39 protein-coding genes, 1 tRNA gene, 1 pseudogene and 1 riboswitch (1 of these 42 only partly in view) are annotated in these 45,095 nt (G+C 61.0%); of the genes and pseudogenes, 25 read left to right on the top strand and 16 right to left on the bottom strand.

Going from position 1 to position 45,095, the window contains the following annotated elements; genetic code table 11:
* Nucleotides 1–335: 335 nt before the first annotated feature.
* Nucleotides 336–526 (bottom strand): annotated as a pseudogene (locus K7H91_RS25730) (tyrosine-type recombinase/integrase); the annotation flags it as partial.
* Between the two features lie 504 nt (nt 527–1,030).
* Here K7H91_RS25730 and K7H91_RS16725 point away from each other — a divergent pair.
* From K7H91_RS16725 to K7H91_RS16710, 4 genes are all read left to right on the top strand, one after another.
* On the top strand, nt 1,031–2,038 hold the full coding sequence (locus tag K7H91_RS16725; protein WP_230721395.1) for an ABC transporter substrate-binding protein: 1,008 nt from the start codon (nt 1,031–1,033) through the stop codon (nt 2,036–2,038).
* A 187-nt stretch (nt 2,039–2,225) separates the two neighbouring features.
* On the top strand, nt 2,226–3,275 hold the full coding sequence (locus tag K7H91_RS16720; RefSeq protein WP_230721394.1) for an ABC transporter ATP-binding protein: 1,050 nt from the start codon (nt 2,226–2,228) through the stop codon (nt 3,273–3,275).
* Entirely contained in the window at nt 3,272–4,954 is a 1,683-nt protein-coding gene (locus K7H91_RS16715; protein ID WP_230721393.1) for an ABC transporter permease subunit, read from the top strand. The genes K7H91_RS16720 and K7H91_RS16715 overlap by 4 nt, the downstream gene beginning before the upstream one ends.
* 14 nt (nt 4,955–4,968) lie before the next feature.
* Nucleotides 4,969–5,697, top strand: a complete 729-nt coding sequence (locus K7H91_RS16710; protein WP_230721392.1) for an HAD family hydrolase — start codon at nt 4,969–4,971, stop codon at nt 5,695–5,697.
* A gap of 44 nt (nt 5,698–5,741) precedes the next feature.
* On the opposite strand, the gene K7H91_RS16705 is transcribed toward K7H91_RS16710, so the two are convergent.
* The gene (locus K7H91_RS16705; RefSeq protein WP_330166015.1) at nt 5,742–6,518 is read right to left on the bottom strand and encodes a DeoR/GlpR family DNA-binding transcription regulator; all 777 of its coding nucleotides are present in this window, start codon (nt 6,516–6,518) and stop codon (nt 5,742–5,744) included.
* Between the two features lie 192 nt (nt 6,519–6,710).
* Between K7H91_RS16705 and K7H91_RS16700 the strand changes: the two genes are divergently transcribed.
* The gene (locus K7H91_RS16700; protein WP_230721390.1) at nt 6,711–10,439 is read left to right on the top strand and encodes an autotransporter domain-containing protein; all 3,729 of its coding nucleotides are present in this window, start codon (nt 6,711–6,713) and stop codon (nt 10,437–10,439) included.
* A 116-nt stretch (nt 10,440–10,555) separates the two neighbouring features.
* Nucleotides 10,556–10,690, top strand: a riboswitch (TPP riboswitch).
* 96 nt (nt 10,691–10,786) lie between these two features.
* Nucleotides 10,787–12,589 (top strand): phosphomethylpyrimidine synthase ThiC, encoded by a 1,803-nt coding sequence (gene thiC / locus K7H91_RS16695; protein WP_230721389.1) that lies wholly within the window; start codon nt 10,787–10,789, stop codon nt 12,587–12,589.
* Nucleotides 12,590–12,977: 388 nt separating this feature from the next.
* Here the strand turns inward: thiC and K7H91_RS16690 are convergent, their stop codons facing one another.
* Nucleotides 12,978–13,706, bottom strand: coding sequence for an SIMPL domain-containing protein (locus tag K7H91_RS16690; RefSeq protein ID WP_230721388.1), 729 nt, complete (start codon nt 13,704–13,706; stop codon nt 12,978–12,980).
* 162 nt (nt 13,707–13,868) lie between these two features.
* On the opposite strand from K7H91_RS16690, the gene K7H91_RS16685 reads away from it, so the two are divergent.
* A tRNA-Ile gene (locus K7H91_RS16685) sits at nt 13,869–13,944 on the top strand.
* A gap of 338 nt (nt 13,945–14,282) precedes the next feature.
* On the opposite strand, the gene K7H91_RS16680 is transcribed toward K7H91_RS16685, so the two are convergent.
* A complete protein-coding gene (locus K7H91_RS16680) occupies nt 14,283–15,725 on the bottom strand; it encodes an SMI1/KNR4 family protein (RefSeq protein WP_230721387.1) in 1,443 nt (480 codons plus the stop codon).
* Nucleotides 15,726–15,846: 121 nt separating this feature from the next.
* Here K7H91_RS16680 and K7H91_RS16675 point away from each other — a divergent pair, with 121 nt between their 5' ends.
* From K7H91_RS16675 to K7H91_RS16640, 8 genes are read left to right on the top strand one after another with little or no spacing between them, the layout of a single operon-like run.
* A complete protein-coding gene (locus K7H91_RS16675; protein WP_230721386.1) occupies nt 15,847–16,779 on the top strand; it encodes a hypothetical protein in 933 nt (310 codons plus the stop codon).
* A gap of 27 nt (nt 16,780–16,806) precedes the next feature.
* Nucleotides 16,807–18,873: a type VI secretion system Vgr family protein gene (locus K7H91_RS16670; RefSeq protein ID WP_230721385.1), complete on the top strand. Its 2,067-nt coding sequence runs from the start codon at nt 16,807–16,809 to the stop codon at nt 18,871–18,873.
* Between the two features lie 8 nt (nt 18,874–18,881).
* Nucleotides 18,882–19,757 carry a hypothetical protein gene (locus tag K7H91_RS16665; protein ID WP_230721384.1) on the top strand — a complete coding sequence of 292 codons (876 nt, stop codon included), beginning with the start codon at nt 18,882–18,884 and terminating at the stop codon, nt 19,755–19,757.
* A complete protein-coding gene (locus K7H91_RS16660) occupies nt 19,747–20,145 on the top strand; it encodes a hypothetical protein (protein ID WP_230721383.1) in 399 nt (132 codons plus the stop codon). The genes K7H91_RS16665 and K7H91_RS16660 overlap by 11 nt, the downstream gene beginning before the upstream one ends.
* Nucleotides 20,142–21,017 (top strand): hypothetical protein, encoded by an 876-nt coding sequence (locus tag K7H91_RS16655; RefSeq protein ID WP_230721382.1) that lies wholly within the window; start codon nt 20,142–20,144, stop codon nt 21,015–21,017. The genes K7H91_RS16660 and K7H91_RS16655 overlap by 4 nt, the downstream gene beginning before the upstream one ends.
* The gene (locus K7H91_RS16650; protein ID WP_230721381.1) at nt 21,007–22,482 is read left to right on the top strand and encodes a hypothetical protein; all 1,476 of its coding nucleotides are present in this window, start codon (nt 21,007–21,009) and stop codon (nt 22,480–22,482) included. The genes K7H91_RS16655 and K7H91_RS16650 overlap by 11 nt, the downstream gene beginning before the upstream one ends.
* The gene (locus tag K7H91_RS16645) at nt 22,479–23,564 is read left to right on the top strand and encodes a DUF2169 family type VI secretion system accessory protein (protein WP_230721380.1); all 1,086 of its coding nucleotides are present in this window, start codon (nt 22,479–22,481) and stop codon (nt 23,562–23,564) included. Before K7H91_RS16650 ends, K7H91_RS16645 begins: the two co-directional genes overlap by 4 nt.
* Nucleotides 23,561–23,965: a PAAR-like domain-containing protein gene (locus tag K7H91_RS16640; protein ID WP_230721379.1), complete on the top strand. Its 405-nt coding sequence runs from the start codon at nt 23,561–23,563 to the stop codon at nt 23,963–23,965. The genes K7H91_RS16645 and K7H91_RS16640 overlap by 4 nt, the downstream gene beginning before the upstream one ends.
* Nucleotides 23,966–23,992: 27 nt before the next feature.
* Here K7H91_RS16640 and K7H91_RS16635 read toward each other — a convergent pair whose 3' ends face one another.
* The 5 genes from K7H91_RS16635 to K7H91_RS16615 all read right to left on the bottom strand — a co-directional run bounded on the left by K7H91_RS16635 (nt 23,993) and on the right by K7H91_RS16615 (nt 27,986).
* The gene (locus K7H91_RS16635) at nt 23,993–25,072 is read right to left on the bottom strand and encodes an AAA family ATPase (RefSeq protein WP_230721378.1); all 1,080 of its coding nucleotides are present in this window, start codon (nt 25,070–25,072) and stop codon (nt 23,993–23,995) included.
* A 46-nt stretch (nt 25,073–25,118) separates the two neighbouring features.
* Nucleotides 25,119–25,469 (bottom strand): IS66 family insertion sequence element accessory protein TnpB, encoded by a 351-nt coding sequence (gene tnpB / locus K7H91_RS16630; protein WP_230721377.1) that lies wholly within the window; start codon nt 25,467–25,469, stop codon nt 25,119–25,121.
* Nucleotides 25,466–25,858, bottom strand: coding sequence for a transposase (locus tag K7H91_RS16625; RefSeq protein WP_230721376.1), 393 nt, complete (start codon nt 25,856–25,858; stop codon nt 25,466–25,468). The genes tnpB and K7H91_RS16625 overlap by 4 nt, the downstream gene beginning before the upstream one ends.
* A 419-nt stretch (nt 25,859–26,277) precedes the next feature.
* Nucleotides 26,278–27,642, bottom strand: coding sequence for a surface lipoprotein assembly modifier (locus K7H91_RS16620; protein WP_230721375.1), 1,365 nt, complete (start codon nt 27,640–27,642; stop codon nt 26,278–26,280).
* A 5-nt stretch (nt 27,643–27,647) separates the two neighbouring features.
* Complete coding sequence (locus K7H91_RS16615; protein ID WP_230721374.1) at nt 27,648–27,986, bottom strand: hypothetical protein; 339 nt, start codon at nt 27,984–27,986, stop codon at nt 27,648–27,650.
* Between K7H91_RS16615 and K7H91_RS16610 the strand changes: the two genes are divergently transcribed.
* The 3 genes from K7H91_RS16610 (at nt 27,981) to K7H91_RS16600 (ending at nt 30,149) form a co-directional block, all read left to right on the top strand.
* Nucleotides 27,981–28,310: an HlyD family secretion protein gene (locus tag K7H91_RS16610; protein WP_230721373.1), complete on the top strand. Its 330-nt coding sequence runs from the start codon at nt 27,981–27,983 to the stop codon at nt 28,308–28,310. The genes K7H91_RS16615 and K7H91_RS16610 overlap by 6 nt on opposite strands.
* 496 nt (nt 28,311–28,806) lie before the next feature.
* The gene (locus tag K7H91_RS16605) at nt 28,807–29,064 is read left to right on the top strand and encodes a helix-turn-helix domain-containing protein (protein WP_230721372.1); all 258 of its coding nucleotides are present in this window, start codon (nt 28,807–28,809) and stop codon (nt 29,062–29,064) included.
* A 482-nt stretch (nt 29,065–29,546) separates the two neighbouring features.
* A complete protein-coding gene (locus K7H91_RS16600; RefSeq protein ID WP_230721371.1) occupies nt 29,547–30,149 on the top strand; it encodes a hypothetical protein in 603 nt (200 codons plus the stop codon).
* 655 nt (nt 30,150–30,804) lie between these two features.
* Here the strand turns inward: K7H91_RS16600 and K7H91_RS16595 are convergent.
* Nucleotides 30,805–31,689: a dihydrodipicolinate synthase family protein gene (locus K7H91_RS16595; protein ID WP_230721370.1), complete on the bottom strand. Its 885-nt coding sequence runs from the start codon at nt 31,687–31,689 to the stop codon at nt 30,805–30,807.
* Nucleotides 31,690–31,698: 9 nt separating this feature from the next.
* Nucleotides 31,699–32,673, bottom strand: coding sequence for a 4-hydroxythreonine-4-phosphate dehydrogenase PdxA (pdxA, locus tag K7H91_RS16590; RefSeq protein ID WP_230721369.1), 975 nt, complete (start codon nt 32,671–32,673; stop codon nt 31,699–31,701).
* Nucleotides 32,674–32,838: 165 nt separating this feature from the next.
* On the opposite strand from pdxA, the gene K7H91_RS16585 reads away from it, so the two are divergent.
* Complete coding sequence (locus K7H91_RS16585) at nt 32,839–33,894, top strand: four-carbon acid sugar kinase family protein (protein WP_230721368.1); 1,056 nt, start codon at nt 32,839–32,841, stop codon at nt 33,892–33,894.
* Nucleotides 33,891–34,631 (top strand): FadR/GntR family transcriptional regulator, encoded by a 741-nt coding sequence (locus tag K7H91_RS16580; protein WP_230721367.1) that lies wholly within the window; start codon nt 33,891–33,893, stop codon nt 34,629–34,631. The genes K7H91_RS16585 and K7H91_RS16580 overlap by 4 nt, the downstream gene beginning before the upstream one ends.
* 52 nt (nt 34,632–34,683) lie before the next feature.
* On the opposite strand, the gene K7H91_RS16575 is transcribed toward K7H91_RS16580, so the two are convergent.
* Together K7H91_RS16575 and K7H91_RS16570 are read right to left on the bottom strand one after the other, a co-directional pair.
* A complete protein-coding gene (locus K7H91_RS16575) occupies nt 34,684–35,805 on the bottom strand; it encodes an iron-containing alcohol dehydrogenase (RefSeq protein ID WP_230721366.1) in 1,122 nt (373 codons plus the stop codon).
* An 11-nt stretch (nt 35,806–35,816) separates the two neighbouring features.
* Nucleotides 35,817–37,010: a sialidase family protein gene (locus K7H91_RS16570; RefSeq protein ID WP_230721365.1), complete on the bottom strand. Its 1,194-nt coding sequence runs from the start codon at nt 37,008–37,010 to the stop codon at nt 35,817–35,819.
* Nucleotides 37,011–37,347: 337 nt separating this feature from the next.
* On the opposite strand from K7H91_RS16570, the gene K7H91_RS16565 reads away from it, so the two are divergent.
* The 4 genes from K7H91_RS16565 to K7H91_RS16550 all read left to right on the top strand — a co-directional run bounded on the left by K7H91_RS16565 (nt 37,348) and on the right by K7H91_RS16550 (nt 42,399).
* Nucleotides 37,348–38,847 (top strand): ABC transporter substrate-binding protein, encoded by a 1,500-nt coding sequence (locus tag K7H91_RS16565; protein WP_230721364.1) that lies wholly within the window; start codon nt 37,348–37,350, stop codon nt 38,845–38,847.
* A 71-nt stretch (nt 38,848–38,918) separates the two neighbouring features.
* The gene (locus K7H91_RS16560) at nt 38,919–39,833 is read left to right on the top strand and encodes an ABC transporter permease (RefSeq protein ID WP_024708576.1); all 915 of its coding nucleotides are present in this window, start codon (nt 38,919–38,921) and stop codon (nt 39,831–39,833) included.
* Nucleotides 39,834–39,878: 45 nt separating this feature from the next.
* A complete protein-coding gene (locus tag K7H91_RS16555) occupies nt 39,879–40,778 on the top strand; it encodes an ABC transporter permease (protein WP_230721399.1) in 900 nt (299 codons plus the stop codon).
* Nucleotides 40,771–42,399 carry an ABC transporter ATP-binding protein gene (locus K7H91_RS16550; RefSeq protein ID WP_230721363.1) on the top strand — a complete coding sequence of 543 codons (1,629 nt, stop codon included), beginning with the start codon at nt 40,771–40,773 and terminating at the stop codon, nt 42,397–42,399. Before K7H91_RS16555 ends, K7H91_RS16550 begins: the two co-directional genes overlap by 8 nt.
* Before the next feature lie 44 nt (nt 42,400–42,443).
* On the opposite strand, the gene K7H91_RS16545 is transcribed toward K7H91_RS16550, so the two are convergent.
* Both K7H91_RS16545 and K7H91_RS25725 read right to left on the bottom strand, forming a co-directional pair.
* A complete protein-coding gene (locus K7H91_RS16545; protein WP_230721362.1) occupies nt 42,444–43,166 on the bottom strand; it encodes a LytR/AlgR family response regulator transcription factor in 723 nt (240 codons plus the stop codon).
* A complete protein-coding gene (locus K7H91_RS25725; protein WP_230721361.1) occupies nt 43,154–44,185 on the bottom strand; it encodes a sensor histidine kinase in 1,032 nt (343 codons plus the stop codon). Before K7H91_RS25725 ends, K7H91_RS16545 begins: the two co-directional genes overlap by 13 nt.
* Here K7H91_RS25725 and K7H91_RS16535 point away from each other — a divergent pair, their 5' ends adjacent.
* Nucleotides 44,186–44,617 carry a hypothetical protein gene (locus K7H91_RS16535; protein WP_230721360.1) on the top strand — a complete coding sequence of 144 codons (432 nt, stop codon included), beginning with the start codon at nt 44,186–44,188 and terminating at the stop codon, nt 44,615–44,617.
* A gap of 260 nt (nt 44,618–44,877) precedes the next feature.
* On the opposite strand, the gene K7H91_RS16530 is transcribed toward K7H91_RS16535, so the two are convergent.
* Nucleotides 44,878–45,095, bottom strand: the 3' portion of a protein-coding gene (locus tag K7H91_RS16530; RefSeq protein WP_230721359.1) for a PhoX family protein. The gene runs 1,675 nt beyond the window's last position; only the last 218 of its 1,893 coding nucleotides appear in the window; its start codon lies beyond the right edge, outside the window; it ends in the stop codon at nt 44,878–44,880.

Below are 45,095 nucleotides of genomic sequence, written 5' to 3'. Positions count from 1 at the left end.
CCTTCTGATATCACTCAATAACTTTTAAATCGGCCTCTCAGGCAGCCAAACGCTTCAACATATCCCGCGACAGCGTAGCGAAGATGCTGTCGTATTCGACCCCTCCTGGCTATCAGCGACAATCAGTCCGGCGGCCGAAGCTGGATGCGTTCGTTTCGACGATCGACCACTGGTTGGATGAAGACAGACAAGTACCGCGCAAAGCCGAGGCGAACATACGCACGACCGTCGATACCGCACGCCTCAAAGGCGCAAATCCCTTCCAGGTCATTAAATCCGCCTTGGCATAGGCCGATAGCAAAACCGGAAATCGCCAATTCAGGGGTGAGTAATTACACTTGGATAATCCGGATGTCGGTGCCATCCTCAAGAATGTGGGTGGCGAAGCTGTGGCGCAATGTGTGTGGACCGACACGTTTGGGGATATCTGCGACCCGGCGGCTTCGACGAGGATGCGATGGAGCTGCCAGGTGCTGATCGGCTTCATGGAATGCTGCCCTGGAAACAGCCATCCATCACGATGCATAGATTCTGCTCGTGAGGTGACGCACCGACGGCGGCGGCGGTCTGCGACAAAACGGAAAGAACGGTGGGACAGTCATCTCAAAAAGCCCTGAAGTAAGCTGGTGATTTTCAAAGTCCCACTTGCACTTAGGTAATTGACCTTAAAAGATTTATCCACTCCGCGTCTGGGCACCACCTCCCTTTGATCGCCGCCTGCTAGAGATCGTTTGCCTCAGAAAGGCGGTCCTTATCCGCGCCGCTGGACTGTTTTTATGCGCCGCAGGCAGTTTCGGTCCACTCCTGCTGACAGATAGCGCGTGCGTGCCGGATTTTTCTAACCGCTCTCCCGTCTTCTCTTTGTGAACGTGGACATTTCGCAACGTGTCCGATTATGGCCGTCCGGAAAAGCGTCCTGCGGGCCTTGTATCTGATGAAAAACGCCCTTATTGTCGCAAAACATTCATTTTAACGGTGTAAATGTCACTAAACATACATTTATGTCGCCTCAGATACAAAGGAGAGAGAAATGAAGAAATTTGGTTTTTTGACGCTTGGCGTACTCACCGGCGCGCTGATCTCAAGCGCTGCCTTCGCCGAAACCATCACGGTCTACACGTCCTACGAAGAAGACGAGGCCGCAGCCTTTCTTGAAAAGGCAAAGGAGGCCATGCCCGATATCGACGTCAATCTTCTGAGGCTCTCCACCGGCGATCTCGCCGCCCGCATCATCGCGGAAAAGGCCAATCCGCAGCATGACGTGCTCTGGGGCTTCGCCGTCACCTCCATGGTGAACCCGCAGATCGAGGAAACGCTGGAAGCCTACGAGCCGAAGGGCATCGATACCGTTCCCGCGCAGTTCCGCGATCCCGACAACAAATGGTTTGCGGTCACCGGCTACATGGCGGCATTCTGCGTCAACAATGAACGCCTCGAGGCCGAGGGGCTGGAAATGCCGACCTCGTGGGCCGATCTGACCGACCCTTCCTTTGCCGATGAGGTCGTCATGCCCAACCCGGCAAGCTCGGGCACCGGCTATATCCAGATCGACGCGCTGCTGCAGATGATGGGCGAAGACGAAGGCTGGGCCTTCCTGGACGAGCTCGACAAGAATGTCGCGCAGTACATCAAGTCCGGCTCCCGCCCCTGCAACGTCGCCTCGATGGGCGAATACACCGTCGGCGCTTCCTACGCGATGCGCGCCATCAAGAACATCGAGGAAGGCTACCCGATCACCATGGTCGTGCCCTCCGAAGGCGCCGGCAACGAGCTGGAAGGCAATGCGCTGGTCGCTTCCTCCGAGCACAAGGACGCCGCCAAGCGCTTCCTCGACTGGACCCTCAGCCCCGAAGCGGCCACGGCCTATTATGACTGGAAGACGATCGTGACGGTACCGGGCGGCGATGTGCCGGAGCGGTTCATCTCCGCCGGCCTGCCCGAGGATGTTCCGGCCGCCCTGTTCCCGGTCGACTTCCGCGCCGCGGCCGAAGACCGCACGGAAATCATCAACACCTGGCAGGAGCGCTACGAGCGCTAAGCCACGCCAGGCGACAACCGAGCCGGCGGGCGGTCATGCCCGCCGGCGCTTGCTTTCCAGACTGCATTGCTTCGGAAAACGGCTACGCCGATCCGAACCGTTTTTAGTTACGACGTGCGCCCGGAGGAAACCGGTATCCCCTTTCCTCCAGCCGCGCCGCCAAACCCCGATCAGGAGAAGACGCGCGATGGACCTTTCGATCCGCAACCTTGTCAAGCGCTTCGACAGGCTGACAGCACTCGACAATGTCACGCTCGATGTCCCGCACGGAAACTTCGTCTGCTTTCTCGGCCCGTCGGGCTGCGGCAAGACCACGCTGTTGCGCGTCATCGCCGGACTGGAAGATGCCGATGAAGGCACCATTCAGCTTGGCGGCGAGGACCTGACGGCAGTGCCCACGCGGGCGCGCAATTTCGGCGTCGTGTTCCAGTCCTATTCGCTGTTTCCCAACATGTCCGCGGCGCGCAATGTCGGCTATGGCCTCGAATGCCGGCGCTGGGACAAGGCCAAGATCGGCAGCCGCGTCGATGAGATGCTCGATCTGGTGCATCTTGGCGACCATCGCGCCAAACTGCCGGCGCAGATGTCGGGCGGACAACAGCAGCGCATCGCGCTGGCGCGCGCGCTCGCGCCCGACCCGTCTCTTCTTCTGCTCGACGAGCCGCTGTCGGCGCTTGATGCCAAGGTGCGCGAAGAACTGCGCGTCGAGATCCGCGCCCTGCAGCAGCGCCTGAACCTGACCACGATCATGGTGACCCACGATCAGGAAGAGGCGCTGGCGATGGCGGATGTCGTGGTGGTCATGAACAAGGGAACCATCGAGCAGATCGGCTCCCCCCGCGAACTCTATGCCGAACCGCAAACCGCCTTCGTCGCCGATTTCATCGGTCGCATGAACATATTGAAACTGGATGAAAACGCGCGCATGCAGCCGAGCTTCGGCGGCGTGGCGCTCCACCTTGCAGACAATGCGCACACCGCGGATCATATCACGGCCCTCGGCGTGCGCCCGGAAATGATTTCGCTGACCGAGGTCGACGCCGCCGGCGACAACACGCTTGCGGCAACCGTCTCCGGCGTCACCTATCTCGGCAATATCACCCGCGTCGAGGTGGTGACGGATGCCGAGCCCAAGGCGCCGATCAGCGTCGAGCTGCACGGCGCGAGCGCGGTTCCCAAAGTGGGCGAACGTCTCGGCATCGTCATCCCGGCCGAAGCCCTGCGGGTGCTTGCATGAGCAACCCCGCGCAGACCACCAACCGCCCCGCCCGCAGCACCGACATTGCCGACCGCGCCAGCATCTGGGCGATGACGCTGTTCGTCGCCGCCCTCCTCATCATCTTTCTGCTGCTGCCGCTGCTGGGCATACTGATGCGCAGCCTGGAGACCCCGGACGGTCTCGGCCTCGGCAATTTCATCGCCACCTTCTCGACCATGCGTTTCTGGGAGCTCGTCGGCGACAGCATTCTGGTCTCGCTCACCTCCACGGCGATCGTGGTGGTAGTCGCCTATGGCTATGCCTATGCGCTTCAGCGCGCGATCATTCCCGGCAAATGGTTCCTGCGCATCGTGATCCTGGTGCCGCTGTTCGCGCCGTCGCTGGTTCAGGCCCAAGGCCTGATCCTGCTTCTGGGGCGCAACGGTATCCTCAACCGCTATCTCGGTTTCGATCTCGATATCTACGGCTTCTGGGGCGTTGCCATCGCCAACGCGCTTTATGCGTTTCCTTACGCCTTCCTGATCCTTTCGGCTGCGCTCGCCGTGGCGGATGCCCGGATCTATGAGAGCGCCGAGGCGCTCGGCGCCGGCCCGCTGCGGATTTTCCGCGATGTGACGCTGCCCGCGACCCGGTATGGGCTGGCCGCCACCCTGTTCATCGTGTTCATGCTGGCGATTACCGATTTCGGCAATCCGATGGTAATCGGCGGCGATTTCAACGTGCTGGCGACGGAAGTCTACAACCAGGTCATCGGCCAGGCCCAATTCGGCCTCGGCGCGGTCATCGGCGTGGCGCTTCTGGTGCCCGCCATGTTCGCCAAGCTGATCGAAAAGCGGATGACCGCGCGCCAGCACGCACTGGTCACCGAACAGTCCCGCCCCCTGACGCCAAAACCCTCGGCGCGTCGCGACCTGTTCTTCTCGCTCTATGCCTATGTGGTGGCGGGGCTGGTTGTCTCCGTGGTCGCGATCGTCGTGTTCGCCAGCTTCGTGCATCTGTGGCCGTACAATATGAGCTTCACGCTGCGCCACTACCGGTTTGACGTCCAGAACGGCACGGACCCGCTCTGGAACAGCGTTTTCGTTGCTTTCGCAACCGCGATCGTCGGCATCATCGTCACCGGGCTCGGCGCCATCGTGGTGCACAAGTTCAAGACCGCGCTGACCGGACCGCTGTCGTTTCTTGCGATCCTGCCGGCCGCGGTGCCCGGCATCGTGCTCGGTCTCGGCTATATCCTGGTGTTCAATTCACCTGCCAATCCGCTCAATTTCCTCTACGGAACCTTTGCGCTGATCGTGATCCTCGAGGTCTATTACAACCATGCCCATGCCTTCCTGATCTCGTCCACCAGCCTGAAGCAGATCGGCGCGACATTTGACGAGGCCTCGACGACGCTCGGCGGCACCTCGATGACGACCCTGCGCAAGGTCACGCTGCCGCTCATCTGGCCGACCCTTCTGGGCGTGGGCGTGTTCTATTTCATGCGTTCCATGGTCTCGTTGTCGGCGGTGATCTTTCTTGTCACCCCCTCGACCCAGCTTGCCTCCGTTTCGGTGCTGCAATTGTCGGATCGCGGCGCGATCAACCAGGCAGCCGCCTTTTCGGTCTGCATCATGGGGATCGTGGTGCTTTGCCTGATCGTCGTGCGCGTGCTGATGCGGCTCGCCGGCGTCAGAAATGTCAATCTCATAAGATAAGAGCGGAAAACGCCATGACGGCCTCCCCCATCAAGGCCATCCTTTTCGACAAGGATGGCACCCTCCTCGATTACCAGCGCACCTGGGCGCCCATCAACCGGGCCGCCGCCGACCTTGCCGCGAGCGGTGATCCGGCGCTTGCCGCGCATCTTCTGAGCGTCGGCGGCATGGACGCAGAAAGCGGGCAGACCTCGTCAAACAGCCTGCTGGCGGCGGGAAACACCGACGAGATCGCCCGGGCCTGGATCGAGGCCGGCGCGCGTTTCAGCGTCGGCGAGTTGACCGCCGCGCTCGATACGCTGTTTACCGCCGCAGTCTCCGACGCCGTTCCGGTCACCAATCTGGTCAAGCTGTTTCGCAATCTGCATGAGCGCGGCTTCAGGCTCGGCATCGCGAGCAGCGACAGCCAGGCGGCGATCGAAGGGCTGGTGGCGCGCCTGTCGCTGACCCCATGGATCGATTTCATCGCCGGCTATGACAGCGGCTACGGCGTCAAGCCGGAACCCGGCATGCTGCTGGCGTTTTGCGCGGCGATGGGTGTTTCCCCCGCGCAGACCGCGGTCGTCGGCGACAATCCCCATGACATGAACATGGCGATTTCCGGCGGCGCGGGCCTCAAGGTCGGCGTTCTGACGGGAACGGGAACGCGCGACGTGTTGCAGCCTCTGTGCGATGTCTGCCTTCCGGGAATCCAGACGCTCGCCACGGAAATATTCGAAAACACACCGGCTTCGAGGACATGAAACGGACAGCGGAAGAGCGGCCGGCGGCGCGCTTCCGCCGCGCTTCAGCAAACGATCTCGACGTCGTTTTCATCCAGAAGACGACGGATATCCCCTTCCGGCATGGTGTCGGTGACGAGGGTGTTCACGTCGGCAATCGACCCCAGCCGCACCATGGCCCGCTTGCCGAACTTGCTGCTGTCGACGGCCACAAGCGTGCGGCGCGATTGCGCCATCGCCGCCGTCGCCACCACGCTTTCGGCATGGTCGTCGTCGCAGAGATCCCCGTCATTGTCGATGCCGCTCACCGAGATGATCGCACTGTCGAACTTGAAGTTGCGGATGAATTCGGGCGTCTCTTCCTGGAAGATGCCGCCATGGATGGGACGCACGAAACCGCCGGGGACGGCCAGCGTGAAATTGGTGTTCTCGTTCAGGATCGTCGCGACCCTGAGGCTGTAGGTCAAAACCCTGAGATGATTGCGGCGCGACAGCGCGCGCGCGATCGCCTCGCAGGTGGTGCCGGAATCGATGAAGATCGACGCGCCATCCGGCACAAGATCGGCGACAAGCTCGCCGATGCGCTGCTTCTGCTCCGCATTGTCGACGCGACGACGGCGGTAGACTGTCTCCTCCAGCGGGCCGACAAGAACCGCGCCGCCATGAAGACGACGCACGCGGCCCGCCTTTTCAAGCGCAAGAATATCGCGCCGGGCCGTCTGGGTGGTCACCGTGAAGAAATCGGAAATCTCCTCTACCGAGATATAGAAGTTCTTCTCCATCAATCGCAGTATCGACGACTGACGGCTTTCCTTCTTTCTTTCTTCTCCGCTGCTTTCCACGTCCACACCACCTCCAGCACCATTTCCGATTCTGTGCCCTCCTTTTTGAAACACCGAGGGCGTGTACGCAAGGAATCTATAAAAATGTTGTAAATATGACATATATGGGGGTTATATGTCGCTTTCGAAACATGCTAACCTGACGACGCAAATCGAAATTTCATAGCGTTCCGATTACGAAAGGAATACCCGATGAATGGTATCATTCAGCGGCTGGGAAGCCGCGCGCAGATTTCAGGCAAGATGCTGGGCCTTCTGAGCGGCGTTTCGCTGCTGGCCGTCAGCGCTGTTCCGGCGAAGGCCGAGGACAATGCGCTGCGCATCATCTCCCTGAACACCTGGGGGGCATCGACGCTCATTCCCGAAGCGGCCGACCTTCTTTCATCGGGCAATTACGACTTCATCACCATCCAGGAATACCGCAACAGCTACGGCGTCGACATCCAGAACAAGATGGCCGACCTTGGCGCCGGCGATTACGCGCTGCACTCGAAGGGCGACACCGGCCTCGCATGGCGCGACAAGGACATCATCGATTACAGCAATACCGATGAGCCGGTTCACGTGGTTGTCGGCGGCGAGAACGGCCGCCCGCAGACGATCATCGCGACGGAGCACCTCGATTACCGCGATGATGCCTTTCTCCATCGTAACCGCGAAGCCCATGAGCTGAACGACTGGGCCGCAGGCAAAGCCAGCCCCATTATCATGACAGGGGACTTCAACGCGGGTGACGTCTCCGAGCGCGGACTGCTGGAAGTGGTTCAGCAGGAATTCATGATGAAGCGGGCGCGAGAGACCGGCAATGCCGACCACAAGGCCTGGGCGCTGCAATATGTCGCGCGCAATCACGCCATCGGCTCGGAAAAATACGCCGCGGCAGAGGCCTATATCAATCGCGAGATCGATACCGCGCCGGAAGGCCTGTTCACCGACGAGACCTATCCCGTGGCGGGCAACACACCCTACACGATGAACCTTCTGAAGAAGCAGTACCAGATCCTGCAGAACCCCGAGGATCGCGAACGCTTCGCCCCCCACAAGCTGGCGGATGGCAGCACCACATGGCCGAGCGTCGAGGAAGACGACGAGGCCTTCAAATGGCCGTCCTGGGGCCGCACCCAGATCGACCACTTCATCGCCTCGCGCCCCTACGCCAAATGGTGGGAACTGACGGACGCCGAAGACGACCGCTATGTCGGCGGCGTTCTCGATCAGGACATCAGCACGACGGACGAGGGTCACGCGCTCTCCGACCATGAGCCGCTCGCCCATGAAATCCGCTGGAAGGGCCCCAATGTCGAGGAAATCGGCGACGACAGCGGCAAGGTTCGCCTGACCTTCGACGCCAACACGCGCGATTCCGCCGAGCGCGCCGGCGAATTCCGGCTGTCGCGCAACAACCACCGCACCGATGTCTATCTCGGCCAGCTTTCCGATGAGGATGGCCGTCCGATCTATGCGCAAGCCCCGGAGGTCACCGAGAGCCGCCTCGGCTTCCTGCTTGCCAACGCGGTCTATGACCGTCACGACCCGGTGGCCTTCCAGGAGGAGCTTTCCCTCTACGTGCCCGCCGAACAGCAGGCGGTTTACAAGGCCTATCTCGACAAGCTCACGGACACCTCCAATCCGGAGTTCTTCCGCAACGTTCTCGACGACTATTTCCAGGCGCATCGCGACGAATTCCCGGGCATCGGCAGCATCAGCGACATGAGCTGGGAGCAATGGGGCGATATCCTCATGAAGTATGTCGATGAGGACCTCGCCTTCGACACCAAGCCGGAAAACCCGGCCTGGGACGAACTGGTGGCAACGCTCGGCCTCAACGATCCAGCCGTACGCGCCGCACTTTCCGCGAAGACCGGGCTGGACTTCGAAAACGACCCCTTCGCCCCCCTCAAGCTGGCGCTCGATTGCGCCGATGCTCAGCATCTGTCGCTTCAGGGCGCCCGCGCGATGTGCGTGGACGATCATGAGCGTTTCCGCGATATCGTCGTCACCGCCGGCAAGACTGTGGCAATCGACGAAAGCGCCGCGCTCGGCTCGACCGATGGCCTGATCACGCTCGACAATGGCGGCATTCGCACCGCTGGCCCCGACGATGACTGGGCGCAGTGGACCGGGCCGATCACGTCGATCGACAAGGCCATCCGTTTCGACGGCCGCGGCTGGATCGATGTCTCGCACCCGACGGTTCCGGTCACCGCCCTCAAGACGTTTTCCGGCGACGGCACGTTTGAAAAGCGCGGCGTGGGCACTCTGCTCCTGACGGCCGACAGCTCCGGCTTCGCCGGCACCACGCTGGTCAATGAGGGCAAGCTCTTGGTGGGCGACGAAAACGGCGTCGGCGCGATCGGCGGCAGCATGACCGTCAATGACGGCGCGATACTCGGCGGCTCCGGCACGATCGGCTCCGGCGCGGGTTCGCTGGTCGCAATCGCCGCGGGCGGCACGCTGTCGCCGGGCAATTCCATCGGCACGCTGACGATCGACGGCGACCTTACCTTCGCCTCCGGCTCGATCTTCGCTGTCGAAGTGGACCCGGAAACCGGCCTGAGCGATGCGGTGACGGTGACCGGCAAGGCCTCGTTGAACGGAACGCTTGCGCATATCGGCTTCGACGGCGTCTATGATCCGCGCTCGACCTACACCGTGCTGTCGGCCGGTGAGATCGAGGGCGAATTCGCCAGCGTCACCTCCGACTTCGCCTTCCTGACGCCTGACTTCATCTATGGCGCGAGCGAAATCGGCCTGAAGCTGCAGCGCAATGACCGCGACTTCGCATCGCTGGCTCAAACCGCCAACCAGGCGGCCGTTGCGGCAAGCGTGGAGTCGATCGGCTTTACCGCCGGTAACCAGCTCTATGACGCGATCGTCATGCTGCCGGACGATCCCGATTTCATCCGCAACAGCTTCGACCAGCTTTCCGGCGAGATCCACGCGTCGGTCAAATCGGCGCTGATCGAGGAAAGCGGCATCGTCCGCGGCGCGGAAGCCGATCGCCTGCGGGCAGCCTTCGGCACGGTCGGCGCATCGTCGGCGCCGGTTCTCGCCTACGGGCCGGACGGCGCAAACCTCGTCGCTCCCGATCAGGCAAACGGCATCGCCGCCTGGGGCAGCGCCTTCGGGGCGTGGAACAAGTTCGACGGCAACGCCAATGCCGCCGGCCTCGACAGCGCGACGGGCGGCCTGCTGGTCGGCGTCGACATCCCGGTTGCCGAAACCTGGCGCGTCGGCGCGCTGGCCGGCTACAGCCATTCGAGCTTCGACAGCGATGATCGCGCGTCGTCGGGTTCCAGCGACAACTATTCGCTCGGCCTCTATGCCGGTTCGCAATGGGGTGGCTTCGGCTTCCGCTCGGGTCTTGCCTATACGTGGCACCAGATCGACACCAGCCGTTCGGTGTTCATCCCGGGCCTTACGAATGCGCTCGACAGCAGCTATGACGCCGGCACCTTCCAGGCCTTCGGAGAACTCGGCTATCAGTTCGACCTCTCCGACGTTCAGCTGGAGCCGTTCGCCAACCTCGCCTATGTCAATCTGGATAGCGACGGCTACAGCGAGACCGGCAGCGCTGCAGCGCTGAACGGCGCAAGCGGCAGTTCCGACACCACCTTCACCACCGTGGGTCTGCGCGTATCGTCCGACTTCATGCTGGGCCAGACCCGGGCAAAGGCAAGCGGGATGATCGGCTGGCGTCACGCCTTCGGCGATATCACGCCGTCCGTCACGCAGGCCTTTGCGGGCTCGACGCCGTTCTCCATCACCGGCGTCGCCGTCGCCGAGGATGCCGCCGTGATCGAGGCCGGTCTCGATTTCGACCTGTCGCCCAACACCACGATCGGCGTTTCCTACCAGGGCCAGTTCGGCGACGACGTCAGCTATAACGGCGTCAACGCAAAGCTCCAGGTGAAATTCTGATCTCAAAGAACACTCACCCGGGCGGGATCAAATCCGCCCGGGTGAGACAAGACCGTTGCAGTGGTGCAGCCACCAGTCTTTCAGTTGACAAACCGCGGGACGGAATGCAGTCTTTGCACATTCACCCGGGGGGTCCCGACAAGGGGCTGAGATACTGATCGCCCGTCCGCCTTTATGGCGACGCGCAGCGCAGTGACCCGATGAACCTGATCCAGTTCACACTGGCGTAGGGATGGTGCATCTGCTGCGGTCACGGCCGAATTGCGCTGGCGCAATTCACGCAGCCCCTCTCCATTCATTACGGCGAACTGGGTCTCCAACGCATCGAGCACTGGAGGCTCCGACCGATGAAAGATATTTCCCCAACCGTCACCACCGGGCCGTTGCCGGCCTCGCGCCGTGTCTGGCAGGCCGGCATTCTCAATCCCGATATCCGCGTTCCCATGCGCGCGATCGATCTGCATCCAACGGCCGGCGAGCCACCCGTGACCGTCTATGACAGTTCCGGACCCTATACGGATCCAGACGTCGAAATCGCCATCGAACGCGGCCTGCCGCGTCTGCGCGAGACCTGGATCGCCGCGCGCAATGACACCGAGCGCTATGCAGGGCGTCATGTGAAGCCCGAAGACAACGGCTTTGCCGCAGGCGCGCGACTGACGCCGGAGTTTCCGGTGCGGCACAGGCCGCTGCGCGCAAAAGATGGCCGCGCCGTCACCCAGATGGCCTATGCCCGCGCCGGAATCGTGACGCCTGAAATGGAATTCGTCGCCATCCGCGAAAACCTTGGCCGATCGGCGGCAAAACAGGCTTTGGCCCGTGATGGCGAAGCCTTCGGCGCCGATATTCCCGATTTCATCACCCCGGAATTCGTGCGCGACGAGGTGGCGCGCGGCAGGGCGATCATCCCCTCAAACATCAACCACCCGGAAGCCGAGCCGATGGCGATCGGCCGCAATTTTCTGGTCAAGATCAACGCCAATATCGGCAACTCGGCCGTCACCTCCTCGATGGCCGAAGAGGTTGAAAAGATGGTCTGGGCGATCCGCTGGGGCGCCGACACGGTGATGGATCTGTCCACGGGCCGCAATATCCACAATATTCGCGACTGGATCATCCGCAATGCACCGGTGCCGATCGGTACGGTACCGCTTTATCAGGCCCTGGAAAAGGTTGGCGGCATTGCCGAGGATCTTTCCTGGGAAGTGTTCCGCGATACGCTGATCGAGCAGGCCGAGCAGGGCGTGGACTACTTCACCATTCATGCCGGCGTGCGGCTTCGCTATATCCCGCTAACCGTCGATCGCGTCACCGGTATCGTCTCGCGGGGCGGCTCGATCATGGCGAAGTGGTGCCTGCATCACCACAAAGAAAGCTTTTTATACGAGCATTTTGAAGAGATCTGCGACATCGCCCGGGCCTATGATGTCAGCTTCAGTCTCGGAGACGGATTGCGCCCCGGTTCGATCGCCGATGCGAACGACGCGGCACAGTTCGCCGAACTTGAGACGCTCGGCGAGCTCACGCAGATCGCCTGGACCAAGGATTGCCAGGTGATGATCGAAGGCCCGGGCCACGTTCCGATGCACAAGATCAAGGCCAATATGGACAAGCAGCTTGCGGTGTGCGGCGAAGCGCCGTTCTATACGCTCGGCCCGCTGACCACGGACATCGCGCCGGGATACGACCACATCACCTCGGGTATCGGGGCTGCGATGATCGGCTGGTTCGGCACGGCGATGCTCTGCTACGTGACGCCCAAGGAGCATCTCGGCCTGCCCGACCGAGATGACGTGAAAACCGGCGTCATCACCTACAAGATCGCCGCCCATGCCGCCGATCTCGCCAAGGGCCATCCGGCGGCGCAGATTCGCGATGACGCCCTCAGCCGCGCGCGGTTCGAATTCCGCTGGGAAGACCAGTTCAACCTCGCGCTCGATCCCGAGACTGCGCGATCGATGCATGACGAGACATTGCCGAAGGAGGCGCACAAGGTGGCGCATTTCTGCTCCATGTGCGGACCTAAATTCTGCTCGATGCGCATTTCCCACGACATTCGGGCCGAGGCCCAGAAAGAGGGAATGGCGGCGATGGCCGAAAAATTCCGCGAGGGGGGCGCGCTCTACATGCCGCTGGAGGATGTGAAATGAGCTCGCCCTGGCAATCCGCCTTGACGCATTCAGGGTCGAGCCGCCGCTGTGGCGCCTGGACGGCCGCCCATGGCCTTGAGACGGAAGCGGGGGCAGCCGGCGGCATGGCGGCTAAAATCGAGCATGTCATCGGCAACCGATGCATATCATGAGCGGCGCAAGACGAGTTCCGAGATCGGGGAATGGCATTGCGCGAAAGTTATTTCCCGCCCCGTCGGACTCTTTTTAGCGCCGACTGCGGGCGGCGAAATCCCGCCGCCACAGGATCGGACGCTGGGTTCCAGAGAGCGGGCCCGCCGATAAAGCTGGAGATTGCCGTCGTCTTGCGACAAAGCGACGGCGCTCTTTCCAGCCCTGATCGGCATGGCGGTCCCAATGGGAACCGGCTTTACTGCTCGATCGCCAGCGTCATGTTAACGGTGATGTTATAGGTATTTTCGCCGGCTGCGATCGGCGGAGCGCCTTCGGCTTTCGCCATCATCACGTCGGCGCGCATCATCATCGGCTGCGGCATCGAGCTCTGTTCGGAGATCGACATCACCTTGCCGAGCGTAACACCGGCGGCCTCGGCCAGCGTCTCCGCCTTGGCCAGCGCGTTGGCCACGGCTTCGCGCCGGGCCTCGTCTTCCGCAGCGGAAGGATCGCTGTTGGAAAACGAAATCCCGCCGCCGGAATTAACCCCGAGCTTGACCGCCTGATCGAGCACGGCGGAGAGCTTCGAGAGATCGCGCACCCGGACATTGAGGCCGTTCTGGACCTCATAGCCGACAATCTCGCTGGTCATGGTGCCGTCATCGGCCTTGACCTGCTGATAGCGCGGGCTCACCGAGAAATTGCTGGTCTGGACGTCCTTGTCGGCGATGCCGTTCTGCTTCAGCGCGTCGATGACCTTCTGCATGGCGGCCGAATTTTCCGAAAGCGCGGTCGCCGTGTCATCGGCCTGGCTGACGACGGACAGCGAGACAGTGGCCATGTCCGGCACCAGCGTGGCATCGCCATCTGCTGAGACATTGATGACGGCCGGCGGCGGTGCGCCATCCGCAAGGGCTGCCGTGCCGGCAAGCGGGAGCGCGAAAAGCAGGCCCGCGGCGGCGAGACGAACGGGTAAATTGGCCATGGATATCCCTCCTTGAAATGGTATCCCCTCCTCTTGGCCGGCAATTGTGAAGCCAATGCGGCGGGAACTTGCGATGCCCATGAATTTGGAGTAGTCGGAGGGTCCGCGCAAGGAGCCATTGCCGGCGCGGCCCGTTCCAGCCCATCTCGGCTACGGACAAGGGGGCCTGTAGCTCAATGGTTAGAGCCGGCGGCTCATAACCGCTTGGTTGGGGGTTCGAGTCCCTCCAGGCCCACCACCTCTGAATTTTGACTATTTGTTGTCGTCCGACACGGAAACGCCGACTTTGGGACAAAAGTCGGTTTTTCGACTCGCCGCTTGCGGCGATGCCTTGGAGGCCTCTTCGCCTTCCAAATCGGGCGCCTGCTGATTTCGCCCCTTACCCATGAATTGAAAAATAGATGCCGCGCAGCGCCGATCAGCCGGTGCTAAGCTTTGCTGATTTTCGCATTTGCCGGAGAAGCCGCGTATCATTTCTCGCAACATCTCTCGGAAGCACTGCCGTGCCAGAAAAAATGTCCGGCGGCGGCGGCCTTTGGAAATCGAGTATCGATTGCCCCCCAGATCAGGAGAGCTTCACGTGAGGATCTGCCCGTTTTCGACCGTGATGTCGATCGGGTCCATTTTGTTCCTGAGGGACAGGCGCCAGGTGAAGCGGCTGTCATTTTCGACATAGATGCTGCCGGATGAGCCGATTTCCGTCCATATTTCTGTCGGGGAACTGATCACGGGCATTCCGCCCGTTCGAGTCTGCAGTCTTTCATGATATTTGCCGTCTTTCACGAAGGCTGTATGCAGCGGCATGACCAATGGCAGGTAGTCGTGATCGAACAGGCGCCTTTCGAGCGCAGGTCTCAGGTCGGACCAGTCGAGAAGCTCCCGAACGAATGCGATACACGGCAGCGTGAGCGCATCTTCCTCGCCGACGATGCGAACGTCCACCGGCAGCCGGCTCCAGCGCGGCGTGACGGGTGTCGGGAAGCGCCAGCCGGAAAAGACGTCGAATGCCAAAGTACCGAAGCCATCGATCTCTATCGGGTCGACATTACTCGTTTGCCGGGCGACGAGTGCCCACCCGGCATCAGAATAATGCAGCACGAATGTTTCCTTCAGAACCTGATCGACACCGACGACGGATTTGACCGTCACGGTCGCATAGCTGTCTTGCGCCGGAAAGACCCGGAACGTTCCGAGGAATTTATGTGGCTCCGAAATCTGAACCTGCCGTCGGCGGATCGGTCCCGGCCGGACCACGCGGTCGGACAGGTCGGTCGAAGATTCTTGAGCTTGCGCCATGGCAGCGCGTGTTCCGTGGAAGTTCCGGCCTCCAATGTAATAAGCCAATTCGAGATTGTGCAATCCGTCGAAGACGGTTTCATCCGGGTGATCCAGATAAAACGCCATCAGCGCCTTCGCGCTGGCCGCTCTAGTCGGCTGTGGCCTGATCTTGCTGCTCTGATCCCTGAGAATTTTATCGAGGAGCGCATCGTTGCGCTGCTTTGCCTGTTCAGGCAGTCCTGCCTTTGGCACGATCATCTGAAGAAAGGCTGTGAAGTCCTGTGCAAGAAGGACCGGTTCAAGCGGGTGGTGTCCGGCAAGTGCGCTGACGCCCCAGACTGTCCCGAAATTCAGCGGATGCAGGCTGACAAGCAGGGACAGGCAAAGGCTCATCGTTGCCGTGCTGGCTCGCCCGATCGGGAAATAGCATCTTCTGTCATAAGGCAATGTCTCGGTCATCGCAAAGCGACAGAGCTGATGATACTGCTTCTCGGCTTTGGTGATGTCCGGGAGTCCCTCGAAGTCGGCCACATAGTGATAGCTGTCGAGGCACAACGGCAGCGAGCGTTGTCCCTCGCACAGCTTTCGGGCGCCGTAATGTTCGAGATACCAACGCAGATCGTCGGGAAACGGTGCTGCCATCATGTCTTCCAGATTCTCGATGAATTCCAGAGGATATGGCCCGATCGGAGCGTCGTCTGAAAAGGCCATCTGTCCGGCGATACCCTGAATGGTTCTCATTTTCGGCACCTCCTGGCAGATCGATGCCATTCTCTGGTTGCAATCTGGACGGACCATGATTGACATCATTCCTAAAAGTTGTAAAGTTTCCGCTGTCATATTAGTTATAATGGATATTAACATGTCCTTATTGACGACGCTAGAAACCGAAGCACAAATCGCGGATATTGATGGCCGGGTGTTTACGTGCCGGCAGGCGATTGAGAGCGGGCACGGCTTCCTCATCTTTCTCGGCTATCCCGAAGACCGATCGAAAGGCACGCCGGAAGCGGTGTTGACGCACGAACTTGCCGGCCATCTGCTGGCCCATGGCTTTTCGCGGAAGCGTTCCGGCCTGCCGCTCGGATCGGTGCGGCTCCTCAAATTCCGCAAGCGTCTCGGCATCATCGATGGCCGCGACCCTAAGGAGCGGGCGCGACGCGCAGCTCTGGCAAAGCCTCCGCGGATCGTTCAAGATATCGACGGAACCCGCTTCAGGGTCCGGCGCGAACAGAAGACGGATCTCGGCGTCACCATCCTGCGCGGCATCGAGATCGGCAGACCCAAGACCAGCCCGCAGGTCGTCCTGACGCCAGCGCTTGCCGCTCTCATCCGCGAATGGGCCGAGTTTCCGATGAAGCTCGATGCGTTCCTGCCCTTCGACACCAATATCCTGATGAACCTGCGTACCCGGCTCGGCCTGTCCTGGCACGATGACCGTGCGGCATGGTGGGCTGAGCGGTTCGGTGACCTGCTGACGCTCACACCCGAGGATTTTTCCGCCCGTCACGGTCGCAGGCCGAATGTCATCGACGACGAGCGACGGGCTGTGCTCTATGTCGAAAAACGCCTGTCGCAGACGCCGGCCGACAGGGATTTTCTCGATCTGATGATCGATGACTGGTCCGGCAAGCGCAAGGATAACGGCGCGGCCAAGGGCGAGGCGCTGCGGACCAGAACCGGGCTCAGCTACACATCGGCGCGCCGCTATCGCCGCGCCTACAAGGTGCTGAAGGCGGCCGGCCGGATCGGCGCCAATGGTCTTCCCGTCAATCCCCTGTCCCCACAGTCTTGAGCCACCCGCGTCAGGAAGGACGTCACCATGAATGCAGTCATCGACATGCCGGTTCTCTTCCAGGACCAGGACATCGCCTTCACTTTCGAAGCGTCGGCGCTGAAGGACGGGCAATTGCTGGTCCACGGCTTCACCGCCGAGGAGAAACTGTTCGAGCTTTCCGAGGTGGCGATCGAACTCGTTTCCGACGATCCCAAGATCGATATCAACGCCCTGCTCGACACGCCGGCAACGCTGACCATTCATCACAAATATGCCGGCATAAGGCATTTCTCCGGCATCATCGCCGATATGGCCCGCAGCGATGAGGGGTCTCACCGCACCTTCTACACGGTCGTCCTGATGCCGACCCTCTGCCGGCTCGCCCATGGCTCCGACAGCCGCATCTTCCAGCAAAAGACCGTGCCCGAGATCATCGCCGAGGTGCTGAAGGAAAACCGCGTCGAGGATATGCGCTTCGTGCTTGAAGGCACCCATGTCGCACGGGAATATTGCGTCCAGTACAATGAAACCCATCTCGATTTCGTCCGGCGCATCGCGGCCGAGGAAGGCATCTGGTTCTTCTTCACCTCCGACGCGAACGGCCAGAACCAGGTCACATTCATTGATACGCCGATGATCGTGCCGAAGCTGAAGGCGATGCGGGAACTGGAATACAACGCCAATCCCGGCGGCGTGGCGAAGGGCGTGTACTGCCGCAGCTTCACCTTCCGCGAGCGGTTGCGGGCGACGAGCTTCACCCAGCGCGAGCGTCTGTTCACCAATCCGGGGTACAGCCAGGAGCATCGCGCCGACCGCCAGGCCGATAACGGCGCCAAGGGCAATTACGATCTCTACAACTATCCGGGCGGCTACAAGAAGGATGTCGCCGGCAAGCCGTTCACCAGATCGCAGCTCGAGGCGGTGCGCGTCGAGGCCACCACCGGCGAGGGCCGCACCAATGCGCCGGCGCTGACGCCGGGCTACAAGGTGCAACTCACCGAACATCCGAACGACGACTGCAACGTCTTCTGGCATCTGCTCTCCGTTTCCCACGAAGGCGAGCAGCCGCAGGCGCTGAAGGAGGAAGCGGGAACTGGCTCCACGACCTATGCCAATCGCTTCCTGGCGATGCCGGCGGATCTCAACTACGCCCCGCCGAAACAGCCCAAGCCGAAGGCCGATGGCCCGGAGATCGCTACCGTCAGCGGCCCGGAGGGCGAGGAAATCTACTGCGATGACTGGGGCCGCGTGAAACTTTCCTATCCATGGGACAGACGCTCGAAAGACAATGAGCATTCCTCGGTGTGGACGCGGGTGACATCGAGTTCGGCGGGCGGCACCTTCGGCGAAGTCATCCTGCCGCGGATCAAACAGGAAGTTCTTGTCGATTACGTCCGCGGCGACCCCGACCAGCCGATCATCACCGGCCGTTCCTACAACGCCCTCAACCTGCCGCCCTACAAGCTCCCCGACAACAAGACCAGAACCGTCTGGCGATCGCAGACCCACAAGGGCCCCGGCTACAACGAACTCCGCTTCGAGGACGAGAACGACCGGCAGGAGGTCTATGTCTACGCCCAGAAAGACCGCAACGAAAAGACCAACAACAACCACTCCGAACGCATCAACAACAACTGGGTTCAGTCCGTCGGCCACAACAAGGGTATCGAGGTCGAGAACAATCATACCGAGGTGATCGGCGGCGATATGGCGCTTTATGTCGGGCCGACGCAGAAGGGCATGTTCACGCCGACCGGCGCCGACAAGATGGTCGACGGCATTCCCGGAACGCCCTATGGCCTTGGCGACAAGGGAACCGGGGCCGGCGAAGGGTCGATGCAGGTCAGCATCGAGAAGAACCGCAATGAGAGCATCGGCAACAACGATTCCCAACTGGTCCAGAACACCAAGAACGTCAACGTCCTCAAGAGCTATTATCTCGATGTTGGCGAGGAACTGGTGATCACCGCCGGCAAGCGCATTCTCCTGAAGAGCGGCGACAGCGTGATCGTGCTCAATTCCGATGGCTCGATCCATATCAACGGCAAACAGCTCAGCCACAATCTCGATCAGTTGATCAAGCTCCTGTCCGATGTCGTGAAGGTCAACTAGGTGAAGCCATGACCTGCCGCCGGTTTCTCATCAAATTTGCCGTTCTCGCCTGCATCATCCTCGCAGGGCTTTGGGGCTATGGAAGGATTTTGGAAATGAATGCGGAACCGACCTACACCGCCGACCGGCTGTTCAAGCCGTATGGCGAAGATGTCTACCATCTGGCGCAGAAGATCGAGCGCGGCGGGCATATTAGCGCACGCGAGGTCGAGGCGCTACCGGGCGGCGTCAACAAGCGCTATGGCGACGAGATTACATTCCTGTTCCTGGCTCTCAAGGCGCACAATCTGCAAGCGATTGACACGTTGCTGGCGGCTGGCGCCGACCCCTATATGGTCGATCATCCCCCGAGCGGCTCGGAGCGTAATTTCGTCTACTATCTCACTCTGCCGGGGCCAAGCACGGGGCCGGTACAGGGCTTCGATTTCGAAAACCGGATGATCCAAAGCTATCTCAAACATGGCGGCAAGGCCAATGTGCAGCTTCTCGGAGACGGGGGAGAATGGCTGATAGAGCAGGTTGCGCTCAACGAAAACTACGAGGGGGTCAAAATTTTGCTCGAAGCCGGGGCCGATCCTTGGGCGGAGGATGATAGTGGAGATACGGCAATGGTGAAAGTTGCCCGCAAATATAACAAAAACGCCGTAAGGTTTTTGAACTATTTGATAGAGCAAGGAACTTTCAAGGACGTTGAGTTGCCGAGACTACAATCTTTCATGCGGTCACTCGCTGGCTATGAACAAAGAGGCGATGCGATCAGCCTCGCAAATCAACAAATCGCCCTTCGCGTCTTGAAGCGCAATCCGGACTATCCTCCCGACCAGAACACACAGGATCTCTTCGGCGGCCCCATCCCGTGGCAGGAGGTGCAAGATGCCGACTGACAAGGACTTCGTGGGGAAGATCCCGCCGATGTGGGGTACCAACAACATCACCCCGCCGAAGATCGATATTCCGCCCATCCCCCCGGACACGCCCAACACGACCGCTGTTCACGGGCGCGCGACCTGGAAGCCATGCTGGCGGCAGGCCTGCTATCTGTCCAAATTCATCTACAAGGACCCGCCACCTTCCGGTGGGTTCCATACAGTATTCGAGAAGGAGATGGCAAAGGTCGATAAGCACTGGGAACCTTGGGACAACCTGAACCACCGACAAAAGAGCGGTCTCGTCGCGCGCCTCTACAAGGTCAAGGGCTATGATCCGGACAAGAAAACCGATGTCTGCCCGCCAACGTTGGTGTTTCGCGGCACGGCTGCGAGGCAACCATGACCCGCCGCCGGTTTCTCATCAAATTTGCCGTTCTCGCCTGCATCATCCTCGCGGGGCTTTGGGGCTATGGAAGGATTTTGGATATGAATGCGGAACCGACCTATACCGCCGACCGGTTGTTCAAGCCGTATGGCGAGGATGTCTACCATCTGGCGCAGAGGATCGAGCGCGGCGGGCATATCAGCACGCGCGACGTCGAAGCTCTACCGGGCGGCGTCAACAAGCGCTATGGCGACGAGATCACCTTCCTGTTCCTGGCGCTTCAGGCGCACAATCTGCAGGCTATCGACACGCTGCTGGCGGACGGCGCCGATCCCTACATGGTTGATCGTCCGTCGCAAAGATCAGAGCGGAATTTCGTCTATTACCTGACCATGCCGGGGCCAAGTTCCGGTCCTGTTCAAGGTTTCGACTTCGAAAACCGGATGATCGAGAGTTACCTCAAACATGGCGGCAAGGCCAATGTGCAGCTTCTTGGCAATGGGGGCGAATGGCTGATCGAGCAGGTTGGGTTGATCGGAAATTATGAAGGTGTGGAGCTACTGCTCAAAGCCGGTGCTGATCCATGGTCAGAGAGTGATGGACAAGACACCCTGATGAGTTCATTAGCGCTTATGAGCCAAAAAGGAGCGCTTTCCTTTCTGAACGAGTTGATTGATCAGGGATACTTCAAAAATCCACCCCTCCCCAAACTCCAAAAGTTTATGAATTTTCTGGCGAGTTATGAACAGAGAAAAGACGAATTGAGCAGGGAAATTCGGCAAATCGCTCTCCGTGTCTTGAAGCGAAATCCCGACTACCCACCCGACCAGAATACGCAGGAGCTCTTCGGTGGCCCCATCCCTTGGCAGGAGGCGGAGAATGCCAAATAATCAGGAACATGTGGTCAAGATCCCGCCGATGCGGGACACCGACAATATCATCCCGCCGAAGATTGATATTCCGCCCATCCCCCCGGACACGCCCAACACGACCGCTGTTCATGGTCGCGCGACGTGGAAGCCGTGCTGGCGGCAGGCGTGTTATCTTTCGAAATTCATCTACAAGGACCCGCCGCCAACGGGTGGGTTCAGCACCGTTTTCGAAAAGGAGATGGCGAAGGTCGAAAAGCATTGGGAAACCTGGGATAGCCAAAACAAACAGCAAAAGAGCGGTCTCGTCGCGCGCCTTTACAAGGTCAAGGGCTATGATCCGGACAAGAAAACCGATGTCTGCCCGCCGACGCTGGTGTTTCGTGGCACGGATTTCGACGATTTTCGCGGGCTCAAGGTTGGGGTGACACTGGAGGTTTACGACATCGGCCCGATCTTCATCCTGGTGCAGCCGACTCCGCCTTACTATCAGATCGCCTTTGGCGACGCCGCGCGCAAACAGACGCTGGCCGATGGCTATGTTCCGACCACCATCATCGACAACAGTGAATGGCTCCGTCTTCCCGGTGCGACCAAGGGGTATTCCCTGCCGGTTTCTGTTGGGTACAAGCTGGAATACTTCGGCAAGGCTGATGGTGACTGGAACAGCAACATTCAGCAGGGTTTGGGCCATGGTAGCGCACAGTATACAGAGGCGATCAAATACGGACTCAAACAAGTGTCGGAAAAAATCAAGCCAGGACAAGATCACCGCCTTGAAATCGCAGGCCATTCCCTTGGTGGCGGGTTGGCTGCCGCGACCTGTGCTGTGCTGGAGAGTCAATTTCCGAGCATCGATATTCACGGTACGACCTTCAACGCGGCTGGCGTTCATCTGAACACAATTGCGCCTGCGACCGGCGCGAGCGTCAATGCCTTTTACGTCAACAACGAAATCCTGACGACCCTGCAAAGCAAGGCCAATACGGTTCCGGTTATCGGCGCGGTGTTCAACTGGGCAAGGGCCAATATCGGCGAAACCGGCCTGCCGGCCGCGCTTGGCAATCTCATCGGCATGCCCCCTTATGAACTGACCGAAGACATCGCCAGTGCCAAACCGCTGCCCGTTCTCTGGCCGCTGTCAGAGGAAACACTGGTTCTGCCGCGTCCGAACGACTTTGCTACCATTACGAAGCTCAATGATCTTCTGATGTCCTCGGCCTCTCCCGGTCAGGCGATCAACAATCTGCTGCAATACATGGACAGGACCTACCACGACGCGGCAGTCGAAAATCTTGTCGAGCAGGACAAGACCGCTTTCGTCTGGCGAATGTATGAAGAAGCCGCCCGGCTGTTCTTGAAGGATGCCGGACCGGAACTCGCAACCCTTCAGCAAATCACCGGCCAGTCCGTTGCCTATCACGGCATGGACTATGTGATCGCGGCCTATGAGCATCGTCTTCTCGACAAGGGGAAGTCGCAATGATCCCCCAAATTTCTCTCCCCTTTCCGTGCCTTTTCTTCCGCCACTGGTATCTGGACGGCAGTGAGTTGGGGGTGCTGGTGGTGCGGGCGGTGTTCGAAATCCATGAGGGCAGACGCGCGTTGCTGCCGAAGGCGCAGCCGGAGATGGCGCTTTCGGATGTGTTTTACGGCGAGCCGAATGTCTCCTCGCTGAAGCACGAAAGCGAGATCGCGCCGTTCAAGCCGAAAACCGATCTGACCTTTTCCGCCATTGCCCGTTCGCCGGAGGAAAAGCAGCTCTCAAGCTGGCCGGTGCGGGTGGATATCGCCCGGCCGGGGGAGGATGGCGCAACGCCGGCGATCATTGGCAGCCATGGCTTTCATGTGTTCGGCGAGCGGCTGATGGAGCCGGAGACGGCAAAAGGCGGCAAGCGCTGGCGGCTTTCGGATGCGACGCCGGTTACCGAGGTGCCGCTGGTTTACGAGCGGGCCTATGGCGGCACGGTGAGGATCGATGAGGAGACCGAAGACGCGCATGTGTTCAATCCGGTCGGGCGCGGCATGGTCAGCGATTATCTTCTGGAGGCGGGCGCGGCACTGCCCGCGCCGCAGATCGGCCTTGCCGGCGAATTCGCCGCCTGTTCTCCGGGCGCGGAGATGACGGTCTGCGGTTTCGGGCCGCTGACGAAATCCTGGCAGCCGCGGCTTGCGCTCGCCGGCACGTTCGACGATGCCTGGCTGAGGGAGCGCCATCCGCGCATGCCGGCGGATTATGATTACGGCTTCTGGAATGCCGCGCCGCAAGCCTTGCAGTTCAGGCCGTTCCTCACCGGCATGGAACAGATCACCGTCCACGGCATGCGCCATGACCCGGCGCCCTACCATTTTTCCCTCCCGGAAGGCGGGATGAAGGCCATCGTGCGCTACGGCAACGCAGATGACCGCACGCTGATCATGCGCCTCGATACCGTCCATTGCGATATCGCCGACCCGGACCCGGACAAGCACACAATGACGCTGGTCTGGCGGATGGCGATCGAGAACCCCGACGATGTGACGGCGATCGAGGTGCTGCCGCATGCCCTCAGAAAGGAGCCATCATGAGCCGCAGCGCCGCCCGCAACACGGGCAAAGCCAACAGCATCGTCTGTCTTGCGCCCTGCGTTTGTCTCACGCCGCGCGGCCCGAAAATGGTGCCGGTGCCCTATATGATCGTCTCGAAGCTGGAATGGAGCACGAAGACGATTTCCAATACCGGCTTCGGCGGCGATCAGGCCTTCACCATGGCCAGCCGCACGGAGCAAGTGACCGGCAACGAGCCGGGCACCGGCGGTGGTGTCTCCTCCGGCGTCAATGTCGGCTGGTGCCGGCCGCAATCGAACAAGTCCAGCTTCCTGGTTGAGGGTCATCAGGTCCTTCAGGACAATTGCGTCTACGAGATGAACTGCGCCGGCCCCGACGGGCCATCGAACACGCTCGGCAAGCTGAATTATAACGATGCGTGAGGGGCCGGATATTCGACTGCCCGTCGATCATTGCAGCACCGGCTGCTTTTCCAGCACCTCCGCGCGTGCCAGCATGCGGTTGATCGAGCGCAGGTTCAGGGGCCGCCGCCGCGTTTGCTGCTGCTCGATAACCTCGGCGATCACATCGACGGATAATTCCGAAAGCCCGCGCTTTCTGCCCTCTCTTTGAGCAAAGCTGATCATGTCATGTGGCCTTACGACGGACAGGTTCACGATGTTCAGCCGGGTTTGCAGCGGTTCCGGAATGCCGACAAGACTGTTCGAAGTCAGGATCCAGCCGATCCACGACATATCGAATCTGAGCTGATAGAAGGGGCACTCCCACCGCGCCGCCGTGGCTGGCTCCAGCAATGAAAGCAATGCATCGGGCAGGCTGCAGCGAGCCCCGTTTGTCGAGACTGCAACGCCGGCCTTCTCGATCTCATCGATGACGATGACCGGATTGGCAACCTTGTGCTGGATGACCGTCTGGATCGGTTTGCCGGGATGCGCCGAACCCCAACCACGCTGGGAGCCCGCGACAGCGAAAGAAGCCTGTTCGCCAGCCGCATCAATTGTCCGCAGCGGTACCTGAAGCACTTCGCTTACCTTGCGGGCCCAGACAGACTTGCCGATGCCGGGCGGCCCGTTCAGCAACAGAGGCGGAAGGCGGAAGCCAGCCATGCCAGAGCGAACGGATAGCCGCATCGCCTGCCAGAACAGCTCTGTCGCCGGCGCCATCCATGGCATTTCTGCGTGAAGCGCTGCCGCAATCTCATCAGCGCGCGCCTCGTTTTCGATTTCGATCACCTGCACGCCGGTATTCAGTATTTCAATCGCCTTGCGGTCCTCGGGCCTCAGATGCATGATCCCGGACACCTTTTCCCGCCCCTTGATGATCCGTACTGCCCATCGCCTGATCCGTGCCCGGTCGCGACTTGTCACAATGTCTCTCGAGCGATGCCAGTCGTCCTCGTCGGAAAGCTCTTCGACAGACTGCTTGTCCTCGCGCAGCTTGCGAAGGTGGTTTTCAAACCGGTATTCAAGATCGGTTTCGCTGTCGCCGACCGGGAACAGCTTCGCCTCGACAAAGGGGATACGCGTCATACTACAATGTCCGGATACAGAAATAAGAAGGGAAGAGACGGCCTGATCAGGCGATCTTTGGGTGAGTGTAATGGGCAGTTGCGACCCGGCCCCAATCGAGGCCTTCAAACAGAGCCTCGAACTGCGCCTTCGTCAGCGTGACCGTGCCGCCCTGCATTTTCGGCCAGACGAAACCGCGGCCCTCGATACGTTTGTAGATCAGCACGAGACCGGTCCCGTCCCACATCAACACCTTGGTCTTGTCGCTCCCTTTGGAGCGGAAGACGAAGAAGGCGCCGCAAAACGGATCGAGGTCGAAATGGCGCAAGACATGGGCAGCCAAGCCATCCATGCCCTTGCGGAAGTCGACGGGATCGGTGGCCAGATAGATCTTGAAGGTGCTCGACGGAAAGATCATGAGAACTGCCCCGCGACGCGGATCAGCTTCGCCAGTTCGGCATCAGCGATACTCAAAGGAAATTCCAGGCAAACGCCGCCGACCAGAAGTCGGCCACTTGAGCCGCTTTCCCTGCTGGGGTCAGCCAGGCGGGGTGGTTCGTTATCCAGTTTGACCTCGGCAAAGGGGTGAAGGCCTTCGCGCTCAACGTCGGTCGCCCGCGCTTCCGCCAGCTTGACCCATTTGCGCACAAGGAAATCTCGCGTGCCAAGTTCATCGGCGATCAATTTAACCGGGCATCCTTCGTCCCGAACCCGACGGACCGCTTCACGCTTTAACGACTTCGGCCAGATCTTCCTGCCATCGGTCGAGAGCCCGACCTTGAAGCCCCAGATATCCACTGACGCCATTCTTCCCTCCTGATTTCAAAGGTAGGGAGAAATTACCATCTGGCGATTTGGCTTCGATAGCCCAATTCTCAGGGGCTCGATGCAACGCTTACAAGGAGTCTGCCGCACTGGCGGCGTGACCCGAAGCAGTTCAAAGGAGCAAGTAACACGAACAAAGCTTTCGCTCGAAAGGGCGATGCCCGGATCGTTCCGTGGGGACGATGGGCGAGGCGATCTCGTTGAGAGTCCCGAATCTGCCGAACCAAGGTTTGCAAGGTCGTGAAACAGATTGAGACGCCTCGCTCTCCTGACCCATCATGCGGCGGCCCCGGGCAAATCACCGGTGCGCCGACCGCGAAGAGAAGCGAGTGACCTGCGGAACGGTCCGAGAAAAAGTGCAGGAGAACCTTGACCACAACGACCCCAATCAGAGAAGACTCTCAGAATTTCTTCGTCAGATAGGTTGAAAGCGTGTTCTTCGAAAAATCATAGACATCGACATTCGAGAAGTTCTGGGTGTAGGCGTATTCGATGCGTGGGGCGAAGCCCTGGATCGCCAGATTGCGCAGCGTGATGCCGAGCGATGCCTGGATACGCTGATCGGAGCGTTTTTCGCCGGCCAGATAGGTTATGTCCTGATATTTGCGATCATCCGCGAAAATCGAGATATCGGAAATCGCGCCGAAACTCCATTCCCGGAAATACTGCGCGTTCAGAGAAAGGCGGACATAGCTGTTGGTGTCGTTCGCCGCATCGACATAGCCGATATTGCCGCCGAAACGCACTGAGCTCGCGGATGAGATGGCATAGAGATGGCTGATCCCCAGCACGGTTTCGCTGCCGTCAAGTTCATCGCGGTCATGGTAATCAAGCTTGCGCCACATGCCGCGCAGCGTTGTGACCCCATTTCGGCCCATATTGTGCCGCAGTGAGAAAGCCGGGCCGAGCGACCAGCGATAAGGCTCTTCGCCCTTCATCACATACTGGCCGACAAGGCCTCCGGTCACCGTCCAGTCTCCGATTTCCCGGCGATAGTCGACGAAACTGTCGAAGTAGCTCGTGTTGAAACTGGTATCGCGGTACCAGTCGCCGTTGACCCCGCCGCCTATTGTAATCGATGAGACTTCATCGAGGTCGAATCGGTAGGATCCGTTCAGCCCGTAGCCATAGCCGATGCCGCTCTTCTTTTCGGCAGGCAGTATAGGTATGCCGCCGATATAGACGAGGTCGGCGTCGGGGGCTTCGGTAATGTTGGTGCTGGGCGCTATCGAGAGATAGCCGCCAAGCGACCAGGGGCGGATCGTGCGGGCCTTGGCGGCAAGGCGCTCGTAGAACGCGCGCTCATCGGCGCTGTTGGCGCTGCCGGCCAGAAGTTCGAAGTGATGCAGCGATGCATTGCCCTCGCCCTGTTCGTAGAGAACGCTGGCCAGCTCACGCCGGACATTGCGGGCCTCGGGGTTCTGAGAAAGGATGGCGCGAAGAGCGCTTGCCGCTTCCGGCAACCGGCCCTGCTGTTCCAGAATGAGGGCCTGCGTGAAGGCGGCGGCGAGCGCCTTGCCATTTTGGTCAGTGGCGAAGCTTTCCGCCAGAGACATCGCATTTTCATACTGGCCGTATTCAACCAGAACGCGCACCGCGTCAAAGCCGGTGACGGTGGATTTTTTTGCGAAGCCCCATTGCGGGGCGCTTATCATGAAGAACCCAAGGGTGAACGCAAAGAGGCAGTCGCGCCGTATGCGTTTCAGCCCCTGACCCAGGCCGCGCGCCGGGTTTCCGGCGCGCGGCTCAAATCGGCGGTTGGCCATCAGTCTCAGTCTGCCCGATTCGCCTGGAACACGCCGATAGTTGCCTTGGTCGGATTTTCAGCATTGTCGAAGGCAGCCACACTGCCGGCCGTCGAACTCGCGCCGCCGCCAAAGAGCGAGCCCTTGACAAGGGAACCTTCGCCGGCCGCATTGCCACCGATCGTCACGCTGTCAGCCACATAGGCGGCGCTGTTCTTGTCGAGCGTACCGGCAAAACCGACATCGTCCATCGCGCCGATCGCGTCATTGCCATCATAGATGGTCAGGCCACTGAAATCGCCGGAAACCGCACCGCTTTGAAAGTCGACAGCAATTTCGCTGGAGCCGGAAACCAGGCCGTGCATGTCGATCCCACGCAGATCGACCGTATCAGCACCGGCCAGGCGGCGGTGGTCAAGTTTCCGAATTTCAACGCCCGCACAACTCCGGAATTCGACGGCTATGTAAGCACCATCTCCGCAGACGCCCTTGCCGGCGAGGACGGCAGCCAGCGTTTCTACCGCGTCGAAATCGCCCTCGACAACCCGTCGCTCGAAGCGGCGAAACAGCACGGCATCATGCCCGGCATGCCTGTCGAAGCCTTCATCCAGACCGCTGCCAGAAGCCCCGCATCATACCTGCTCAAACCGTTCACCGATTACCTCGATCAGGCTTTCAGGGAGGAGTGATAGTGGGCAGATTTTCCGCCATTCACCTTATGTGCAGGCCTACCTGCCCGACTTTCACTGCGACCGATGCAGAAGGCACCTCCTTTTCGTCATGCTTCAGACTGCAAATATGCCACCCGAGATTGCGTAACACCACCTCGCAGCATAGCCTCTCTTTTGAGTCCTGTTACCAAGAACAAAAAGTGAACGAAATTGTTGGCTAATAGCTATAAATGCGAAAATTAGAATTATTTTCTATTTTTCGCACAAAAATCAATTTTTGCCAACTAGTTGAATTTAATGATATTGCGGTGCAAGACGTTCTATTTTTCGCATTTTTTGTGAGTAAAAATAAGCATTTCAACTTTTTATCATACCGCCTCGTCGTTAAGCCGGCGGCAAGTCGAGAATATGCCGTTTAGCAAATTTTTTCACTTCACGCTTGACCGTAAGAATCGCGCTGGCTACGATTCGCTTACCGAATTCAAGAAACCGAATCGTTCTCAGGAATGAACGCATGTCTCACCAAACGATCCGCTTCGACCTGTCCAAACCGAAAGACAGAGGGAAGTTCTTAAGGAATGTGATGCTTGACAGAGCGCTAAGCTCAAGTGATCTGGCTGACCACATTCAGGTGAGCAAAGCGACCGTAAGTGCGGTTCTGAATGGAAAGAAACAGTCGCGGCGTGTTGTGCGCGCAATGGCAACATACCTCAAGCTCGATCCGGATATATTCTATCCGGAAACTCCCGACGAAACGTCATCAAGAGAATAGGCTAAGACGCTGCCGGCCAGGTGAACTTTATTCGGCACGGTGAATGCTAAAATCAAAACACTTTCAGAAATTCGCATTTATCAGGAACTGTGTATGGAAGGAGATATTCTGGAAGCAAACGCGTACAGCCTTCACGCTATATGAGCGCGTTCCCGCTTGGAGGGTAGCGTTCGCGGATTCTCGCTGAACCCCTGCGTCTAAGCTGAAACTAAATTTGGGCGGTCTGCCGCTCGCAAATGCTGGACAGGAAAGGAAACGAACATAAGCAAAACATATATGGCCAAGGCCAAAACAGAAAAGGCGTGATTGCGTCAACAATCACGCCTTTCCGAAAAGAAGCAGACGCCTCTTCGTAAGCACCACCTCAATAGCACGGCTGTGCCGGGGTGGGAAGGGTGTCGCTTCTCCTCAACATCTGAATTGAACAGACCCGAGAAGCCAGGCTTCTCGGGCAAGGAGACCCTATGCCTATTGCACGGCACATGAATTTCGAAATCCCGTCCGAACACCCTTACGCCAATCAACCTGAGCTCTGGGATTGCACCATCCAGCCGCCGCCGCTTGCCGATCTCGACGATCCGCATCGGCTATCGCGCTCACACCTGCAGAAGATCGAGCTGGGGAAATCCAGTGGCTCCTGTAAGGTTGCCTTTGTCACGCGGCTGCACCGGTCGACCGTCTTGCAGGAATTCTGGTGCGCCTCATATGAGGAGTCGCAGGTTTATCTGAACCTTGCCGCCCATCCCGATACGGTCAACTTCAAGGAACAGTTGACCCGCATCGACTATGTCGATGATTCCGGCAAGGACAGGCATACGATCATGGATGCGCATCTGCTTCTTCGAAACAGCGAGGAAGTGCTTGTCTCCGTCAAATATGACGAGAAAGCCCGGCGCCCTTCGTATTTGGAGGAAATCCGGAAAATCGCAGAGCAGTGCTCGACTGAAATCGCCGATCGTATCGTGGTGGCATCCCGCTACCATTTCCATCCTGTCTACCGAGAATGCGCTCGGCTCATTCATCTGGCCCGACGAGGTTGGGACGAGGTCGACCACACAAGGAAGCGACGGCGATCGGCAAAATAGAAGCCCCAAAAAAAATCAGGTTTCTGTTCAGGGCTGCTCCTTCGGGTGCGTTGTATCAGCCCCACGCATAACCGTTAAATCTGAGACGGATTTCAGATGTCGGAAGACGGAATTCGGGTGTCGGAAACGAAAAACCGTCTTGTCGGAGGACGGAATGCAATATTGATTTTATTGACTTTTTAGTTCTTCCAGAACGGTGTTTCGATGTCGGACGACACTTTGTGTCGTCCGACACGGAAACACCGACTTTGCGACAAAAGTCGGTTTTTGCGAAACCACGGACCACGGCCAGAAGACGCTCACGAATGTTGCCGACTGTCGCCAAGGAAAATCGAGCGCCGCCTCATCAAGCATGTTAAGCTTGCCGTTGAAATACTGATGGATATCCCGCTCGGCAGGGCTCGTGCACATCCCGGCGACAGTTGTCTCGTTTTGAAAGCCATATCGCGAGATGCAATACAGCGCCGCTTCAGCGATCCTCTGCCCTCGCCGGGCGTCGATTCGACGTATGCCAGCGCCGTTGCTCTTTTTGTCCTAAACCGCCTTCGGGCTACGGCCACTCTGCAGTTACATCCCAGCATTCATGCCGCATCCTCGCAGCGATAGATGAACGAGAGGGGGCCGGATACAGAGATTTTGAGACCGAAGCGGCGAGCTACAGGTCGTAACGCGCCAATATCGCCTCGATCGCCCGATCCTGCTCCGGATCCGGCAAAAGCGCGGGCTGGCGGGAGAGGCCGACGGACGGGTCGCGCAGATAGAGCGCCCGCTTCACCAGGGCCGGCGGATAGCCGAGCTTGTAGAGATCGGTGCGGAAGGCGGCGTAGGTTTCCTGGGCCTTGGCCGCCCCCGCCTCATCGCCTGCGTTGACGCATGAAACGATCCTGGCCAGCACGTCGGGCATGACGTTGCCGAGGCCGGAGATGCAGCCCTTCGCGCCATTGGTCAGCGCCCAGTGTACAAGCTGGTCCGGACCGGAATAGACCTCAAAACCGTCAACGTCGCGGCCGACCGCCATATAGGCCTCGAGCGTGTCCTGCGCGCCGCCTGAATCCTTGATTCCGGCAATGTTGCCATGGGCGGCCAGCCGGCGCGCGGTCTCCGGCTCGATATGGTTCTGGGTGCGCGCCGGGATGTCGTAGAGATAGATCGGCGTTTCCATAGCATCGGCAACCGTGGTGAAATGGCGCTCGAGCCCATCCTGCGTGCAGGCGATGAAGAACGGCGTGATGACGGCGATGCCATCGACGCCGATGCGGTCGAATTCGCGCGCCAACTTCATCGTCTCGAAGGTCGCTGGCATGCCGGCATTGACGATGACGCGGGCGCGGCCGGCGACCTCGTCAACCACCTCGCCGCAAAGCCGCACCTTCTCGTCGAAGGTCAGCGCGGAAAAATCGCCGTTGGTGCCGGCGCACATGATGTTGTTGCCGGCCGAAACCTGCCGGCGCACCTGCGCCCGCGTCGCCGCGTAATTGATGGTTTCGTCGTCGTTGAAACAGGTGACGAGCGCGACGAACGCTTCCTTCTTGTCGGTCATTCTTCCCCCTCAGCCGCGCGCGGCGGCGCCCATTCTTGCGGCATAATCGAGCGCCGCGAGCATGTTGACGTGATTGGCCCTGCCCGTGCCGGCGATATCGAAGGCCGTGCCGTGATCGACCGAGCAGCGATCGATCGGCAGGCCGAGCGAGACGTTGACGGCGGTATCGAAGGCAACGAGCTTGATCGGGATATGGCCCTGATCGTGATACTGGGCGACGACCAGGTCGAAGGCGCCGTTATAGGCGCGATGATAGACGGTATCGGCCGAGATCGGCCCTTCCACATGGATGCCCTCGGCCTTTGCCGCCGCCACGGCCGGCGCGATCGCCTCGTCATCCTCCCGGCCGAAAAGCCCGTTTTCGCCGCAATGCGGATTGATGCCCGCCACCGCGATGCGTGGCGCTTCGAGCCCCATGCGCTTCATATGTTTGTGGCCGGTGCGGATGGTTTCGAGCACCCGCTCCGTGGTGGCCCGCCCGATTGCGTCCTTCAGCGACACATGGGTCGAGACATGCACGACGTTGAGCCGCTCGGAGGCGAGCAGCATCCACGAGGATTTCGATCCCGTCAGATGCGCCAGCATGCCGGTATGGCCATCATAGTGATGCCCCGCCGCATTCAGCGCTTCCTTGTTGATCGGCGCGGTGACGATGCAGGCGGCCTCGCCGCCCATGGCCAGTTCCACCGCGCGGGCGATATAGCGATAGGAGGCCTCGCCGCAAGCCGGGCTCAGGACGCCGAATTTGCCCGGCAATCCATCGACGGCGATATGGTCGACGCGGATACCGTCACCGGCATCATCCGGCGCGAGAATCGGCAGGTCGAGGCCGCACACCGCCGCGGCGCGGGCGACCGTGGACCGGTCCCCGATGACGCGGACGTGCCGGCGCAAGGCGGCATCGCGCGCGGCCAGCGCCCTCACCGTTACCTCAGCGCCCACCCCGGAGGGATCCCCCATGGTGATGACGATTGACTGTTTCATGAAGGCCTCCCGAGAACGACGCGTCGCACAGCTTTTAACTTATAGGTAAATAGGTTTCAATAACTGGCACATAAATTAATGGGAAACGTCATTTCACCTTGAAATTTATCCTCTTTTTATCGCAAGATCGAGACATAACAATAATGACAACCTCGGGAGACGATTGTGCCGCCGGACGTTCTGATCATAGCCGATGACCTGACGGGGGCGCTCGATTCGAGCGTTGCCTTTGCGGGACCGGGGCGATCCGTGCTGGTGGCGCGCAATCCGGATGCCATTCCCGCGCTTCTGCACCAATCGCCGGATGTGCTCGCCGTCAATACGGCAAGCCGGGAATGCGACGCGGAGGAAGCGGCGCAGTGCGTGGCGGCGGCCCTCGCCCATCTGCCGATGAGCGAAGTTCCGATCATCATGAAGAAGGTCGACTCGCGGCTCAAGGGTAATATCGCTGCCGAAATGGGCGCGCTACAGGCAACCCTCGGCACGCGCCGCATCATCGCGGCCCCGGCGATTCCGTCGATGGGCCGTCGCGTAACGGGCGGCATGCTGAGTGGTGATGGCATTGCCGCGCCGATCGACGTGGCATCCCGCATCGGGGTTCCGGCCGAAATACCGGATACCGAGAGCAACCGCGACATGGATGATCTTGTTCGTTCCGCCGGCTCTGGCGGGTTGTGGGTGGGGGCGCGCGGCCTCGCCTTTGCGCTGGCGCGCGCCGCAGGACGCCCCGGACCAAGGCCCTTCCGGCTCCCGCCCCCGCTGATGATCATCAACGGCTCGCGCGATCCGATCACGGTAGCGCAAGTGGATCGCCTGCGGGCGCTGACATCGGTACTCGAAGCGCCCGATGGTGGGGTTCCGGCAATTGCCGAGACCCAATTGCCGCTCGCCGTGTCCATCTGTGATGGCGGCGGCGGCCTTTCCGGCGAAGCTGCCGGCGCCCGTTTCTGCGACGGCGTCAGCCGCCTGCTGCAGGCACTCAGGCCACGGTCGCTGCTGGTAGCGGGCGGTGAGAGCTGCAACGGCATACTGGACCGCCTCGATATCCGGAGTTTACAAGTGGCCGCCGAATTGCGGCCCGGCCTGCCGGTCAGTCACGCCGCTGCGCCTTGGGGAAATTTACAACTCGTGACAAAATCGGGCGGTTTTGGTACGCCGTCGCTTCTCGCCGAGATTTTTGTCGAGGCGGAGAGCGGCGATGACGAAGAGGACATGCGATGACCGACAATCTGAACCAGGACGCGGATCGCGGCGCCGCCCAACGGCGCACCTCGTTATCAGACAAGGTCTATGAGGCGCTGCGCGGACGGATCATGCGCGGCGATTACGGCGCCAACGAAAAACTGCCGGCGGAAAAGGATCTCTCCGTCAAATTCGGCGTGTCGCGCCCGGTGCTGCGCGTGGCGCTGGAGCGGCTGCGCGACGAGCGCCTGATCTATTCGCGCCAGGGCGCCGGCAATTTCGTGCGGATCAAGCGCGAGACGGCGCTCGGCTACACGCCCGTCGAAACCATCGCCGATATCCAGCGCTGTTACGAGTTCCGCCTGACCGTCGAGACCGATGCCGCCGCCCTCGCCGCGCTGAGACGCAACGAGGCGGCGCTCGCCGAAATGGAACGGGCGCTGCACCTCCTGTCGGATGCGACAGGCCAGCAGCTTCACCGCGAGGACGCCGATTTCGCCTTTCACCAGTCCGTCGCCCAGGCCACCAACAACCAGTATTATGGCGAGACGCTGAAGGCGCTGCGCGACCACATCTATGTCGGGATGAAGCTCCACGGCGAGACGCTGATGTCCGATGGCGCCTGGGCGCTGGAGGAGGTGCTGGCCGAACACAAGGCGATCTACACAGCGATCAGGGAACGCGCGCCGGACGCAGCCCGCGCCGCCATGCGCGCCCATATCGAGCATTCACGCGAGCGCCTTTTCGGCGGCGGCCTGTTCGATCTTTCACTCTGAAAAACAGGGTGGAGACGGCGACGCAGCCGCCCTCCCCTTCTTGCGGCAATGCCTAGAACGCAGCCCGATATATCGCATGCACATCGTCGACCGACATGTCGCGCGGGTTGTTGTCCATCAGCCGGCGGATGGCGTGGGCCTCTTCGGCCCAGAGCCGCAGATCCGCCTCGTCGGCGCCGTGGGCGCCAAGCCGCATCTCGACGCCGAGACGCTCGCAGAACTGGTGGGCGGCGCGGTGCACCGCTTCCGGCGTTTCCGCGGCAAGGCCGAGCGCGGCCATAATTTCCCCGGTCTTTTCCACCGCCACGGGCTGGTTAAAGGCGAGCACATGCGGAAAGATGATGGCGTTGGCGAGCCCGTGCGGAAGGTCGAGCCGGGTGCCGAGCGGATAGGCAAGCGCATGGCCCGCAGCGGTATTGACCGGCCCAAGGCAGATACCGCCGTAATAGGAGGCGAGCATCATGCCCGCGCGCGCCTCGGCGTCATTGCCGTTTTCAACCGCGCGGCCGAGATATCGGCCGATCAGGCCGATGCCGAGCCGGGCGTAGCCATCGATCAGGTCGTGGGCCCGGATATTGGTGAAAGCCTCGACGCAATGGGCCAGCGCGTCGATCCCCGTCGCCGCCGTTACCGCCGGCGGCACGGAATAGGTCAGCTCGGGGTCGAGGATGGCGATATCGGCCAGCAGAAACGGGCTTTCGACCGCCAGTTTCGACTTGGTTTCAGGATCGGTCAGAAGCGCCCTTATGCCGGCTTCCGAGCCGGTGCCCGCCGTGGTCGCGACCTGCGCCAGCGGGGTGCGCCTGCCCGCCACCTTGTTCGGACCCACGACATCGCGGACAGATTGCTCCCCGTCCCAGAGCGCCGCCGTCAGCTTGGCGACATCGAGAACCGAGCCGCCGCCGAGACCGACGATGAGGTCCGGCGTGTGCGCACGGGCCGCCTCCAGAACGGCCTCGAATGCGGGAAGATCCGGCTCCGGCGGCGCGTCGGCATAGACCCGCACATCGCCGGGAAGACGAAGCCGCTCGACATAATGCGCCGTCGGGCCGCCAGCGATGACGAAAGGCCGTTTGGCGTCGGCCGCCCACGCGCCGAGCCGTGCCGCCGTGCCGACGCCGACTTCAAGTCGCTTCGGTTGATGGAGCGTGATCGGGCGATCCATGCTGTTCATTTTCTCTCCTTTCACGTCCGGCGGTCCGGAACCCGCGCGACAAGCGCCGCGACGGTTTCGGCATCGAGCGCGACATGCCGGATGGCCCGGCGGTAAAGCGTATAGGCGATATCGAGCCCGCCATCGGCGCGCGGCAGCAGCACCGGGTAGGAAAGCTCCTTGTTGCGGCCATCGAGCGAGTTGTTGGTGAGGCAGGTGCCGGAGCTCTCCTCGATCGTGTAGCGCACCGGAAAGGTGCGGCCGCCATCGCCCGAAAGACAGAGCGTGAGCGGCGCGCGCTCGACGCCCCAGATCGGGTTGCAGCCTTCGCGGGCCTCCGGCCGGGCGTCGTCCGCCTCCTCAAGCTCGTCATAAAGCGAGGCGCGGCGCGCATCCGATTGCGCGGCCGAGACCGGATTGCAGACCATGGCCACGATATTCCCCTCAAGGCGCACGGCGTTGACCGAGCTGTTGTTGTTCGGCACATCCGTCGGCGCGGGCGCGCTCCAGCTTCGCCCGCCGTCATGGCTTTCGGAGCGATGGACGAAATCGGACTGGCGCCGGCGATAAAGCGCGATCATCTCGTCCCCGCCAAGGCTGACCGGCGTCATGTGCACGGACCCGGCCGAGCCCGGAATGTCGACAACCTCAAAGCTTTCGCCATCATCCGTGCTGACGGCGAGAGCCGCGGTGTCGAAGGCGCCGGTCCAGCGAATGCCGGGCCGCGGATTGCAACGAAACAAAGGCAAGCACCAGGCTCCGTCATCCCGCACATAGGGAGCGGCGCGAACGAAGGTGCCGGGCGGCAGGCCGGTGTCGCGCGCCTCGGCAGCCGCCAGCCGGCGGCCTTCCAGCGTGAGCCGGCGCATGAAGACGCGCGACTCATCCTGATTGCCGGCGGGCTGTGCGGTGTTGAAAAGCAGGATCTCGCCTGCCGGCGTCACGAAGATCACCGGGTTCTGTTCCGAGCGCTCAGGGTCATCCGTCAACCGAACGGCTTCGCCCCACGCCTCTGCGTCGGAATCGAGCAAGGCGGCATGGATGGAAATGTCGGACTTGCCTTCCAGCGTGCCGCCAAACCAGGCGCAGACAAGGCTCTCGCCCGGCAGGCGCGACAGGAAGGCGGCATGGTTTTGCACCGTCGGCGCGGGAAGAACGGCCTGCCTGCCGTCCGGACGCGTCTCAAATTTTCCCGTCATTGTCCGGGCGATATCCTCCGGCGTCATGCACATGCTCCTCCGCTTGATTCTGGCCTTCAAAAAACAGGCGCAAAAACAAGTTGTCAAGTTGAAGTTTTCAGCGACGAGCTCTTTCGTTCGTGCAGACGTATTAATTTAATATTTAATTTCAATTAGTTAATTCAATATCGAAATCCAGCATCGCCTATAAATCGAGAAGACGTTTGACAAAGGTTATCAACTTTACCAATATTGCGCAGAGCTTGATCCGGCATTCAGGCCGGACCTGCGTCATCGACGGGCCATGTCAGTCCTTTTTTTGCGCGGGCAGCGGCGCGAGGGCCTGAACGACGTTATGCTGCGACGTTCCTGGAGGAGGAAAACAATGAAACGCACAACTTTGCTTGCCGGGCTTTTGCTGGCGTCGTCGCTGACGCCGGCCTTTGCACAGGAGGAAGGATCGGTCACCGTCGTTCTGGCGGAAGAGCCGGATCTGGTCGAGCCGTGCATGGCGACGCGCTCCAATATCGGGCGCATCGTGCTCCAGAACATCTCCGAAACGCTGACGGAACTGGACGTTCGCGGCGATGAGGGGCTGAAACCGCGCCTGGCCGAAAGCTGGGAAATGACCGACGACAACACCTGGCGCTTCCACCTGCGCGAGGGCGTCAGCTTCTCCGACGGTTCGGCCTTCGACGCGGAAGACGTGAAGCATTCCTTCGACCGGGCGCAGAGCGACCAGATCGTCTGCGAGATCTCGCGCTATTATGACGGGATCACGATCACGCCGTCGGTTGTCGACGAGCACACGATCGACTTCACCACCGATCCCGCGCAGCCGATCCTGCCGCTGCTGCTGTCGCTCCTGACCATCGTGCCGTCGGAAACGCCGATCGAATTCACCCGTGAACCGATCGGCACCGGACCTTACGTTCTTACCGACTGGACGCCGGGCCAGTCCATCACGCTGACCCGTCGCGACGATTACTGGGGCGACGCTCCGGCCGTGGAGATGGCGGAATACGTCTTCCGCACCGACGCCGCCGTACGCGCGGCCATGGTGGAGACCGGCGAGGCTGACATCGCGCCCTCGATCTCGGCCATCGACGCGACCACCGATCTCGACCACCCCTACCCGAACTCGGAAACGACCTATCTCCGGATCGACCACTCCGTACCGCCGCTTTCCGACAAGCGCGTTCGCGAGGCGCTGAACATCGCCATCGACCGGGAAGCCTTCATCGGCACCATCCTGCCCGAAGGCGCGGATATCGCCACGGCGATCAACGTGCCGACAACGCTCGGCTGGAACCCCGACACCGAAGCGTGGCCCTATGATCCCGAGCGCGCGCGTCAACTTCTCGAGGAAGCCGCCGCCGACGGCGTTCCGGTGGACACCGAAATCCTGCTGGTCGGCCGCACCGGCAACTTCCCCGGCGCCACCGAATTCTACGAAGCGATCACTAGCATGCTGAACGAGGCGGGCTTCAACGTGAAGCTCCAGATGGTCGAGGTGGCGGAACACGAACAGTTCTACTCCAAGCCCTATGTCGATGATCACGGCCCGATCATGGTCGGCGCGCAGCATGACAATTCGCGCGGCGATCCGGTGTTCTCGATGTTCTTCAAGTACCACTCCGAAGGCCGCCAGTCCGGCATTGCCGACGCGCATGCCGACGAGCTGATCGAGGAAGCAACGGCGGCAACGGGCGAGGAGCGCGAGGCGCTGTGGTCGGAACTCTTCGGCTACCTGCATGACGATGTTATCGCGGACGTGCTGCTCTTCCACATGGTCGGGTTCGCCCGCGTGGGTGAAGATGTCGACTTCACGCCCACGATCGCGACCAACAGCCAGCTTCAGCTTGCCGAAATCGGCCTGAAGTAAGACTTTTCGAACGAAGAGCGCGCGCGGTCCTCCCGCGCGTGCTTCCCTTTTTTTGAGAACGAGAGAACACGATGAAGAAAACGCTGGGAAAACGCGGGTTGACGAGCTTCGTCTCGCTGCTGGTCCTGATCGTGCTTGTGTTCTTCCTGTCCCGGCTCACCGGCGATCCGACATCGCTTTACTTGCCGGTCGACGCATCCGAGACGATGCGCGAGAATTTTCGTGAAATACACGGCCTGAACGACCCCGTTCTGGTGCAGTTCTGGCACTATGTCACCGATATCGCCCGTCTCGATTTCGGCGACAGCCTGAGAAAGGCCCGCCCCGCGCTGGAAGTGGTCATCGAGGCCTTCGCCTGGACGCTGCAGCTTGCCTTCATCACCATGGTCCTGGTCACGGCCGCCGCCATCACGGTCGGCGCGATCGCCGCCTTCAATGTCGGCACCTGGTTCGACCGGGCGGCCTCCGTCCTGTCGCTGATCGGCGCATCGGCGCCGGATTTCTGGGTGGCGATCGTCGGCATCGTGGTCTTTTCCGTCACGCTCGGCTGGCTTCCCACCTCGGGAACGGGCACGCCCTGGCACTGGGTGCTGCCCGTGGCCGTGCTGTTCATCCGGCCTTTCGGGCTGATCCTGCAGATCGTGCGCGGATCGATGATCAACGCGCTCGGCTCCGCCTATGTGAAAACGGCGCGCGCCAAGGGCGTGAAGAACCGGCCGATCATTTTCGTCCATGCGCTGCGCAACGCCATGCTGCCGGTGATCACCGTGATCGGCGATCAGGCTGCGGCGCTTCTGAACGGCGCCGTGGTCGTGGAAACCATTTTCGGCTTTCCCGGCGTCGGCAAGCTGATGATCGACTCCATCATGCAGCGCGACTTCAACGTCATCCTGGCCGCCATCATGGTGACCGCGATCGCGATCTTCATCATGAACCTCCTGATCGATCTCGCCTATGCGGTGCTCGATCCGCGCATTCGAACCTGAGGAACGCCGATGAGTGCACCCATCACACAAACCGGCGGCGAGACCATGGGCCGACAGGAACCCGGCGCCTTCCGGCGCTTTCTCAAAATGCTGTGGGCCGACAAGCTCGCCTTCGCGGCCGTGCTGTTCCTGATCGCCATCGTGGCTTTCGCGATCTTCGGCCCGATGCTGTTCGACAGCGTCGCCGCAAAGCAGAACCTGCGCGCCCGCAACGCGCCGCCGTTTTCCCTTGATCGCGGCTTTCTCTATCTGCTCGGCGGCGATGCGCTTGGCCGCCCGCTTCTGGCCCGCATCATCGTCGCAGCCCGCAACACAATGGTGGTGTCCGCCGGCGCGGTTGCCGCCTCGTTACTGATCGGGTCCACGCTCGGCCTCATCGCCGGCTACCGCGACAGATGGCACAGCGAAATCATCATGCGGCTTGCCGACGTCATCATGTCGTTTCCCTCGCTGCTTCTGGCCGTCACCGTGCTCTACGTGCTGGAGCCGTCAATCGCCAATCTGGTGCTGGTGCTCGCCATTACCCGCATCCCGATCTATCTGCGCACCACCCGCGCCGAGGTGCTGGAAGTGCGCAAGCGCATGTTCGTGCAGGCGGCGCAGGTGATGGGCGCCTCCAATCTGCGCATCGTGCTGTTTCACATTCTGCCGGTGGTGCTGCCGACGCTGCTGACCATCGCGACGCTCGATTTCGCCTTCGTGATGCTGGCCGAATCCGCCCTCTCCTTCCTCGGCATCGGCATACAGCCGCCGGAAATCACCTGGGGGCTGATGGTAAGCCAGGGACGGCAATATCTGACCAGCGCCTGGTGGCTCGCCTTCTGGCCGGGGCTTGCGATCATTCTGACCACAATGTCGCTCAATCTGCTCTCGAGCTGGATGCGGATCGCGCTGAACCCGACCCAGCGCTGGCGGCTGGAAATCGGAGGAAAGTCCAATGGCTAGCTCCCACCTCCTCGAAGTGCGCAACCTCTCGGTCCGCTTCCACACCGCGCGCGGTACGGTCGACGCCGTCAATGACGTGTCATGGCATCTGGACCGGGGCGAGACGCTGGCGATCCTCGGCGAAAGCGGCTCGGGCAAATCGGTCTCGGCGTCGGCGATCATGAACCTGATCGACTGCCCGCCCGGCGAGATCGTGAGCGGCGAAGTGCTGTTCGAGGGTCGCGACCTGCTGACGCTTTCCAGCGAGGAACGCCGCCGGATCAACGGCAAGCGGATCGCGATGATCTTCCAGGACCCGCTCAGCCACCTGAACCCGGTCTATCCGGTCGGCTGGCAGATTGCCGAAGCGGCGATGTGCCACGGCACCGGCAAGGACGAGGCTTTTGCCCGCGCCCTGAAGCTGATGGAGCGCGTCGGCATTCCCGACGCCACGGCCGCGCTGAAGAAATACCCGCACCAGTTTTCCGGCGGACAGCGCCAGCGGCTGATGATCGCCATGGCGCTGGCGCTCAAACCTGACATTCTGATCGCCGACGAGCCGACCACCGCGCTCGACGTCACCGTGCAGGCGGAGGTGCTGTCGCTCTTGGAGGAGTTGCAGGCAGAAACCGGCATGGGCCTGCTGCTGATCACGCACGACCTCGGCGTTGTCGCCGAGGCAGCGGACCGGGCGGTGGTGATGGAAGGCGGAAGGATCGTCGAGACCGGCACGCCGCGCGACCTCTATCACAATGCAAAGCACCCCTACACGCGAAAGCTTCTGGCCGCGGCCCCCGGCAAGGGCGAGATGCGAACGGGCGAAAGCGCGCGCCAGCCGATCCTGCAGGTCTCCGGCCTCACCAAGACCTACGGCGCGTTCACCGCGCTGAAGAACGCCGATTTCGAGCTTCATGCCGGCGAGACCCTCGCCGTCGTCGGCGAAAGCGGCTCGGGCAAATCGACCGTCGCCAAGCTGATCCTCAGGCTCGAGGAGGCCTCCGGCGGCAAGGTGCTCTGGAAGGGCGAGGATCTGCTGACCAAATCGCACCGGCAGATGCGCGCCGTCCGCCGCCACCTGCAGATGGTCTTTCAGGACCCGACGCAGTCGCTCAACCCGCATATGTCGATCTACCAGATCATCTCAGAGGCTTGGGTCATTCACCCCGACATCCTGCCGAAGGCGCAATGGCGCGACCGGGTGAATGAGCTGCTGCAGCAGGTGGGGCTGAAGCCCGAGCATGCGGCGCGACATCCACATCAGTTTTCCGGCGGCCAGCGCCAGCGCATCGCGATCGCCCGCGCCCTTGCGCTCGAGCCCGAGGTGATCATCTGCGACGAGGCGGTCTCCGCGCTCGATGTCTCGATCCAGGCACAGGTGATCGCCCTTCTCGGCGAACTGCGCGACCGGCTCGGCATCGCCTTCATCTTCATTGCCCACGACCTGCCCGTGGTGCGCGACTTCGCCGACCGGGTGCTGGTGATGCAGCGCGGCGAGATTGTCGAACAGGGCAGCGTCCGCCAGATTTTCGAAAACCCGCAGGAACTCTACACCCAGCGCCTCCTCGCCGCCGGCCTCGATCCCGATCCGGACGTGCAGGCAGAACACCGGAAGGCGCGGCTGGTGCTGGAGCGCGCCCGATAGGGCATACTTTCGCTTGCCTCCAAGTAACTGCAATCAGCCGACGCTCAGTCATCCAGAAGCTGGCGCAGGCGCCTGGTTGCGGAGCGGCCGAGGGGAATTTCACGACCGGCCGCACTGAAACGCAGAACGCCTCGCCCGCCGGCCTGCCATTCGACCGCGTGGATCTGTTCGAGGTTGACGATCAGCGAGCGGCTCAGCCGGCAAAAGGGAGGCGATGGCAGGTCGGCCTCGAACTTGCCGAGCAGGCCGCCGGCGAGATAGGTCTGGTCGCTATCGAGATGTACGCGGGTAAAATCCGCCTCGGCCTGCAGCAGCGTGATCGTATTGACCGACACCATCACCGACGACATCATCGATTTCAGCAGAATGCGCGCCGGCGGCCGGGTTTTGACGGCGCCTGCCGGCTGCTGCTGGGCAAGGCGTTCCCTGAGTCGGTTGACCGCTGTTTCCAGCCGGTCCGGGTCAACCGGTTTCACCAGAAAGTCGAGCGCAGCCACGTCGAACGCATCGATTGCATAAAGACTGTAGGCCGTCACGACGATCACCGCGGTATCGGGCGACAAGTCGGTGATGATGTCGAAGCCCTTGCCGCTCGACAGCTCGATATCCAGAAACACCGCATCAGGGCGCAGCGTGGCGACGAGGTCGCGCGCCTGGTCGATCGTACCGGCCTCGCCGACGATGTCGATATCATCGAAGGCGGCGAGCATGCGCGTGAGGCCGCGCCGGGCCGGCGGTTCGTCATCGATGAGAACTACACGCGGCATGCGGACCCCCTCAGCATCAGCCTGGCGACGACGCGGTCGCCGACCTGTTTCAGCGTCAGTTCGTAGCCCTCCGGATAGTGAAGATGAAGACGCTGTCTGGTATTGGCAAGGCCGATGGCCGGTCTGTCCGGCCGTTCCGGCAGCAGCGTTCCCGAGTTCACGACCTCGATGACGATACTGCCCGCGTCGAAGCGTTGGACCGTCACGCCGATCTCAATGGCGTCATCCTGATGCCGCAGGCCGTGCTTGACGGCGTTTTCCACCAGCGCCTGAAGGATCATGTGCGGCACCAGCACGTTGAGGGCTTCGGGATCGACGGTGACGGTCGTCCTCAGCCTTTCCTCGAAGCGCAGTTCCTGAATGCGCAGATAGGCGCGCATCGCTTCCACTTCGTCGGCGAGCGGGCAGCGCGAATGGGCGGCGTGGTCGAGACAATAGCGCAGATAGGCGGAAATGCGGCGCACCATCTCCAGCGCCTCGTCGGGCCGATCGTGAATTTCCGAGGCGACCGAATTCAGCGCGTTGAAGAGAAAATGCGGGGCAAGTTGCAGATGCAGCCGCTCCATTTCCAGCCGGACGGCCTCTGCCTGCGCCTCGGCGGCGCGCAGGCGCTCGGAGCGCGCCTCCAGCAGCGCCGTGCGCCAGAAATACATCAGCGACCAGCCGATAAGCAGGATCGTGTAGAATACGGTCATCATCGCCGGGCTGAGCGGAAGAGGCATGTCGTCGAGCACCAGACGGCGCACGATATCGGCGATGCCGTGCAGCAGGAAGCCGCCGACGACGGAAAAACAGAGCAGGAAGACGACGATCGGGATGGACGTAACCCGGCGGCGACGCGACAGGAAAAATACATGCACCGCGCCGGTCATGAGAAAGGCGATCGGATCCACGATCAGCGTCATCGCCGTTGCGGCGAAGACATCGCCGAAGGTGATGAGCCGCGCGGTCCAGCCAAACAGGATCAGAAAGCTCCACACGGCGCACTGCGCGCCCCAGAATGTCCGGAGGATGGGCACATGTCTGCCAAGCTGCGGGTTTTTGCCCACACTGACATCCGCGGCATCAAGATGCGCCGTATCACTGAACATGGTCGGGCACCCTTCCCTTCCCCCCGCGTCGATTGCCGCCAACTTACGCTCATCCCGCGCGGGAACGAATGCCGGTTCATCGAAAAAATAACCACGTTCATCGAAATGCGGATGAATTCGCACTGTCGGTCGGCATGCCGTACATCCGTCGCGACGGCGTTTCGCGTGAACGCCCGAAACTCGGCGCCATTATTGACGCGACGGTCTGGCTTGTACTTTGGATTGAATAAGCGTTCCCGCTACGAACAGAAGCTTGACCGCACCCGCTCACCGAAGATCGAGCTGTTGCGGCAGATGCCTTTCGTCATGCCGCCGGCATCGGCCTTGTATTCCAAGCCGAGAACCCGGCGCGGCGGGTGAGGACAGGCCCTCCCGAAAGGCGCGCCAAACGAACTGGTCGCCTATATCCATCCGTGCAGTCGATACATCGAACCGCCATCCGACCGATTGGCCAACCAGGAGCTCCGAAAACCCAGCGGCGTTGATGGCGCGTCCCGGCTTTCGCAACAGCCTCTGCTTTGAAAAGGCCGCTCGGGCAACAAAGGCAGCAGGTCCACGCCGAAGCCATGAGCATGGCGCTTGGCGCGCCATGCCATCTTGAGATCAAGTCCGCGATCTCGTCAGCCGACGAGGCCGTTGTCGTCGCGCTTGATCGCCATGATCGAGGAGCGCGGCAGGCCTTCTTCCGCCGGCCACGAGCCGCCCGGATGCTGGACGCCGACGAACATGGTGCGCCGGTCGGCGGACCAGCAAAGGCCGGTGATCTCGCCGCCGCGCGGCCCTGTCAGGAAGCGCACGATCTCGCCCGTTGCCGGATCGCCGGCAAGCTGCTGGTTGT

It is taken from the genome of Martelella mediterranea (assembly GCF_021021415.1).
Lineage (GTDB): Bacteria > Pseudomonadota > Alphaproteobacteria > Rhizobiales > Rhizobiaceae > Martelella > Martelella mediterranea_C.
This window is presented reverse-complemented; position numbering and strand designations above follow the sequence as displayed.

Bases quoted from the DNA above. Each gene is read 5' to 3' on its own strand.
- K7H91_RS16725 (WP_230721395.1), top strand. From the start codon at position 1,031: ATGAAGAAATTTGGTTTTTTGACGCTTGGCGTACTCACCGGCGCGCTG.
- K7H91_RS16720 (WP_230721394.1), top strand. From the start codon at position 2,226: ATGGACCTTTCGATCCGCAACCTTGTCAAGCGCTTCGACAGGCTGACA.
- K7H91_RS16715 (WP_230721393.1), top strand. From the start codon at position 3,272: ATGAGCAACCCCGCGCAGACCACCAACCGCCCCGCCCGCAGCACCGAC.
- K7H91_RS16710 (WP_230721392.1), top strand. From the start codon at position 4,969: ATGACGGCCTCCCCCATCAAGGCCATCCTTTTCGACAAGGATGGCACC.
- K7H91_RS16700 (WP_230721390.1), top strand. From the start codon at position 6,711: ATGAATGGTATCATTCAGCGGCTGGGAAGCCGCGCGCAGATTTCAGGC.
- thiC (WP_230721389.1), top strand. From the start codon at position 10,787: ATGAAAGATATTTCCCCAACCGTCACCACCGGGCCGTTGCCGGCCTCG.
- K7H91_RS16690 (WP_230721388.1), bottom strand. From the start codon at position 13,706: ATGGCCAATTTACCCGTTCGTCTCGCCGCCGCGGGCCTGCTTTTCGCG.
- K7H91_RS16680 (WP_230721387.1), bottom strand. From the start codon at position 15,725: ATGAGAACCATTCAGGGTATCGCCGGACAGATGGCCTTTTCAGACGAC.
- K7H91_RS16675 (WP_230721386.1), top strand. From the start codon at position 15,847: ATGTCCTTATTGACGACGCTAGAAACCGAAGCACAAATCGCGGATATT.
- K7H91_RS16670 (WP_230721385.1), top strand. From the start codon at position 16,807: ATGAATGCAGTCATCGACATGCCGGTTCTCTTCCAGGACCAGGACATC.
- K7H91_RS16665 (WP_230721384.1), top strand. From the start codon at position 18,882: ATGACCTGCCGCCGGTTTCTCATCAAATTTGCCGTTCTCGCCTGCATC.
- K7H91_RS16660 (WP_230721383.1), top strand. From the start codon at position 19,747: ATGCCGACTGACAAGGACTTCGTGGGGAAGATCCCGCCGATGTGGGGT.
- K7H91_RS16655 (WP_230721382.1), top strand. From the start codon at position 20,142: ATGACCCGCCGCCGGTTTCTCATCAAATTTGCCGTTCTCGCCTGCATC.
- K7H91_RS16650 (WP_230721381.1), top strand. From the start codon at position 21,007: ATGCCAAATAATCAGGAACATGTGGTCAAGATCCCGCCGATGCGGGAC.
- K7H91_RS16645 (WP_230721380.1), top strand. From the start codon at position 22,479: ATGATCCCCCAAATTTCTCTCCCCTTTCCGTGCCTTTTCTTCCGCCAC.
- K7H91_RS16640 (WP_230721379.1), top strand. From the start codon at position 23,561: ATGAGCCGCAGCGCCGCCCGCAACACGGGCAAAGCCAACAGCATCGTC.
- K7H91_RS16635 (WP_230721378.1), bottom strand. From the start codon at position 25,072: ATGACGCGTATCCCCTTTGTCGAGGCGAAGCTGTTCCCGGTCGGCGAC.
- tnpB (WP_230721377.1), bottom strand. From the start codon at position 25,469: ATGATCTTTCCGTCGAGCACCTTCAAGATCTATCTGGCCACCGATCCC.
- K7H91_RS16625 (WP_230721376.1), bottom strand. From the start codon at position 25,858: ATGGCGTCAGTGGATATCTGGGGCTTCAAGGTCGGGCTCTCGACCGAT.
- K7H91_RS16620 (WP_230721375.1), bottom strand. From the start codon at position 27,642: ATGGCCAACCGCCGATTTGAGCCGCGCGCCGGAAACCCGGCGCGCGGC.
- K7H91_RS16615 (WP_230721374.1), bottom strand. From the start codon at position 27,986: ATGCACGGCCTGGTTTCCGGCTCCAGCGAAATTGCTGTCGACTTTCAA.
- K7H91_RS16605 (WP_230721372.1), top strand. From the start codon at position 28,807: ATGTCTCACCAAACGATCCGCTTCGACCTGTCCAAACCGAAAGACAGA.
- K7H91_RS16600 (WP_230721371.1), top strand. From the start codon at position 29,547: ATGAATTTCGAAATCCCGTCCGAACACCCTTACGCCAATCAACCTGAG.
- K7H91_RS16595 (WP_230721370.1), bottom strand. From the start codon at position 31,689: ATGACCGACAAGAAGGAAGCGTTCGTCGCGCTCGTCACCTGTTTCAAC.
- pdxA (WP_230721369.1), bottom strand. From the start codon at position 32,673: ATGAAACAGTCAATCGTCATCACCATGGGGGATCCCTCCGGGGTGGGC.
- K7H91_RS16580 (WP_230721367.1), top strand. From the start codon at position 33,891: ATGACCGACAATCTGAACCAGGACGCGGATCGCGGCGCCGCCCAACGG.
- K7H91_RS16575 (WP_230721366.1), bottom strand. From the start codon at position 35,805: ATGAACAGCATGGATCGCCCGATCACGCTCCATCAACCGAAGCGACTT.
- K7H91_RS16570 (WP_230721365.1), bottom strand. From the start codon at position 37,010: ATGACGCCGGAGGATATCGCCCGGACAATGACGGGAAAATTTGAGACG.
- K7H91_RS16565 (WP_230721364.1), top strand. From the start codon at position 37,348: ATGAAACGCACAACTTTGCTTGCCGGGCTTTTGCTGGCGTCGTCGCTG.
- K7H91_RS16560 (WP_024708576.1), top strand. From the start codon at position 38,919: ATGAAGAAAACGCTGGGAAAACGCGGGTTGACGAGCTTCGTCTCGCTG.
- K7H91_RS16555 (WP_230721399.1), top strand. From the start codon at position 39,879: ATGGGCCGACAGGAACCCGGCGCCTTCCGGCGCTTTCTCAAAATGCTG.
- K7H91_RS16550 (WP_230721363.1), top strand. From the start codon at position 40,771: ATGGCTAGCTCCCACCTCCTCGAAGTGCGCAACCTCTCGGTCCGCTTC.
- K7H91_RS16545 (WP_230721362.1), bottom strand. From the start codon at position 43,166: ATGCCGCGTGTAGTTCTCATCGATGACGAACCGCCGGCCCGGCGCGGC.
- K7H91_RS16535 (WP_230721360.1), top strand. From the start codon at position 44,186: ATGTCTGCCAAGCTGCGGGTTTTTGCCCACACTGACATCCGCGGCATC.